We start from the raw sequence: 57,671 nt of genomic DNA, 5'->3' as shown, positions 1-57,671 counted from the left end.
CCAAAAAAGGTTCTATCAGTTTGGGACCGACTCGTAACGTACTCAAATAATGAGGGTACGTGGTTCTGTGAGTTCCCATTGGCCATAACGTGTGCCAGTTCCCGGCTGTCAACGGTCTGATTTCTTTGAATCGTAAATGGAATTTCCACCTTCTTTCCCATATAGCATACGCTAAGTCCTTATGAAGCCATGCAAGATCATCTGGACTATGTACCCCGGATATATCATCCGGATTATATGGATACATTCTTTCCGGCCCGGCACCTTTAAAGCTATACCCGGTATTTTTCATCCATGCGGTTTTAAACAAGGTATCAGCAGCATATCCCCCCAGAAGAAGATCAGAATTCTCATACGGCTTTGCTGTGTCACCAAATAAGTGCGTGTGTCTGATATCCCTGCCGGACCCAATGAGTTCTATCCTTTCCTTAAAGTTGTTTCTGTAAAAACCGGCAGGTCTTTGCACCCATTCCAGTGGACGGTTCAAAGTTCGTGCAACCATATTAGCCAATGCATATTCCCTATTTTTGAAATCCAGAATGGTTGTTAGCTTGCATGAATATGCTTTTGGAATAAAAGATGTAACAACTCTTGCATCCTCTCCACCGGAAAAAAGAACCCGAATATTCTTTTTATCAGAGATGTTTTCATGAACGGAATCCCGAACCATGTTTCTGAGTTCAAAGGCCCAGTCCTCCAAATTTTTATTGCTAGTTTCCTCTATGGGCTTGTAATAAGATTCCGATTCCATATCCAAGTCAGTAAAAGTGTTAATGGAACCTGGATCAATTGCGTATATGTTTTGATAGGTAGTATAAGGATGGCAAATGGTTTCATTGACAATGAAGTCTGCTATGGACACATTATCAAATTCAGGATTCCCGATTTTTTCAGCAACCTTTTCAGGTTTTGTGCTTAAAGCTAAACAGTTTTGGGTTATTCCGTAATACAAAGGTATACTGCCCGACACATCCGTAATTACATGTAATTTGTTACTTCCAATTATTATGACTGCAAAGTTGCCAACGGTATTCTGAAGTTCATTTTTGATACTTAGTAGTCTTTCATGATTGATCTCATCCTCTATAACGTGTGCAAGTTTAGCATTTCCTAATATGTAAATATGGTATTTTTTAAGAGTGTATTCATTTATGTTATCTGTATTTTCTACGGATACATTGAATGTGATGTTTCTCTTATTTGAATTGAGATTATTCAATAGTTGACTATAATAAACAGTAATATCCATGATTATTTATCTTTAAAGTAGAATATCATGAACAGCACTCCTTGCCCCTTTGATATTTTTATATTTGCCATTAAGGAAAAAGATAATAATCGGTATAATTCTCCAAATTCTTCGCTTTCTTATTAAGTTTTTTCTTTGAACATAGAATTCTCTTATCTCTATTATTTTTTTTATGTACGATAATATTTTTTCTTTTTTTTCATCATCAGTATTATTTATTTTTTTTGCCATTTCTGAGATGACCGTTTCATATTCCCTCATTCTTTTTTCGTATTTTATTTCATTATTTTTGATACTTTTGTTTTCTGTATTTTGGCTTTTCTTATTTTTCATGATGGCAGAGTCATGTCTTCTATAATACTGCAAACATTCATTTACGACTTTTTTGCTATCCAGAGCACTTGCAAAATGATAAATCCAGCCATCGTGCGAACCGAATTCTACAGGAATTGGCAAGCACAGGTCCAACAACTCTCGCTTAATGGAAGTAAATGATCCTGAAAGATATTTTTGATACTTTTTGGGTTTAGAAGATATTATCTTGAATGAAGTTATACCGGTAGTATTAAGATTTTCATCTGTGATCATTTTATCATTAACTATTAAAAGCTCAGTACTTTTGCTTGCTACCTTTTCAATCGTTTCTATTTTATTATTAAACCAGACATCATCTTGATCACTAAGTAGTATCAAGTCCCCAGTTGTTTTACTCAATGCAACATTGAAGTTCCCGGCATAACCCAAATTACTTTTATTCTGTGAATAGACAACCTTGAATGGTGCTTCTTCTGCAAACTTTTTAATTATCTCGAATGTTTTATCCGATGAAAGATCATCAGATATAATTAATTCATCAGGCAATCTTGATTGGTTGACGAAACTACCCAGTTGTTCATTTAAGTGTTTTACACCATTATATGTTGCTAATGCTATAGATATTTTCATTTTATTAACATATATATATTGTACATTTTCCTGTACCTACTTTTTATGAACCTTAATACATGTTCTGGTATATTTTTTCCTATTTTGTATTTTCTAAAATAGCAAATCAATATAAATACAAAAACATTACATTGAATTATTTTTTCACATATATTTTTACTATATACATTTTTTCCAATTCTTAAGGCAATTTGATATATATCATTAATGCTATCTTTTTCTTCAAAACTAGATACTACACCCCACGCTAAATCAAAACCTACTGGATACACGCCGGCTCGATCCCAATCCCATAAATAGCCATCTTTATTGAAATTTTTATATGAAAGATCACCATGAGATAAAGTTATGTGCTTCTTAGTAAGCAGAACATCATTAATAAACTTTAATAGCGATTCATTATTAATCCATTTTGGATAATTTGCTCTTCTTATATAATATAGTCCTTCTTTTACAACTTGATCTTCTAATAGATTATTAAACTGATTATATGCATGGAATACCACATCCTCATTATTTAAGCTATATAACTCTTTTAAATAAAAAAGCAATAATTCTTCTTTTTCTTTGTTACTTAGCTGCCTTTTATCAGTAATGTTATTCAAATATTCATAATAATATATTACTAACTCATTAGTTCTTACTACACTTACAATTAGAGGAATTTTTATATTTACAATATATTTTTGAAGTACTGATGAATATAAGTCGATATGTTTATCATCATTGCTTTTTGCAAAGACAATCTTTTCGAATAATTTTTCACCTTTTGTATTTTCAACATATCTATAAGTTCCTAATGCACCTTCGCCATAACCTGATCTAATAAATATTTTTTTTACATGCGTATTTGAAAATATACAACTATTTGCATACATTTCACAGACCCGTTCAAATAAAACATGATTTTCAAACTCTCTTGCTACCTTGCAAAGTAATTTTAATCTTTTTTTATTTACAGTTGAGTTACAAAGTTTAAAATAATAAAAATAGAATTTCATACATTTCGACCCTGCAAGTGTAAAATGTTTAGATATTTTCACACCTGTAGGCCTTGTGAAATAATACCAAAAAAGTATATGTATAGGAAAAAGAAATATATTAAAAACTCTATTTATAATAAAATTTTTATGCATTCTTATTTATGTGTATTGTTCTCTTATACATCAACAATATATTTATAAAGCACAAGTTTTCAGAGTTAATATATTTGATTATTCTTAATTTATTATAAATTGTAAATTTTATGTATGATATTTTATTATTGGTATTTTTTGTGTTACAACAAACTAATAAATAAATATTCCTATATATAGCTAATCACCATTTATTCTAATTCTACTATGTTTGTATCATGATACTTTGTTTTATACCATTCAATATTGTTGGTAATATCATTCCTTTATATCGTACATTTATATTATGGATCATAATATTCTGTGCATTTGTACTGAAAATAAGCGACATCGCTCAGAATATAAAACCCATGTGCTAACCCCCGGGGATATCAACTTCTTGTATTCATTTTTTCTGACAGATTTTATTCACCCATTTACCAATTATTGAGGAGTTTTTTCCTATATATCAACCAAATACTTCTTCTTATTAGACGCTCACCAGTTAGCCCTGAGTCTGTTTGACCTGATAGTGCAACCCTCGCAGATTATGCTTCACCTAAAGGCTATATTTGTCCTGTACAAACCTGGTTGCATTACCTGCTTCGGTAAATGCTCTCTGATTCCAAGTCTCCATGAAGTATCCACGGTCGTCTTTATAAACGCTGGGTTCAATTATCAGAACATCCGGTATTCTGAATTGATGATATTCACATGTCTATTCCATTTTCTTTTGCCAAACGAAGCAAATACTGCCCGTAACCGTTCTTTTCATAATATTTGGCAATGGCCAGCATTTTTTGATCATCTATCCAGCCTTTACGCCATGCTATTTCTTCCGGACAGGATATTTTCAATCCCTGTCGGCGCTCAATGGTCTCCACAAACTGAGAGGCTTCGAGCATAGCCTCATGGGTTCCAGTATCAAGCCAGGCATACCCACGTCCCAGTACTTGCACATGCAGGGTACCTTTATCCAGGTATTCCTGATTGACTGAGGTGATTTCCAGTTCACCTCGCGCTGATGGTTTAATTTGTTTTGCAATTTCAACCACTCGATTGTCATAGAAATAGAGACCGGTCACCGCAATGTTGCTTTTGGGGGTTTTGGGCTTTTCTTCTATACTTATCGCCCGGTTGTTTTTTCCTATTTCGGCGACACCGAAGCTCTGGGGATTGCTGACATGGTACCCAAATACGGTAGCTCCATTCGGATCTTTAGCTGCTATTTCAAGCATTGGTGGTAATCCATGTCCATAAAAAATATTATCGCCCAGGATAAGGCATACGTTGTCATTACCAATAAAACTTTCACCTATTATGAAAGCCTGTGCCAGTCCATCCGGGCTGGGTTGAACTTCATAGGAGAGCCGAACTCCCCAATCCGCCCCATCTCCTAACAGACGCTGAAAGCCGGCCTGATCTTCCGGAGTGGTAATGATGAGAATGTCACGTATCCCGGCAAGCATCAAAACAGATAAAGGATAATAGATCATCGGCTTGTCATAAACCGGCATCAACTGTTTGGATATTCCCTTTGTAACAGGATAGAGCCGTGTGCCGGATCCACCGGCGAGTATAATTCCTTTCATGATGAGTTGATTTTATTATGACAGATCAGGCACCTGCACCCAATCGTGTTAAATCATAGTTGTTTTTAGTAACTGTTTCGCACCAGGCTACATTTTCAAGATACCATTGAATCGTTTTTTTAATCCCCGTTTCAAAGGTCTCTTCAGGCTTCCACCCAAGTTCGTGTTCAATCTTGGTGGCGTCAATGGCATAACGTAAATCATGCCCGGGACGATCAGTGACAAATGAAATCTGCTCCCGAAACCTGTGTGAATCGGGCCTGGGAACCAGATTATCCAGAGTATCACAAATTGTATGGACTACATCAATGTTCTGTTTTTCATTATGTCCGCCGATATTATAAGTTTCACCCGGTGTACCCCTCTCCAAAACACGCAACAATGCACGTACATGATCGTCAACATATAACCAGTCACGTACATTTTCTCCTTTGCCATATACAGGGATCTGTTCACCCTGAAGTGCTTTTAATATAACTACGGGAATCAGCTTTTCCGGAAACTGGTAAGGACCATAATTATTGGAACAATTGGTAATCAACACAGGAAGACCAAATGTGTGAAACCAGGCACGCACAAGATGATCTGAAGAGGCCTTGCTGGCCGAATACGGTGAACGGGGATCGTACGGGGTTAATTCCGTAAACATTCCCTCTTTGCCAAGCGAACCGTAGACTTCATCTGTGGATACATGGAGAAAACGAAATCCATTTGCCCTGGAATCCGGAAGGGTCTTCCGGAACCGGGCAGCCTCCTCCAGCAACTGCCAGGTACCGGTAATATTGGTACGGATAAAATCGGCAGCTCCATCAATGGAGCGGTCAACATGGGACTCGGCTGCCAGATGTATTACCGCATCCGGTTCATACTGGTTGTAGATTCTTCTTATATCAGTGGCATCGCAGATATCGGATTTTTCAAAATGGTATCGGTCAGAACCGCTTATCTCCTCCAGTGACTCAAGATGTCCGGCGTAAGTTAGTTTATCGATATTTACCACCCTGTGTTCCGTTTGATTGATGAGATAACGAACAAGAGCAGAGCCAATAAAGCCAGCACCACCCGTGACAATTAACGTCTTGGCACCTTTATTCATAAGCACATTGGTTAGGTTTTAATTATCAAACTGTTTTAATCAAATCCCCGTATTTTATACGAGGCAATTCAGCGTTATTTAAAACGGTTAATAACACGGCCGATAAATCTCTTATATCCTCCCTGTTCATATAAAGCAGATGTTCCTCCTGCAAAAGACCACTTTTTAATTCCATTCAGACCATCGATTTTCAAGAACATTTCTGCATATGGCAGAAGGTACGGATCACGTTCCAGCAGTTTCTTACACTGAACACTATCCATCAGCTGAATGGGATAAAAACCGGCACCTGAAACAAATTCCGAAAGCTTATGCATAAGCGCTCTTTTCCTGTTTCGATATGATATTGTAAAAGGGAGATACATCATGAACGGATATACCGCATACCCTTTTTGAATACCTTTTCTACGGGTCATATTATCAATGTTTCTTTCCATGCCATCCAAGGAACCAATTTCTTTTAAAAAACGATTGACATGGAAAATCCCGACTGCAGAAAATCCCGAGTATGACAATTCCAAATTTTTAAGATATGCCGTACCTGCCTCATCCATATGCCACTGATCCATTTTTTTCATTATCGAAGCCTTGAAAAAACAAGGGTAAAATTGTACAGACCTGCTATTTATTTCAAAAAATGTCTCAATGCTTTGCAGATCATCTCCGGAAACAGTTCTCACGAATTGCATATCGTCCTGAATGAACAAGACATATGGCACCTTCTTATTTTCAGCCGCATCACACATGGCATAGTTCATGTTGGAATACAAGCCACCGGTTTTTTTATCAAATTTTTCCTTAACCGGAGCTACAACTTCAAACATGTTACTCCATTTAGCAAGGACATCTAGTGTATGTTTGTCCGAACTATGGTCATCCACGATCGTTACACCGCTTCCGGGTATGCATGCCTGAATTGAGTTCAGGCAGTTCTCAAGGTATCTGCCACGATTATAGGAGAAGACATAAATATGTAATCTAATCGGCATGAAAAAAAACTTCTTTCTTTTCACCGGTTTTTCTATTTAACAAATACAGTGTCTGTAAGAGGTTAAACTGCTGCTTTCTTGTAAGTTTATCAATGTCAGCAGGTTCTTGAATAACATATTCCAAAGCATTCATTTCAAACCCAAAAGACGATAAAATTTTTTCAGTATTCAATGAATCCAGCAACCGACTACGTTCGCCCCATGAACCATGATAGCCTGTAATCAATCCTGTTAACCTTCCCGTCCTTCTGCAAGCACTGATGAAAATACGGATTGGGATATTGCTCCACCAGGAAAGATATGGCAGCCATCCTTTCCCATGAGGCACCCATTTCGCAGGTTTAAGATAGGGTCGCATTGCTTTGTGAAACAGTCTTCGATTCAACTTCCATGGCATTGGAGTTCCAGCCGCCAATTTTATCACTTCATTAGACAAAAATGGTTCATATATTCTAAAAAGACGACGATTTACCAAATATCCGGGATTTGCCTGTCCCATAGATCTTGGCCAGTTATGAAACCATTCATGGAGTGAATTATTTCGAAATTTGCGGAGATAACTCAGAAATTCACTACGGCGTCGGTCTATTTCAAGCAGCACGTTTTTTTTAAAAAAATCACTTTGTACGGGTTTGCTGTGTCCTTCTTCAACTGTAATAAACTCATAAATGGCAGATAGTTTTTTTTGAAGCTTGTTTTTTCGAGAGTCATACCCTTTTAGCAATGCATTGGCAATGAATCCGCCAAAAACTGCATCATACTCTGCCAGTTTGCACTCCTTATGAAATCCAAGAGTGTGCGCATTCAGGTACTGTTGACCACTTCCTACCAAATCTGATGCTTCAGGCAAAATGTTCAAATAGTAACCGGGTTTTCGAAACATAATATTCAGTTGCAAGTCATATGCTTTTGAAATTTTTTGAGCAATTTTTCCTTCCCGGTTCATATAGTCTAAAAAAACAAAGGCTTCTTTCTTCAGATGATTTGGCAACATACCGGCCACCACCCTTGAATCCTCCCCGCCGCTTAAAAATGATGCAACTTTATCCATCCCTTCCGTTACCCGTGAAATGTAAACGGAAACGGCTTTTCTGAGGTCGCGTGCCGCCTCATCAATATTTTTATAATCTATTTTTTCCATCGGCTCCCAATAGAGCTCAGGGGCTAATTCAGAAACAGGTTTTGAATTAGGATCAAACTCATGTATAGCAGCGGGGTAGCATTGCCTAAGTTTTTTATAAGCAGTATAGGGAAAAGTTATCACGCCATTCAGGATAAAATCCGTCAGAGATACTTTGTCGATTTCATCACGTTGTCCGCATGATTTGGCAAGCGCATCAATATGGGTCCCCAAGGCTATGAGATCTTTGTCGACATATTTATAGACAGGGATAGAAAGCATCAGATCAGTGATGCACTGAATTTTACTATTTAACTTATCAACTATCAAAACTGTAAATGGTCCGGAGAGGTCTTCATCCCATTTAAAGTTCTCTGAATTGAAACGTTCATACAGTGATAATGATCCGACATTTGATTTGTCACCAGTAAGAAAATCATTATTCTGATACGTAAGTACTGGACCACCTATTACCACGACCAAGTGTTCATTATTTTCAAATGGCTGGAAACCATTATACAAATTTCGGCTTACAGCCAAGCTTCCCCAATTCCCATGGAATTCAGTTGTTTCTGGTGGGTCATCTTGATAGATATCGTGGATAAGCCCCGTTAGCTGGCCAAGCTTTTTTATTTTTGAAGAATAAAGAAAGTCGCTCACAATATTTAGACTTTAATTATCCATTTAAAAAATCACACCAAATATTAACTCTATACGCAATTATTAACTTCTGCTTGCCGAACTTTTAATTCTCTGCAATATATCCTTGGTAAATTCATCAAAAATTGGTTTTCGGCTTGCAAATTGATACAACCAGCTGGCTCCGCCTCTTAAATTCATTTCGAGAAATACAGGATTTCCATTAACATCAACAGGAAAATCCCATGAAACAAAATCAAAATGGTAAACTTGTTGATGTAGCTTTTTGCCATATTCCCGTAGTTCATCAAATTTCGGAATAGTTTTTCTGTTTTTGAAATCATAACCGGTAGTAGGATGGTATCTTAAATGATTACCTTTTTTATCAACAGCAGAATCATTCAGGAGGCCTTCGTTATTAATTCCACACCATATCCCTTCTGTTCCAGCATTATCAGTAATTTTACCATCCACACCAAATTTAGCGATGGCCAAAAGTGTAAATATTTCTCCCTCCCAGCGCAGAGTTGCAAGCCGAATGGTATTCAGTGAACTTGGATGAGGTTCAGCAAGAACCGGATGCTGACTCATTTTTTGCTGAATAACAAATTCTTTTCCGTATATTTTTTCAAGATCATCAATCTGTATAAGCTTTTTATTTTTATATAGATTTTTATTTATAATTTCTAGATTTTTTATACCTACACCGTTATCTGTTCTAGTCCCTTTAACAATAAATGATTCTACTTTATCATTTATTAGAATATTTATAATTGAATTACGATCTATTGGATTGTTATATTTATCATAGTAATTTCCATGCATACACTTAATAACATTAAGCATTCTTATTGTTTCATCATGCAGCAACACATCAGCCATATTTTTGTCGATATATGCTGGCTTAAGCAAAAAATCGTTTAAAAATGGGATGATTTCATTGATATATGTGGTATGTGGTAAATATCGTTCGTCTTCTTTTCCAATAACATTGGCGCAGGCAAAGTGCCATATTGGGTTTACTTTTTTACCATAATGCTGTTTCCAATAACTCTGAATCCTCTTTTCATAATTTTTACTTCCCTTTTTATGAATATTGTTATTTGCCCTGAATAACTTAAGACATTCTTGTCTGTGCCTTCTACGTCTAAAACCATTTAGTATTTTTTTTACTATTTCTTTTGCCACTTTCATTTTTAGATAATTTTTAGTTTATGAAAAACTTTAATCACAGTGGAAGTCTTAATATATAGAATAAATGCTAACAATGTACACAAACTTTGTCATCTCAGGAGATTCTATAAATAGGTTTTTATTGGACAGAGTCTTGTCTTATTAATTCATTAGACGATACATTATCTATAAACTCTGATCCTATCTTCAGATTTGAAACAGCGTTTCTATTTGTATTAACTATGCAAAGTGGAATCTCCCTGTTATTTGCAATTTTCTCACAAAGCTTGGATATTTGAATTGCAGTTTTTGTTATTCCGTTCTCATTACCCCATCGATATTTTGCCATTTTATTATCTCCACGCCTGTCACGCGAAGAACATCTATTAATAATAATCTCTTTATCAGCTTCAAATACAATAATTCCATTTGGCTTGGGCATCGCATAAAAAAACTTTTCAGCCGATTTCAAAGGCTCTTTACAACATAAACTTAGACATAAAAGCATATGCGAAACTGATTCATCGAAAATAACAGTTTTTTGAATCTCGGTATTTTGAAAAACAATTATTGAATTAACAAGAGAAGTTAGCCAATTTATACGAACTACCCAGGGAGTATGAAATTTAACATTTGCATCATTTAAAGCTATAAATAGGGGCTCCCATTGCTTGTTGTCAACAATTTCTAGCTGATGATTAATATTAAATGACTTTTTTATTTTGTGTTCTAATAAACCAGTTAATGATAATGTATGCAATTTTAATTGCCCTGTAATGTCTCTTTTTTTTAGAAACTCTTTCTTACCGATGTGTAATTTTAAGTCATGTGGGTTAATTAATTGATTTGCCCTTCCTTTATAAGAAAGTAATTTAGAGTAATAATGACTTTTCCCCACTCCTGGTGGACCTATAAATTCAATTCTTTTCATTATATTTATAGTGATATTAAAGCTTAATTATACTTTGTATATATACATAATAATAAATAATGTTAAATATAATAAAATATATAACTTACTGGCCGTAAATATAAAGAATAACAATCAAAAATAGTTAAGAGAGCATCTAATATAGTCACTGTTCCATGGCCATTTCACGGAACTGCTTACTGGATGAAATCAACTCCTGATATGTTCCCTGTTTGACTATCTTTCCGGCATCCATGAGGTATAAAATATCGCAGTTCATTACAGTAGTCAGCCGGTGTGCTATCATTATGATAGTTCGTTCACCTTTGAGTTCTTCGATAGCTTTGATGATCTGTTTTTCTGTGATATTATCCAGGGCTGATGTCGCCTCATCCATTACCAGCACCTGCGGATCGTGATAAAGCGCTCTGGCTATACCGACACGCTGACGCTGTCCCCCGGACAATCTTGTACCTCTCTCACCTATAATCGTATCCAGGCCATGAGGCAATCGGTGCACCAGATCCTCTAGTTGTGCCAACCTGACTGCCTTCCACACCTGTTTGTCATCAATTTTATCCCCGGGGAGTCCAAAGGCAATATTCTGCCGCAGAGTCTCATCGGCAAGATAGATAAATTGAGGGATATAGCCTATATTTCGTTGCCAGGCAGAAAGGTTATCATTTATGTCCTTGCCGTCAACCAGGACACTTCCACTTTGCGGCTCAAGCAAGCCAAGCAGCAAGTCCACCACCGTTGTCTTTCCGGCACCGGAACTTCCGGTAAAAGCTACCGCTTTTCCTCTCGGGATTATGAATGACACCCCATTCAGAGCCTGTTCATCAGATTCCGGATAGTGGTAATGAACATCTTTAATTTCAATATTATTTTTGAGTAAAAATCTCTCTTTTCTGTCGCGATCAGCACTTAAGATTTTCCTGTATTCCGCCAGCTCCACCATGTCATTATAGACCGGATCAACAGATACAATATTATATCGGAGCCGGGTAAGAATACTGGTGATTTGCTGAACTGCGGGCATCAGCCGGACGGTAGCCATGGCGAAAAGAGCCATAATCGGAATAATCGCAGTTATCGGCCGGCCCTGGATGACCATGGTGACAGCAATCAGCATAATACCCACTACGGCAAGCGTTTCAACCACAGGTTTGGGAATTTTTGCAAGAAACTGATGAACGGTCATCAATCGGGAACTGCGAAGCGAAGCTTTCCGGAACACATTTATAAATTCATCCTCCCGGTTGAGTACCCTGGCATCTTTGATCCCGCCCAGACCCTGATTTACCGATTTGATCATTTCCCGCCGCATTTTTTGCTCTTCACGGCCATATTTTTTCATTTTCTTCTGCGTAAGCAAAAGAAAGCTCCCCACGGTTGATCCCATGACAAGAAATACGATCAACGAGATTACCGGTTCCATTATGACCAGAAATAGTATAATAGACAACACCATCACCAGCTCTTTGGACAATTCAAGTACCGGTTTCAACACTTGTTTGACAATCATCCGGACTTCCTGAGTGGAATTTCGCAGCAATTCCGCCGTGTTTCGCTGCAAATGAAACGTATAGGGCGCCTGCATGTACGATGTCATGAGCTCCCGGGATATGGTATAGTTTCTTTTATATACGAATCGGGCCTGGATATAGAAATACGCAATCATGTACAGATTTTTAACAACAAAAATCACTATGAGCGCACCTCCCCCCCATATGAGCAATTCTCTTGATGTAGTGATATTCAGTGATGCAAATATACGTTCTACGGGTTCATACTGAAGCACACGATCCGGATCGGCTACTATGGATACAAAGGCCGGTATCATTCCAATTCCGGCCACTTCAAGCAGCGCTGCAAACATCATCATAAAAAAGAGAATCACCAGCTTGACGGGATCCCCTTTCGGAAGCAGATAGATAATTTTTCTAAGTGCCGTAAGCAAAATCGTTAGCTATAAAGTGAATGGCTGCAAGCCGGTTATAAAATTCGCTCCAGCAGAAAATATCCGCCTGCCAGTGAACCCAGTGTTGATACCCCGAACAGGATGTACTGCAGTGTCGTCGGACGCTCCCGGATGTACACTGTTACATACTCCCCGTTCCGCAACGGATAATTCCGCATGTCCGGCGGGAAGGGTTCGCTCAGCCGGTATGTCCATCGTTCCACGTACTCCCCGTTTTCATTTTCATCTTTTCTGTTAAGATATACATCCACCTGAGGAGTTGTAAAGTATCCGAGAACATTGGTTCCCCCTCTGGATCTTCTTCCGCTTGATATATCAGGCCCGCCGGTATAGGAGAGTATTTCACTTACCGATGTCCCCCTGGGCACCATAAACCGGCCTCTCTGACTGACAGCACCCCAGACATTGACGGTGTCGGCAAGCACACCCGGAGGTGCAAGCCGGACAATATCGGGGGAGAAACGCGCATAGGGGGCCTGCTCCTGGGCTTTGGCAGGTATTGCTGCCAGCGTGGCCAACAGTAAAACCAGAAATGCTGTTCTAATGAATAGCGGGATCATATTAATTCAGTGATTAAAATTTTTTTTGAGGATTGTTTAATGCTGCAATCAGCAGATTTCAAGCCGCATTCCGGATCACACATTTTCCTTCTCTTTTTTATCCGGCTTTTTCACCTTGTTGCTGTAGGATTTGTACACTTTGTCGTTATAGGCATATTTGCGATTGTCGGTGTAGTACCCGGATGCCACTTTCGGGTTGAAATCGTTCAGCACGGTCCCCACAACCTCGGCACTGATACTGTTCAGGTTTTCAATCAGATGATCGAGCTCCGGCGTTTTTGACTTGTTGAAGCGAACAAGTGCAATGACACCGTCCGACATCCGGATCAGTGGTGCCGCATCGGAGATGATTCCGAAAGGAGCCGTATCAATAAGTATGTAATCGTACTTATCTGTGACTTCTTCTATTAGCCGGCGCATCTTGTTGCTGTTGATGGCCCGGTCCGGACTCACCGTCTGCTTGCCCGATGTCAGTATATCCAGTCCCGGAGCCTGTGCCGAAACAATTAGTTCTTCCAGTGGGGTATCATCAAAAAGATAGTCCGTTATACCCGGTTCCATATCAAGTCCGAACATCCGGTGTACATGTGGTTTTCTGAAGTCACAATCCAGCAGCAGCACTCTGTTGCCGCTTTCACCCATGGTTATTGCCAGATTGGAGATGGTAGTGGTTTTGCCCTCCCCTTTCCCGGGGCTGGTCAATACGAACAGCTTGTTCCTGCTGTCCGGATTGTTGAACCTCAGATTGTTAAACAGTCTGCGGAAGCTTTCAGAAACGTTGGAAATGGGGTCATAAAGCGGCACCAGAAGTGTAGACAGTTTTTTGTCCACTACCTTGTAGTGTGACTGACCTTTAAACTGACTCCTGATCACCGGTTTCATGTCCGGTATGACCGAGAGTACGGGCAGACCGTATTTTTTAAGCAGGTCAATACTGTCTATCCGGTAATCCAGCATCACTCTCAGGAACACTCCGGAGACGGCAAGTCCCATTCCAAGCAGTATGCCGAGAAGCAGATTCGTGGGAACATCCGGCCTGAAGGGTGAGCCAGGCTGCAAGGCATCCTCAAAGATGCGCCCGCTTCCTCGTGTGCTCTGCTCCATGAGTCCCATTTCAAATGCTCTGCCGGCCAGTTCATTGTACATTCTCTCATCACGCTCTCGTTCCCGCTGCAGACGGGCCATACGTGTCTGTTTTTCCGGGAGCTGATCCAGTTCTTCATTATAATCGGAAATACGTTTTTCGGCCAGGTTGATCAGCGACTGCAGTCTTATTCTTTCCACGGTAAGGTCGGCAATCTGACGCTGCAGTTCCAGAATACGGGAGTTCATTTCGCCCGCTTCGGTAAACAGGAAACCCCTGGTCTGATCAAGCCCTTCGGATACCAGCTCATCAATTTCATTGCTGATCTGATCCATTTCATTGTTGATTTCCTTGAGTCTGGGCTCCTGATCTTCATTAGTGCGCAATGACGGGTTTTTGTTAAGCATCAGCATGCGTTCAATGGTCAGGTTGGCCATATTTTCCTGAAGCATCCGCACCCGGGCCGTGGTTGCGGATTTCATCTGGTCGGTAAGTCCCGGTTCAATTTCATTGAGCTCATCCTGCGCACGTTCTTTCCGGTTTTCTATGGACTCCAGTTCCAGCCGGTTTCTTTCGGCTTCTTCCTCAAGGGTATGTACCTGACCGACGAGTCTGTCCGTATGACTGGCCAGATTCAGTCCGCCGGGTTCACTTCGCATAAAGTCTTCGATTCTCTGTTCGGAGTCAGCAAGACGTCCCCCAACTTTGTTAAGCATTTCATCCTGCAGATACTGAAGCGTTGCCTGAATTGACGAGCGCGCACGCTCATCCGTCAATTCCACAAATTCGTTCATAAACAGATTGGCCAGCTCTTTTGCTTCAAGAGGATCATGAGAAATATAGCTGATTTCAATAAGATCGTCAGATCCGGATACACGTTTCACATCGGCTTTGCTGCGCAGGCGCGAGACAACCTGCCCTTTGGCAGCCTTCAGAGGTTCATTGCCCTCAATTTCACGAAGGAGCACCGGAAATACTTCCCCGTTGCTCATTACTTCCTGTTCCATGAGCTTTTCGGCAATGCGTTCTGCAAACACGCGTGATTTCAGTAACTGGACGTGATTATCCATGGATCTGGTGCCTGCCGGACCAAGAGACCGGTTCAATCTGCTGGTGATATCGCCGCCCGAAGAGAGTGACTCTTCACTATCCTGATGAATGATGATCATACCGGAAGCGAGATATTCCGGAGTTATATTCTCAGTGTAATACCATGCTGCTACACCTCCTGCCAGTGCAGCCAGCAGTATGAGCCACTTGAAGCGCAGCAGTCCTGCCATGATCTTCTGCTGCATGTAATTGCCCTGGTCCTGCTCCATGGCGCTGCCTGGATTAGCTCCTTTACCGGTAGCCGGTCGCGCCCCGGATCCGGATGCGTTTCCGTTTGAGGAGGAATGATTGCCGTTGTAGAGAGGTTCTGAGTCTACCATAGTGATAGCCTTTAATTAATTGATATGCTGCAGATATCGATATTGAATCGTTTTGCCGGTGCAGCTCCGCCTTGTAAGTCCCATTATTAAAAGCTTTTAATGGGCTTCAGCACTACCTTCAGAAACACCTGAAAATCCTTTGAAATCTCAGAGTGCTTCATACCTGTAAAACCGAACCCTGATATGCGATATCAAAGGTTATTACAGATTGCTTTAATGCCAAAACATCATTACTGGCATTGCTGCCATTAATGCAATGAAACCATAAAACATGCATACAAATCCGGTACAACAAACAAGGCTTGCCTTGCAAGTTGATGTACATCAAGCTACTAATCCGGCCCTCATGATGCAAATTAGAAATAACTAATAACCAGTCAGTTACAGCTATCCCGCATCCTACAAAAACATTAACATATTGTTATTCTTTAATGGTTTCAGGCAGTTTTGAAGAAAAGCGCTTTTTACCCCTTGAAACAGAAGTGATAGGAGGGTTGTCTCTTCATGAAGTTAAATGATTGCTAATAAAGAGAGTTCAATTATTAAAAAAGGGAGCACAAATCGTTCTGTTTGTACTCCCTTCGCAGATAGGTATCCTGGACCGGAGTGTGATATTGAAAGCCAAGATGCTATTTGATCAATAGCATCTGTCTGCTTTTTACATAGTCATTAGTCTGCAATCGATACAGATACACACCGCTGGATAAATCAGAGGCATCAAACACGACTTCATGACTGCCGGATGGTTTTACTTCGTTAAGAAGTGTCATGACGCGCTGACCAGCCACATTGTATACCTCCAGGGTGACATGCTCCTGCTCGGGAAGTGAAAAGCTTATAATCGTCTCCGGATTAAACGGGTTTGGATAATTTTGCTCCAGCTCGATCCGGGACGGAGTTTCATCATTTCTTGATGAAGTTGGAATATCTTCGGTTTCAAACAGCTCTTCCGGTAACAACAGCTCTTCCGTGCTTCTTGCCAGATACGGTGGTACCGTATATAAACTCAAAGTGCGGTTTCTTTCTCCCTCGACACTCCAGAATGTATTATCAAGACCTTCCGGCACAGGGATAACAAAGGATCCTTCGCCATCTTCTGTATTCTGCCATCCGGTAAATTCATTGCCACTACCATCATAAAAATCAACGCTACTGTGTGAACTAAGGTGCCCGGCTACGACGGAAGTTCCTTCAGGAACATAAAAATAAAGATGAAAACCGCGTTGAAAACTAAAAGGATGTTCTTTGCTGGCACGGATTGACATAGGTTGTCCCTCCGGCCACTCCAATGCAGTCCTGTCGTTTCCGTCGTTCCATTGCAGCTCATGAAGTCCATTTGACGGTGATACCAGCTCAACTTCATAAAATTCACCGTCAGGCGGCACACTATGATCCCTGTCCACCGTATCGGCATTTGCAACTTTGATCAAATTAATTCGAACATTACCTCGATCCTGGAAATGAGAGATTCCTCCACCTCTCACCTTCAAAGGTAGCACCCCATCCGCCTCCAGCCATGTGAACATGCTGTTTTCTCCACGAAATCTTCCTGTACTTCCAAAATTCACTGAAGGTACTTCTATTTTATCGACTGCCGGTACCAGATTGTCACCAAATGAGACCGGATCAAAGTTGCCTTGCTCTGTCGATCGGTTGACATGAAACCGGATTTCATCTGACCATGGCCCTTCGAATTCATTCAGTGCCCGAACTCTCCACACATAATCTTCCCCTTCCTCCAAACCATTTGAATATTTAAAATGCGTGTCCGTAACAATGGTATCAATTTTAACATTATCAAAATCGGGTAAGCCTGCCTGGAGTTGGTATTCCCTCGCCTGAGGCATCTCCTCCCAAGCAAAAACCGGTTTGGCGGGTACCCACTGGTTTGATGAAGGAGCTTCAAGATTCACTTTGTCAAGTTCACCGCTGCCAGTCAATGTCGGACGGATCGTTGCCCGTTCAAAATCACGTCCGTCCACACGGATGTTAACTTCCAGTTCCAGTGGCGGATCAAATCCTTCAACATCATGTATCATATTATCCGGAGCCGTCACTTCAATCTCTGTTGTATCACCGGTTATCTCAATAATCTGCTTTTCGGTTTGCCATGAGGACGGGTCATTTTGCTCATAAACAATCAGTTTACTTCCTAAGGGAAAACGGCTGACATCTCTTTCATGATCACTTGCATTTCCGGTATTCAGCTTCAAAACAACAGACTCACCATTTTCAGGAGCCTGCGATTTGAATTGACCCATGATGTCACGCCGTTCATATCGCAGACCTTCTGTCATGCTCTGCCCTGTATATATATGTGACAGTTTGTGAGCAAGATCAAGGTCTACAGCCTGTTCCATAACTTCATCCTGATACATGCCGTCATCGTCTTTAATTAGCTCCAGCCGGTCTAGTACCGTTCCGTCATATTTTATGACATCCATCTCAAGCTGGTTACCATCCACACGAAAATGGGTGTACACATGTTCTCTTTTTCCAATACCTCCCGCTACAACAGGGCTCGGACGTACACTACGGCTATTGCCGTTTGAATTGATAGTAATATAATGCACCGGTTTGACTCCTTTGGATCCGAAGGGAATTCTTCGTTCATACATATGGTCATGAGCCGTGATTACGATGTCTACACCATGTTCTTCAAATATCCTTGAAAAGTCTTTATAATATTCGTTGCGTAGCCAGTTTCCACGACTAGCAACACTCGTCCATGATTCGTGGCTGGATACAATAATCCATTCCGCTTCCGACTGTGAAAGCACCTCTTCCACCCACTGCACCTGTTCCTCAATTTCATAGACATGATCAAGAATGATCACCAGGATATTACCGTATTGCATCGTGTAGTAAGTACCGGCATCGTCTTCATCATCAGGATTGCCATCCGGATCATTAAAAGCAAACAGAGATCGGAAGTTTCTGGCCGGTCGAACATCATGCGCTCCCACAACCGGAAGAAAAATGCTGTTTTGCAGATATGGACGGGCAACTTTTAAGTAGCCTTCCCAACGACTCCAGTCGTGACCTCTTCCTCCTCTCAAATCCCCGGCATGAATGACAAAGTCAGGTTTAATTTCACCAACCGGTTCTGATATGCGAATATATGAACTATTAATGGTGTTAGCATGCCCATCACCAACAGCCACAAATTCAACAGGTACAGACTCACCCGGCTTTGGAGGCGTCTTGAATCGCCCGCTGGCGGTGGACTCTCCGTCCCCGCATTGCACCTCATAGTGATACTCAGTATGGGGTTGCAGTTCTTCTACTTTGGACAGATGCCTGAGATGATCCAGCTCGTCCTCCTCAGAATTGCGATCCCTAAAAAGTGGTATAGAAACTACTGCTTTTACGTTCTGCTGTTCTTCGCCTCCGTTAGCTTCAATCGCCACACTGCCGGCATCGGTACCGGCCGGGGTCACCCAGACTATTTGGGCTCTGTCGTGTTCGACATGCAAAACATAAGGTCCTCCGATAAAACAGTCACTGCCATCGGCTGACTGCCCTGCGAGGCCCAGCATTAAAAAAGGAAACAACACATATAAAACTGCTCTCCGACAGTAAGTAATAACCGTATTCATAAAATAACTCCGGGTAATTTTTATCATTTTTTGATATTCATCAAGGATGAGTTATTCATCACTTGACCAGCATCATTTGTTTGGTTTCAATGAATGTATCGGTCTGAAGCCGGTACAGATACACCCCGCTGGACAATCCGGCACCGTCGAAGGTTACCTCGTACCTGCCCGGTGACTTTTCTTCGTTCAACAGCGTGGTCACCCGTTGTCCAAGCACATTATACACTTCCAGTGTGACGTGTGACTGCTCCGGAACGGCAAACCGGATCTGTGTCACGGGATTGAACGGGTTTGGATAATTTTGTCCCAACTCGTATGTATCCGGCTGCTCTTCCTGTCCGGCAGAGGTCGGCGTATCATCTTCCTCAAAAAGTTCTTTGGGCAGCAGCAATTCCTGTTCACTGCGCGCCAGGTACGGGGGCACGGTCATCAGCCTCAAAGTTCTGTTGCGATCAGCTGATATTCTCCAAAGGCTGCCGTCCTGTCCTTCTTTGACTGGCAACGCGAAATATCCACTCTCTTCTTCGTTCTGCCAGCCTTCTATTTTGTCTCCATTGTTATCTCTGAAGGTGACATTGAAGTGATGGTTCAGATATCCCCCAACAACTTTTGTACCTTCCGGCACATAAAAAAACAGTCGGAAGTCACGCTGAAAACTGAAAGGGCTGTCCAAACTGGCACGAACCGTCATCGGATGGCCTTCGTCCCATTCCAGGTATGTGCGGTCTCTACCGTCGTTCCACATCAGCTCATGCAAACCATCATATTCAGAGGTCAATTCTATCTGATAGGTTTCCCCGTCCGGCGGCACACTATCATCGAAATCCACCGCTTCCGTTGTTGCTTCCCTGGGTGACATCAGATGAAAACGGACATTTCCCCTGTCCTGGTAATGGGATATGGTTCCGCCCCGGACATCCAGCTCCAATGGCTCCCCGGCCCGTAGCCATGTGAACATACTCTTTTCGCCACGAAAGCCGCGTCCGAAACTGCCTGTTCTCACTTCCGGCAAGTCAAGGTATGAATCAGCAGGTACCAGATCCTTACTGTAGGTAACAATATCAAAATCCAGCTCCTCTTTTTCATATTTTTCCAGCCCATTGCTGACAAACTCCGCAATTTCTTCATCCGTAAATAATTTGCTGCTTTTCCAGGGCTCCATATCTGTCAGTTCCCGACCTACCCGTAATCGCCCAGGATCCGCTTCTCTTGGAATTTCTACAGAAACATCCGACCTCCGAAAGTGATGATATAAATGACGCACAGGAGACATCATGATGCTTTGCATTCTGTAGAGATGGCGAAACGTACTTTCTGCAGCACTTTGACGGGCTCCGTCAGAGTCAGCATCACTGACTTTTGAATAAAGCTCTACATATCTAGTATAAAGTACTATTTCATCAAGTCGGGCTCTAACTTCAGGGTCATCAGTGATTTCTCTGGCTTCAGAAAGGTATTCGTACATATGCGCCAGCACATCGTTGGTAGTACGGGGTACAGAACGACCGCGGCCGACCAGTTCATAAAATTTACGCATAGGTTCCATGGCTTCGCCAAATGACTTTTCAAGAAATTCTTCGATGATCTCTTCGACGTTTTCAGTCAATGACATATCCCAAAGTAATCTTGAGGACAAATAAAACCCTGGTCCATTAACCGGCCATGAGTCCACTGAGTTGGCATTCATAAAACGAGCTCCGTTTTCATGAAATCCGGAAAGTCTGTCGGCCAGACGCGGGATGTTGCCACCCACACCTGAGCGCGGCATTCCCTGTCCCCAAACAAAGGTGTCATAGTAGTCGCGAATACCGATCATCGCACCTTGCCGGCCCCAGCCTTCCACCAATTCATCCACAGAATAGCCTGCATGTGTATATGCAGTAGCTACACTGACAACCACATTGGGATGGACTTCAATATCAGGTGGAGCAGAGTGCAAGTTATAAGCATAAATACCCACATACCTGTCACCCATACCCAAATCGTTGATGGCTTCTGCTACGGCATTGGCAAGATAGACCACTCTGTCACTGATCGAACCCATTGCCTGCTCCTCGGGTGAATCGCACCAGCCGCCTCCATCAGAAGGCTCCATTGAGACACTCATTCGGTCCGGATCGTCTTTGATCCGATTGACGGCATCCTGGACTACAAGATCTACCAATCCTTCCTCAGAAACACGAAATTTTGAGCTGGATTCTGCTGTATATTGTGGATTGGCATCAAACTCTTCCTGATTCCTACGAATGATTGAATTGTAAGCATGTCCAGTAGCAACACCGAAGGAGGATGTCATACGATTGCGGTCCTGCCATTCATGCCATAATTGCCTGTGGGTATATGCCGCTTCCCGCGGTCCATTGCGATTATAAAAATCCGGACTTTCGAATGAACTGATGTCGGCACTCAAGTCGGGTTTGTCGGGAATGATTTCCCAGGTTTCGGTCGGGAAGTATTGCCGGTAGCCCAGTTCGTACAGGAGGGTCCATACGGCGTGCTGGGAAGCAAGGTCGGTTGCACCAACCAGGTAAACGCCCGATCCGTGCGAGTGGACCAGGTGTTCGTCGCCACGGGCCGGATTCCGGGAGTCGAAAAGATCGTCCAGGTCAAGACCGGGGAAATCGCTGTAGGTTCCGACGGCTATGCCACTTGATCCGTTTCCGGTCGTGACACTGAATGACCCGCCTGTGATTTTGCCAAGGTAGTCAGCCAGCTCGTTGGCGGCGTCGGTTGTGGTTCTTGAAGCATCCGGACCCACGACCACTTCCATTGATGCCTGGCCACCGCTTGCCAATACGGTGTTTTGCGGGCTTCCGATATCGTTCAGTTTATCTGATCCGGACAGGTCTTCGCTTTGTGATGTTCCGGTAAATGCAAACAGGGTAACGGAAAGGCCGATAAGGAATACCACTCTCCCCGTTTTCGTAAAAAATGTCGTAAAATGATTCATCCTGCTTTGATAAATTTGAGATTGATTTGTTTAACTCCGTTGCCCTATCCTGATTTAAATCAACGCCTTATAAATTATATACGCAGCATTGCGAAGATTGGTACAACGGGCCGTCTGTTATTTTGATTCTGTCACCGTGTTTCAGTTATTCTGAAACGGACGCCATTGCAATTGCTTCCGGCATCTGACCGGAGATTCCATACAAATGGTGCCTGAGAAATACGTATGTTCCTGCATTGCATCCCCGAATGCGTGCGAAGAATGGGATGATCGGTGCGATGCAAACTGCGCAGCGTGTGCCGGCATTCCGGCGATATCTTTAATCTTGCGGACTGCAAAATAGGTCTGGCCGGATATTTCTTCGAAATCGAATATGGCGAATCCGTTTGAATGAAGGCGGTCAAAGACTTCATCGATCGGCAAAACCCGGTTGACATCCCTGATCGTCAGGGCATACCATTTTTTGGATATTTTTGATACGGGACGGAAAAAGGTGACTATGTAATGAACCATCCGGAATATCCACTGCATCGGGGCTGAATAATCCCTTCTGATCCGTCTTTTCAGCTGCTTTTCTGTCTCAACACACCCGATGAATGTCCCGCCGTCGACAAGTGAGCGGTTAACGGTTGCCAGAAACCGGTTCAGGTGACGGGCGTGATTGATCTTGTGATAGCAGACGATACCTTCATGGCTGAATGGCGTCAGAGATTCGCTCATTTCGTTGGTTGCACCAAAGAGGTAACGAAGTTTTTCCTCACTCCCCTTCCAGTTGGCACCAACAAAATGACGGACCCTCGTTCTGGGGTTTGCATTGCGGGTGCAGGGATTTCCCGGCTTTGTTACAGCGGGTGTATGTGTATTATTATACAGTGTTGACTGTTTCATAATATTCTGTGAGTATTGGTGACCCCGGACATCGTTCTGATAATCAGTATTTTACTGCATGCTTTTGTACAATTGAAACGACACAATATGATAAACTGAGGAAAAAATATTAAGAACTTTTAACTATTGCAACATCTACTTGTATTTCACCGACTTACCACTATGTTTGTCTGTTATGTTTATCGGCCGGAATAAATTATGACCGGGCTCCATTACAATGGCAGTTGCAGGGCTGGATATATTGTCCTTCTTAGCCATGTTTTTTAGCGGTTCAGGTGCGATTTGCATTTCAGGTTCAATTCGTGATTTCAGGTGTGATTGAAATCTGCAGATTCATTTACCCGGTCTGTCAGTGTGTATTGGCACGTGGCAATGCACTTATTACGAATCCGCCGATGGCTATGACCAGTGATAATTTTGAAATAATCTGCAAAAGGACCTGAATCAGCAGCGGCATCTCATTGCGGGCGTGAGGACTGCATACTGCCAAAAATATTTTTTAAAAAAAAGCCCGGCACACGATTGCATGCCGGGCTTCTATTTCTCTTCAGGAATATATCCTGAATCTCTGCTGAAGATTAGCTTCTCTCAATGGAAAATCTGTAATCCTGAAAAATCAATTGCTCTGGTTTACGGTTGCGGAGTTATTATCTCCTGACTGGTAAACGGATGCCGAATTGTACTGACCGTCCTGAATCAGATCTATGCTGTTGAAGTTGCCGTTCTGATACAGGCCGGGATCACTCCACCAATTGGATCCGGCAACGTTGCCTTCGCCATCCTGTGTTACGTTCAGCACATTGCCGCTTCCCTGCTGATCGGCACCGACGCTGTTTCCTTCACCATACTGATTGATCAGAGCAGTGCTGCCGCTGCCGCCGGCCTGACGCAGACGGGCATTGTGGTAATCTCCGTCCTGGAGGATGGTCGCATCAAATCCGCCTGACTGGTTGAGCTGTGACTGATTGCCGTCACCTGTCTGAATCTGCTCACCGGTATTTTGTCCGGCAAATGCACGGACTTCGGAGTAGTTATTGTCACCTTCCTGCACCTGTGTGTGGTCATCGCCTGCCCAGAACTGCTCGATGGAGGCTTCATTGTAGGAACCGTCCTGAGCAGCGCTGGCGACGTTGTCATCACCTTCCTGAACCACGTTTACCATGTTGCCGAATCCATCAGAGCTGACCATGGCCTCATTATCATCACCATCCTGAAGAAGCAGGACACTTGATGAGTAATCACCGAAGGAGAAAAGGTAATTTCTCTGGAAAATATCGGCAAAGTTTCCGCTGCCTTCCTGGGTGACTTCCGCTCTGGTACTGGTGTTATCCTGCAGCAGATTCAGCTGATTGCCTGTTCCGGCCTGCTCGACATCGGCCCAGTGCCACTGTCCGTACTGCTGACTGACCACTGCTTCGTTGGCGCTTCCATCCTGAAGAATGTCGATAAACATGTTATCATTGCCCAGAGACTGTGAGGCGTCGGCCTGGTTATTGCTTCCAATCTGTTCGATATCCACTTCGGAGTCGTCAATTTCCTGCGATACGGTTGCCTGATTATTCTGTGCAAACGTTACTCCGGCCGTAAACAAAATTGCAACGAAAAAAGCGGTAAACTTTTTCATGGGTGGTCACCTTATTTTGTTAAACTTTTCTTATTACACTGGTCATGTATGTTGTTTCAGGACAAAATCAAACCTCGAACAAAGTTAACCATGTACCATGAACAACATCATGTATTACGTAATGTTATTAATGACCTCGATTATCCTGCAACGCATTAATAACATATATGAATCTGTACTATAGATATCACTCTCATTTCATACATGCAAATTAGAGTATGTTAATTAAAATCATTTAATAATGTAGAATATGTTGATCCTGAATGACTTTACGGGACATCGGCATGCAAGGCCGGGTATTTCCCCAAGCCGCCGGGTAATTCCGAAAGCTTGCAGAGGAGTGGCTGCATGACGGGAGGTTTGTGATTCGCAGGAAGTGTTTGCTTCAAATGACTTCCTTTCAATAAAAAGGCCCGGCACACATCGCATGTACCGGGCCGGATACCAGCCTTTATATCATCAGGTACCGTGTTCACTGATTACCAGCAAACAAACCGGTACTCTGAAGTTTATTGCCGCCTATCAGTTGGACTGAGTTACGTTGGCGGTATTATTGTCGCCATACTGATGAACCGAAGCTGAGTGATTGTCACCAGTCTGGGAAAGATCAATCATGTTGTCATTTCCATCCTGAACCAGTCCGGGGTTGGCCCACCAGTCGGATCCGGCGTAGTTTCCACTGCCATCCTGCAGGACATGCATTACATTGCCGCTTCCCTGCTGCTCGGCGCCGATGGAATTGTCATCACCATCCTGGGTCAGATAAGCGCTGCTTCCGCTGCCACCGGCCTGGCGCAGACGTGCATCGTTGCCGTCACCATCCTGGGACATTACAGCATCGAAGCCGCCGGACTGGTTGAGCTGCATATGGTTGTCATTACCAACCTGGGTCTGATCACCGGTGTTTGATCCTGCAAATGCCCGGACTTCGGCATAATTTCCTTCACCGTCCTGCACCTGGGTGTGGTCATCAGATCCGGACTGCAATATATCAGCTGCGTTACCGGCATAGTTTCCGCCGCTTTGTGTTTGCTCTGCACGGTTGTCATCGCCATTTTGTATGATGGTAGCTTCAGATGATCCGGCGTTCTGGGTTTGAACCGCCCAGTTTCCATCACCTACCTGATCGATGTTGACGGAAGAATAACCGTAATTAAAGCTCTGAGTCTGATTAGCTTCATTATAGCTGCCTTCCTGATTGATTCCGGCATGAGCACTGCTTCTGGTTTCTTGCTCCTGGGTAGCCGTGTTTTCATTTCCCAATTGATCAATAACTGCGGTGATTGTGTTGTGTGCGCTTCGAATGGTCTGATCCTGGGAGGCGTAGTTGCCGTCGCCTTGCTGGTCGACAGATCCGTCAGAGAAACGGGCTCCGGAGCCACCCTCTGCCTGATCGATGAAGGCTTCGTTGCTGCTTCCCGACTGTGTAATATCAGCCACATCATCATTTCCTGACTGATCTACTTCTGCAACGTTACTATAGCCCTGCTGGTCGACATCAGCGCTGTTGTCACTGCCCTGCTGATCAACACTGGCGTCATTACTTTGTGCAAACGACATTCCTGCGGTAAACAGGATCATTACAAGAAGTGTTGTTATTTGTCTCATTGTTGGTCACCTTTTTTGGTTATTATTTTTATCCATGTCTGATGCAGGTAATCTTTCTGAAAAGATCTGCAAGCATCTAACACAAACTCGCGTAAATCCAACTTCAAAAATCACTGTGTTTATTTCACCGGATTTTTCAGGTGATTTACTGACAGCATAAATAACACCTTACTTGCAAGCGATCAAGTTATAATATGTTAATTAATCTCGCTTAATATTTTTACTCTTATTCTTAACTTCATCTGAGCAACGTATGGGTACATTCACGCTCATTTGTCAAGCATCATTCGTCAAGAGACCATCAAAAAAATCCCGGCACCGCGCAGGGCGATGACGGGATTGCAACAGATCAGGTTCCGGTTTTACCGGAATCCCTTACTCCCTTTCAGACAGGAATCAATCATCCCGTCTTAGTACTGACTGATGGAGGCATTGTTATTGTCGCCGGTCTGCTGGATATCAGCGGTTCCATCGCTGTTGTCCATGAAGATATCGGCGGTGTTTCTGTTTCCGAACTGCCCGATGTCTGCGGTGTTTCCACCGGCACCGAAGGTATCTTCGATATTGGCCACGTTGAGATCGCCTTCCTGCATGATTGAGGCATCGAGCGGACTGCCGTCATTTTCGATCATCGCCTCATTGTCATTGCCGTACTGACTGATCACGGCGCTGGAGGCGGATGTCAGACTCTGCAGGATGGTGGCCTGGTTGTCGTTGCCTTCCTGATAGATGTCGGCTGCATCAGCGCGTCCGCCACCAACAGACTCGACGGTTGCCTCGTTGCGATATCCGTCCTGGACGATCTCGGAGGATTTGACGTTGGACTCTTCCTGAAGGATGCTGGCTTCGTTTTCTCCGCCAGTTTGGGTGATGCTTCCTGAGGTTCGTTCTCCGCCTGTAACTCCTTCCTGCGTAATGAAGGCTTCATTGGAGGAACCGTACTGATCGATGTCGGCTATGCCGCCTGCTCCGTCCTGGTCGACATTAGCCACGTTATAGTCTCCGCTCTGTTCAACGTCTGCATCGTGATCATCTCCCACCTGTTCGATGGAAGCTTCGTTGCTTTGAGCCAGAGTCATCCCTGCTGAGAATAGCAATGCGATGAAAAGTGCACTCAGTTTCTTCATTGTTGGTCACCTTTTTGATTTGTTTCTGATTGACGCTTTGTCTGAATCGTTTGTTCAGACTGGACGAAAACAAACACTTTTCTCAGGCGCGAACAAATTATAATCGCTTAATTTTGTTCACTTTAAGCGATTTTTACATTTTTCCGGCTGTTATGGCGCCATAAATCAACCCCCTGCCGACTCATTTACAACATATAACCTGCCGGTCTGTTTCATTTTGGTCTGATCGCAGCAACTGCCCGACTTTTCCGGCACAATCGATCCGCACAGTTTGCCGCTTCAAAGGAGCCGGCGCACCAGATACCACCGCCGTAGCTTCATCGGCGCTCCCGATACGATCCCCGCAGCTTCACCGGCATACCCCGGGCTGCGCCCACTGCCCCTACTTCACCAGCGTAATCGCGATGGTGTCCTGATGCCCGCCGCCGGCAAGCCGGCACACGTATACGCCGCTGGAAAGCCCCGATGCATCCAGAGTCACCTGATGGCGGCCGGGTTCGTGCTGCCCTTCCGCCAGTGTGGCCACGCGCCGGCCCATAATATCGTACAGTTCCAGTGTGACATCCGCCTGCTCGGGTACGGCGTACTCGATGGTGGTCGACTCGTTGAACGGATTGGGATAATTGCCGAGCAGCGCAAACTCATCGGGGACATCAGCGCCGTTATCGTCGTCATCGCCATTTCCGTTGCCGGGACCGGTCTGCTGAACCGATTCATGCAGCGAGAAATTGTTGAAGCGTACATTCCCGCTGACGCCACGCCGGACATCCTCATCGCCGCGGAACAGAATCCGCACGCGGAACCCGGGATTGTCATCCGCAAATCCGGAATTGCTGCCGGCAGTATCAGCGGGACCGCCGGAATGGTCAAAATGTTCCTCTGCATGGCCGGAGCCACTGCCGTCCGGATCAATTTCCCCGAACGGGATGGTCACCTTCTTCCAGGTTTCGTACATGGTGAAGACGGATGGATCCAGCCCTTCGCTGGTCCAGCCGGTGTCGCCGGGTGCGGTGTTGTACTCAATTTTGATCTGTTCCTGACCGCTTCCGGTCCGCATGGCGGCAAAGGTAAGCACGGGACGATGGATACCGGTGGTCGGCAGCTCCAGTATCAGCGCACTTTCCCGGTCATCCACCAGTGAAGGATTGCGCGCGCGAATCCCGCGAAGGTCCTCCCCGCTGTACCCCAGTTCGTCCATGACCGTGCTGTCCAGATTGACCGGGGACGGATCATTGACCCTGTCCAGAATACCTGCTGTAACACCTGGTTCGGGCGGATAGGGATCGATGGCCGGCTGATAACGGATGGCGGGTTTATTTTCCGATGCATTTTCCGCTGCATTATCGTCCACATAAGCCGGCTCCAGCACCTTCAGCGGCGTGTTGTTCGGAAGATCATCCGTAAACAGCCAGTAATACACCAGCTCCTTTTCTTCCCTGACTTCCGCCCGTGTGAAATGAGCGGTACAGGAGATTTCCGGATCTGCGAATACCGAAATCTTTTCCTCATCGGGATTTACACCATCCGGCAGGCCGCCGTCGCACGACCACCGGGAAAACTCGTAGCCATCGTACGCAACGGCCGTGAGCGTGACCGGGACTTTGCTGAAGTAAATGCCCGTCCACGGGTAGGGATCGTCCGGAACGCCGGGTGTGCCCGCTGAACCGCCGCCCCGGATATCGGTCGTATTGACGCGCACAAATCCCCGGGAATCGTCTGATACATCCACGGTCAGCTCCGCTTCGCTGCCGATATCGAAATGATCGCTCATGTGTTGGCGCATGAAAGCCGGACGCCGACGTCCGTACTCCCTCATATCTTCGACCAGCCCGTCCCACCGGTGACGCGACTCGTGGTTCTGCCAGCGCAGGATGTGTTCGTCGATGACGGATGCCAGCGGCGCCCGGAGGCTGTCGACCACTTCGGGAACCCGGTCTTCGGAAAAGGCCGTGTTGAGATGATCGGACAGGCGGTTGATGAACCGGATGTGGAAGTCCTCATTCTCCAGGAGGTTGCGCAGCAGTACGTTGGGCCATTCCTGATCGATTGCCGGACTCTTTTCTGCGGTGACCCATTCGATCATGTCGAAGGTATAGTGTGTGGAGTAGCCGAGCGACCGGTCCACATCAAACAGCAGCCATCGCCAGCGTCCGTCCAGCCCTTTGGGAGCGCCGGGATTGTACGGCTCCCTTGCCCGCCAGAAATCGATGTTGTTATGCGGCCAGTCGTTGTTTCCGTAATAAATTTTGGCGCTGTAGTAATCCAGAAAATTGTCGATGTCCATCATGGTTTTGACCGAGTCGAAGCGGGCGGGGTCGGACAGATCCTCCCGGTCGATATAATCAAACATGTTACTGTAATGGATGTGGTCGCCTTCTTTGACGGTCTGCCGGCCGGTCAGCAGGTCGATGTTGTCGGGATCGGCGCCGTAGACCCGCTCCAGATACCGGCGGTCGTACCGCTCGCGCACATTGTGGATGCCCCAGTACTCCCCGTTGATGAAAACGATCACCGGCCGGTAGGCCTGGGTGTCGACGTTAAAATGGCGGATGAGCGACTGGGCGGCGGCATCCATGAACATGGTGAAACCGAAATCGTTGCCCGAGGCGCGAAGAATGAACCGGTTGAAACTGTCGTCATCCATCTCCCGGAACATGCGGTAGTTGAACCGGCTCTCGTTATATCCTGCACGGGCGTAGAGCCGCAGGCTTTTCTGGGGGAAGCGGCGGGTGTATCCCCCGTGAATGCGGATGCCGATGTCCTGCTCCAGGCCGGGCGAGCCGTCTTTTTCGTAAAGCTCGAAACTGGCCGGATGCTCCCATTCGATGCCGCGTTCGACGTAGTTCCCGGTGCCATAGTCACCATCAACATATTGCGCGCCGGGCACATAGATTCCCTCATCGTAATCGAAGAGATGAGTGCTGTCGGTCGCCAGGGAAACCACGGGCAGGTCATATGCATCGGCGCCTTCGCTGAAGACGAAATAAGTCTGGGTGCGTCCTGTTGGCAGGCTGCCGTCACGGAACGCCTTTGCCCGAACCACATTGGCTTTGCGGACCGGGCCGGCCGGCTCCATCCATCTGCGCGCTCCTTGCGTAATCGGCGTGGTGCGGATGGTGGAAAAGACATCAGGCTGGTCGCTGCGGTCGGTCAGGCGGATCGGCTCCTCGTAACGCGGGGATTCGCGGGTCGGGCGGGAGCCGTCGAGCGTATAGTGGATGGCGGCCCGGGGGTCGGAATGAAAAATTTCGAGATCGACAGGCCCGGAATGGAAGCCGCCGGGCTGGGAAAATTGCGGCGGATCGAGTTTGCCGGACAGCCCCTCGGTGATATTAGCGCTGCCCGGGGTCGGATCGGCGAAAAACACCCAGCCGCCGATGCCATCCGGCTGCCGGCCGATGGAGGTATTGCCGGGAATGACCGTATGAGGAAGGTGATCCACGCGGTTGGTATCGGGATCGGTCAGTACGACCTCATCGCCGTCGGCCGATATGCCGAAACTGGTGTGAAGCTCGCCGGTGGGATTGGCGCGATCCTTTCCGGAAGCCCAGACCAGCAGAAAGTCACCCGGGGGGATGGTGACGTCGGGGAACGTCCAGCGAAACGGCCGGAACCGGTCGTCGGAAAGTCCGTAGCCTTCGAGGCTGACCGGCTCGTCGCCGCGGTTGTAGATCTCCACCCAGTTTTCAAAATCCCCGTCCTCATCGGCGATGACGGTGGCATTGGCGCTCATGACTTCGTTAAGGTGGAGCTGCTGTGCGCCGGCCGGGGAAAACAGGAAAAGCAGAGGCAGGAGCAGGAAAAATGCGGTTTTGATAACCGGTGCGGGATGCAGGGTTGCGGGAATAAAGGCAGTAGAAGCGGAATGATTCATAAATATGAGCTGGCATTGCAGAATAATAGCTTAAACAAGGTACCAATCAGCAGGCAAACATGCGCGATGATATTCGGTTTGCCTGGCGAATACACTTGCAGGCCTGTTCCGGCAGGATCGTGTTTATGAAGGACTCAAACGGTACCATACTTCCCAAATTTGTGATATTTTTAAAGGGAAACAACCACTCAAACTGACCGCCTCAATGAATTTAAACAATCATTGTAGCTCTATTTTCTGCTTGGCGGTTATTCAGCGGAATGCCGCGAATCAAATCATTGGACAACTGCTTATATCACAACTATCCAATGATATGAATACCCTTGTGGTCGTTTGATATTATTTCACCATCGTCATTTTACGGGTCTTGACAAATCCGTCGGCGACGATCCGGTAAAGATACACGCCGGATGCCAAAGCGGTACCGTCAAATTCAGCGGTATGCGCTCCCGGACTCTGCTGTTCGTCAACCAGCACCTGAACCCGCTGGCCGAGCATGTTGTATACTTCCAAACGCACATGGGCCTCCGAGGGCAGCTCGTATTCTATCTGCGTAACCGGATTGAACGGGTTGGGATAGTTTTGTGACAACTTGAATTCGGAGGGTATATCCCGGCGATCACTTTCAGCTTCGGTGGCGGTGGGATCATCCTGATCCGACGCCCACCCGGTCCGACGATTGTTGCCCATATAGGTGCCCCACTGCGGTGCGGATGCCTGCACTGCAACTTCAGCAGTGTCACCGGATTCCGATTTATCACCTGCTGCTGAAGAGTCTCGCGCTTCTGAAATGTCACCTGCTGCAGTAGTGTCACCTGCATCTGAAGTATCCCGCGCTGCTGCATTACCTCCCGCTTCAGCCGTATCTCCGGACTTGTTCCTGCCGGATGTTGCCGACGCCTTCGCCGCAACCTGCCCGCCACGGCCTCCCTCATCATAAAAACCGTACACAAAACCGTCCATGGTTCCTATATAGGTAGTGCCCGATATGTGAAGCACATCGGCCTGAATGCCGCCATCGCCATGAAATGCCCAGGCTTTCTCCCCATCCAGAGTTAGCGCCGTCAGCAGACCCTCATCATTGCCGAAATAGATCCTGCCGTAATCGGAGATGGCCGGGGTAGCCGCTATGGTGCCGCCTGATGGATAACTCCATGCCACGCTGCCGTTCTGTCCGTCAACTTTATAGAGTTGGCCGTCGTCGCAGCCGAAGTAGATATCTCCGGCACCGTCGATCACCGGTGATGTGGTCACACGCTCACAAACGGATTCATCCCAAAGCAGTGCCATGTTTCCGGCCGAACCAAACGAGATTTTCATCAGATTGCCTTCCTGTGTGCCTACGATAATGTTGTCTTCGCTATCAATGGCCGGAGCATGCACCACACCATCCTCGAAGTTCCGTTCCCAGGCAGGCCCGGCATCGTCGGCGTCGCCAATCGCTTCCAGATCAAATCCGTATAGCGTGCCGGCTTCGGTGGGGAAAATTAGCTTCTGATCCCGTGTAATGACCGCCGAAGCACTGATGGGTGCATCCACACGATAGGTCCATCTGTTTTCACCGGTCTGATAATCGTAGGCAAACAGGTTGTTATTGGTCACTCCCACGTAGATGGTACGGTTGCGGGTATCGATGGTCGGGGTAACGGTGGCCGCTCCTCCCAATCCTTTGGTCGACCACAATTCCACTCCGCGGTTGTCAAATCCGTTCAGATTGGGGCCGTTGGTGATGAATACCGAACTGTCGGCCGATACTGACGCTGCGGTCCGGATGGCCTGGGGCACGGTCAGATTAAACCGGTTTTGCAGCTGTCCGTCCACCTCGAAAATACGCGAACCATCCCCCGGCGTGTAACTCACATCGGCAATAAACAGGTTATAATCGGCCGAATCTCCGTATGCGGTGATGCCGGCCTCCACGGCCTCATCCATTTCACGGACAAATGTGCGCACATCTACCCGGAAGTCGGCAGAATCCGAGGCTCCTGCGGCATCGGTAACCGTGAGACGGACCTGATTGGTGCCAACCGGTGCATCGAAGGTGAAATCCGGTTCTCCGGAAAGAAGTTCGGGGTCACCGCCATCGTTACTGCCAAGGAGCAGCTGCCATTGATAGGACAGTTGACTGCCATCGGGATCCAGACTCTCGCCTGCCGATAACGGCACTTCCGTGGTCAGCTCCCGCCGGCCGGTGGTCAGACTGCGGTCTTCGGGATGGTCGATTACCGGAACCGTGTTACTTTTGATATGCAGCGTATCGCGATGGTCGTCAGCACCGCGGTAAATAACATGGCCGGTCGAAGCCGGATCCATAGTCGGTGCAAATGTGATGGAGTCGACAATGGCCTCGTCCGGTGCCAGTGTAAAGCTGCGCAGGCTTGATCCATAGGTGCCGTCGCTGACCGTAACCGATTGCACCGACAGGGTGTCATTTCCCGTATTAGTCAGGGTCACCGCCTCGCGGGTCATCTCACCTACCCGGGTGGATGCAAAGGAAAGGGTGTCGGTATCAAAGGCGAGTTCGCCTATTCCCACGAACCCTGTTATGCGGAGTGAGTCGCGCGTTCCGAGTCCGTCGCTGAATACCATATAACCATCAATATGACCCGGTGAAGAGCCATCCAGCGTTACAACGGCTTCCAACGACTCCCCGGCCGGCAAACCATTGTGGTGTCCTTCGGGTTGAGTATCTGGATCGATGGAGTCCGGCAGCATAATCTGCAAGCGTTCATCGGGCAATGCAATATCAGCAAGGAACAGGCTGTCTGTACCCGAATTTTCGATACTGATGCTGCGTTCTGCGCTGTTGCCGGTCCGAACCGTTCCAAACCCGAGCTGCTCCGGCTCAAACGTAAAGACAGGCCCTCCAACGGTGAACGAAGAAGCCGGACTGGCATGACTGGTGTCTTCTCCGGCTACGGCGTATGCCCGCCAGTAATAAGTCGAACGCCACTTAAGCGGCCCGGGCTCTACAGTGTTGTTTTCGGAAACATCATACTGTACAATGGTTTCCTCAAAAAGTGAATCCTGCGACAATTGGACAAGATAAGTGGTTGCCTCTTCGACAGGCTCCCAGACCAGCTGCGGATACCGGGGCACATTCTGCTGGTCCGGTTCCGGGGAGGTCAGCAAGGGAGTCTGCACACGTATCGTGAACAGCGATGATTGGGAGGATGGTCCTTCGCCTGCGCTGTTTTGTCCGGCCACTTCCCAAAGATATATGTTGGTGTGGGACAGATTGCTGTATGCAAATGTGGTGTCAGATAGAAGCGAGTCGACCACAAGGTTTTCGGGTTCACTTTCATTAGCGTAGATCCTGATGCGGTAGGCTTCGGCGCGGTCGGCTGCGCTCCATTCAAAGCTGACCGGCGGATCGAGCTGAAGGCTGCTGTCGGCCGGTGAAACCAGAACCGGCTCATCCGGAAGATCAATGGTTGTGAACGACCAGGGCTCGCTCCAATCGCTCTTGCCTCCAATATTGCCGCTCCTGACCCGCCAGTAATAGGATGACAAAGGATTGAGTGTGTCGGCCAACCGGACCGATGTTTCCGCAAGGTCGGTCAGCTCTGCTTCCAAAGTGCTGAAGGATGAATCCGCAGACAGTTGAAAATCGTAGTAATCCGCACCATCCGCCCCGGCCCATGAAAAAGCGGGTCGTGCGTTGACATGTCCGGCGCTGTTGGCCGGGTCTTCCAGGGCGACCATGCCCGGCTCTACCACCGTGGTGAACGACCAGGAGTCGCTCCACTCACCCTCGGCGCTTTCGTTGACGGCCCGGACGCGCCAGTGCCATGTGGCCTCAAAATCCAGAGAGTCAGAAACCGTCCATTCGGTCGCGCTGGTCGTCTCATCCAGATGAAGCGTTTCAAAATCTGGACCATCAGAGAGTTGGATGCGATAGGTTTCGGCACGATCGTCGGGGTTCCAGGTGAGTTGCGGGACGCGGGTCAGCCCGGTGCCGGCGCTGTCGGGTGCAGCCAACGTCACCTTGCGGGGTGGCAGCGTCAGCGGCTCCACATCATCCTGCCATTGAAGGGCTGGGTAATCTTCGGTGAGATGCCATGTTTCTTCGAAATCGAAGGCTGGCATTGAGTAGTAGGCAGAAATGTCTTTGATCTGATCGGTAATTAATCCTTTAACACCTACTGTTGGACCTCTACCAATTCCACTCAATGCTCCACTGGCTTCAGTATCCCAATAACTCGATTCAATACTTGCTGCATTAAGACCTGCAAATCCTCCCAGATCTTCATTACCAGAAGGTATCCCAGTACTAAATGAGTTGGTCACTTCCCCATAGTTTCGGTTTTTCCCAAGAAAACCACCAACTTCGTTATTGCCTTTAACATTAGCTTTACTATATGAATAAGTAATATTGCCATTGTCATTTTCACCTACAAATCCACCAACAGATTGCCCTCCAGTCACCTCTCCTTTTGCATATGAATCAGTGATTGTAGCAAAATTATATCCCACTAGCCCGCCAACTCTTTCATTATCACTTGTGACTTCTGTGTCAGCATAAGAATCTTTTATAATCCCATCATTGTGTCGACCCACGAGTCCACCAAATGAGCAAAATCGACCAGCGATGATCTTCCCTGTTGCATAAGAATTTACTACTCTACCGCTATTCCATCCCACAAGGCCACCTCCGTTCCAAGTATTGCTTGTTACATCACTTTCTGCATTTGATGAATTTATAGTACCCGTATTTCGACCTACTAGCCCACCACTATAATTATAACCTGACACATAACCTTGGGCATAACAGTCAGTAATAACACCTTTATTGTAACCAACAAGACCGCCAGTACGCTTGCCGCCTTCAACATATACATTTATAGTTCTGACTCGACTAATTTTAGAATCCAATGTGTATCCAAATAGACCAACATAGTCTTGGTCAGCTCGGTCGATATGGAGACCGGTAATTGCATAACCACCTCCATTATAAGATCCGGAGAACTTAAAAGCTTCATCACCAATTGGTCTAAACCCCTTCCCACCATTCCACTCCTCAGTCTCCGATGCATCAATATCGACAATCTGAATAAAATGTTTATCTGTGTAGTTTTGAATTTCCTGAAGCTGTTCGACCGTTTCGATCTGATACGGATCCTCCTCTGTCCCTGAACCACCTGCGAACGTGCTGTTATTGCCGGACATCCCGTCAGTAGACCCGGCATAAGTTGCTGAGGAGCTGATTATAAATAAGAGGCATACGATAAGGGTGAATGGTATCGACTGTTTCATCTGTTTAAAATTTCTGATTTATAATGTCAGATAAAATGACATGACCGTTTTTAATCATGCTCATGTGTGTCCGGATTTCAGCCGGTCATGATCATTTCATGTGTAAATATCTTTAAAATTTTTCGTCTCAAGTGGTTAATGACTTTTGTAATCATGTGTTTGTATGTCAGGGCGAGAGTACGCTCAAGGGCATCTAAAAATTTGATGGATCTAAAGATGATATTTGTCACAGTGGTATTGCCCTCTTGCTGCTTTCATAATGGCCTTTTGCCCGGCATTACTCATACAAACCGCAGTTATTTACATGATTTATTGCATGTTAATCAATAAACTAAAAAACCGAAAGCCTGGATTCTTTGAGTGTGCATAACACATTCATTCTATATGTTTCATAGATCTGAATCAAAATGCCGTGCCCTTCCCTTATGTTATTTATCGGCATTAATCACAAGATACTTAACCCAGTGTTTTTACGTCTCTCCGCTCTCCCACTGATTCTAGTACTCATATTCCAGGCAGCGTTGCTTTTGTATTAACGGCTCACCTGCACTGCCGGCGGTTCCAGATGTATCCGATATGCTCATTGATTGCGCTCTCCAGCTCGCTGATGTTACTGAATGAGGGCAGCCATTTCGACGGGCGGACAGGATCCTCCGGCTTCTGCTTGCGGATGAATGCCGCGGGTGCCGCAACGGGACGGGCACCCTGCTGTTCGAAGATCATCATGGCGCGGCGCATGTGCATGGCTGATGTGGAGATGATGATGCGCGCGCCGTCGCCGTGCTCGCGTACGAAGGCACGTGCTTCTTCGCAGGTGGATCCCGCTTCCGGCTGGATGAAGATGTGACCGGGGTCCACGCCCAGTGATATCAGCGCATCGCGCGTTGCCTCGGCCTGCGAATATTCACCGTATGCGTAATGGCCGGATGTGATCAGGCGCGCTCCGGGAATCTGCCGGTACACACGAAGTCCCTCGACCAGCCGCTGCACGGAGGCATCCGAAAGCATCTGGGTTGGCTCCAGTCGCTCGTCGGGCGTGTGGCTGGATGCGAGAATGATGATGTGCACCGTGTCCGCCTGCACGGTATCGGGGAGTGAATCCGGGGGCAGATCCGCATCTACCGCGTCTTCCACGGATCCCGCGGGACCGGCCCGCAAATCGCCGGATTGAACTGAATTTTGCATGCCAGACTCATCCGGCCCGGTGTGTAGCAAGCCGAGCTCGTACATCCGTTCGGTTGTCAGCACCGGCCAGGTGTGCTGCAGCCGGTCGATCATGATGCCGGATAAAAACGGAGTGGCATAGACCAGAAAAAGTACGATCCATACGGTGACGGCCTGCCAGGCCCTGCGATGCCATCCAACCAGTATCAGTACGGCTATGATCACCAGCAGGATCAGCAGCTGCGAGGATGGCAGGATCAGTTGCAGGATAAATCGCGCTAAGGATTCCAGCATGGTGCGGTTGGGATGGCTGATTGAGCCACCGGTCTCAATGATTTTCAATCATCAGCGAGGCTCCGTTGCCTGTCTGACGAATATTCAGCGGCACTCCGCCGGCGTTGCCTGTATTAGCAAGTTCGATCGTCAGGTTGGTGCCATCTTGTACGAATACCTGCTCTTGACCGTTATTGGGCAGATCCATCCGTAATTCATTGCCGTGTCCTAACTGTTCGGCATTGTACTGATTGTTATCCCCTTCCATATTCAGAATGAAACGGTTATCATTTCCATGCTGAAGCAGTCCGGCTTCGTTGTTGTTTCCCATGATATTCATCCGGGCCATGTTGCCGATGCCACGCTGGGTCATTGTGGCGGTATTTCCCTGGCCGAACTGATTGATGACAGCCACATTTCCGGCGCCGTCAAAACCGTCAAACGAATCCAGGCTCATCTGGTCTGAGAAGGCAAGCGTAAAATCAGCTGTAAACTCCCTGACGGCTTCATTGTGCTCGAAGTTGGCCTGATCGATGAATACTTCTCCCGGCCCGCCTCTGTCCTGAGCCACAATCTCGCATGTCGCAAATACGACGAATAGCCCTGCCAACAAGTATTTGAAGCGTGCCATAATGTCTGTCTTGTGATTGTGTTTCAGGTTTATGGTTTGATGAATATTTACGGATATATATATAAAACATATTGCTGAGAGGTTCAAGTTAGAATGCATTAATCCTGATGGCCTGTGGATTCGCAAGCCGGTCAGTAAATCCGCTTGCCCTCCTTGCGGATGCGTTCTGCCAGGTCCTGATCGCGCACGGTTTTCAAATCCAGTACGTCGCATTTTACCGGAAGCCAGAGGGATTCAAGATCGTGGCGAATAATCAGAAGATCATCCAGGGTCAGCTGTTCGCCGACCAGCGCAAGGTCAATATCCGAGCCCGGCTGATGCCGGTTGCCGGCCCTGGAGCCGAAAAGAATGGCCTGCTCAACGCGGGGATGCTTGTCAAGCACGGATCGAATACATTCTATATGGTCTTCTTTCAGGCCGAATTCCTCATGTATCATAGTCCGCCAGCGTTTCACGAAGTTGTTTCAACGTTGCCTGATACTCCTTGCGGATTTTTTGGACAATATCTCTGATCATATGCTCATCGTAGACATGAGCCGCAATATTTCTGGCCTGATGCATCCGGATCCAGGCTTCTCCGTCGATGTAATTGTCACGATAGGCTTGCTCAATAACTTGTTTGGGTCCGGCAATCTGCAGATATCCCTGATCGATGAGAAAGTCCTGCAATGTTTTCCAGCCCAGCTCATAGGTATACTCAAATGCCTTCACAAACCCCTGCTCTTCATACTTGTTCATATCCTGCAATTCAAGAAACTCCTCAAGCTGAGCCAGAGCTTTTTGATAGTTTTTAAACCGGTCTTTCCAACGTGGATGTTGCTGCGGATTCATATGGTAATAAATGCCGGATGGTTGATGCGGGATGGAGTACAAACGGATTTGCTTAATACAACCAAGATACCGGTGCCGAGGTGCTTAAGCAAGCGTCAGGAAGAAGGCTGGAAGTGCTCGTCCGAAATCCGGATGCATCAGTTCGAAGCGGCACGCTGGGTAATGTCCGCCCGGTTGTTGTTCCCGGTCTGATGTATGCTTGCTGATCCTGCACCGTAATCGGCATCGATGCCGGCCTGATTATGGTTTCCTTCCTGATGGATGTGAATGGCGGATTTGTTCTGCCCTAAGTCATCGCCGGGGCCCGCCCCTCGGATGATCCCACTGACGGAACTGATTTGGATACCAGCGTCGTTGCCGGTGCCCTCCTGGTGTACTGCAACAGATGAAACTCTCCCGCTCTGCTCAATATGGACACTGTTTTCCTCTCCGTACTGTGCAGCAGAAGCCTGATGCCTGTCTCCAATCTGATCGATTATGGCCTCATTGTTATTTTCACCTGCCATGGCAGACGGGCTGATTGTGAAAATCACAGCAAGTAAAAGTGGTAAAACACTTTCAATTCGAATAAGGGGCTCCACAGTATTTGCTAATCTATAGTGACCGGACATTTTGCTGTACATCATGTATTCATCCTGCTTGTATTATGTAGCCAAATACTGCTGTGATATTTTAAGCTTAAATGATTAGCAATAGAAATCTGGCATACTCTTGACTATTTATATAATAATATTTTAATAATGCAAACCAAATTAAACCGTGAATGATCTGAAACTCCAGTACAAGACTTATACTTGTTGAATTCTTTACGGATTCATCAATTTTTTTTTTCTCTCGTAAATTAGCCGGAAGTCAGACTATTTACCTTAGCGGTGATATTCGATATAAAGTGAATGCGCCCTGCCGGGCGCACATATAAAAAAACCCTGCGACCAAAAAGGTGCAGGGTTCATAATTGGATAATTCAGCGTTTCTGATAACTAAACAGAAATGAATTATTGATTTAATTTTGTGTTATATATGCTGAATTATTAGATCCATCTATGTCTACAACGGCTTGATTTCCTTCATTTCTCTGAAATACATCAACTGTATTGTCATCACCGAATATATCTACAGTTGCTGTACTCCAGTTAGCGAACTGTCCCGATTTTTGGTCCAGTTTGATGATGTTGTAGCTACCTTCAACATCAATATCAGCCAAGCCAAACTCTTGAAGCATTCCAACTGTGTTTTCATTACCCATAATATCCAGTAAGAATGTATTAACGTTTTTCTGCGCTTCACCACGAAGACTATAAAGCACATTGTCATTTCCTTCCATGTATACATCAAGAATGTTCAATCCATGGTTCTGGTAAAAAGCACTGTATTCATCTGTACCTTGCACTCTGTTTCCAACTCCAATTTGCACAATCTTAGCTTCGTTGTCGCCAAAGAAAGCGCGTTGTCTGAGGTTGACATAGTTATCATCGCCTTCTTGTGTCACTGTTGCAGTTGACACATCATCTCCTTCTCGGCCTTCATTAGCCGTTTGTAGAATAAAAGCGTCGTTAGATGATCCGAGTTGTTCAATGTCAGCATCGTGCAGGTCTCCTACCTGATCAATGCTTGCATCATTATTCTGAGCAACTGCCATTCCTGCGGTAAACAGAATCAGTACGAGTAATGTAGTTATGTTTTTCATCGTTGGTCACCTTTTTGTTTTTTTGGGTTTTGATCTGCGCAATCTCTGTTGATGTATGTAAATAAACTTCCGGATTCCGCATTGTGATGAGTTCTTGTGTATTGAACTCACGACCAAGTAAAAACATAACCCGCTGGGGCGCAAATTAAAATCGGCTAATTAAAATACTGTAATCTTGATTAAACAATGACAAGAACCTGATTTTTAGTTTATTAGCCATAAACTATAAGACCGATTTACAAAGCTTATTAACGAGTTCTAATGTTCAGGCCTTGTATAAAGCACCGCCTTAGTTCAGGCCTCCCTGCGTACTTTCCGCAGTACTATGCCCTCTGCTGACTTCTGCCGGCCCGTTCCAACGCCTCACAACAGTGGCAGCCCCGGGCAAACAGGCAGATCTCCCCGACTAATGTTCCCACTGTCGGGCGCATAAAAGACTTTCCCTCCCAGGCGGATGCGCCCTGCCGGGCGCACCAAAAAAAACGGGCATAGCAGAAATTTCCACTATGCCCGCAAATTGATTTTGTAACTGTAAGATGTATGAGATTCGGAACTACACGTTCACTTTACGATTCCGGCGAATCTCAAAAAGCCCATTCTTACTGTTGCTGTCTGATACTAGCAGTATTGTAGCTGCCGTCAGAGGTGATATTGGCAATATTGTTGTCGCCGGACTGATATACAGAAGCGCTGTTCCAGTCGCCATCCTGAAGAACGGTGGCATCAGAAGCTCCGTCCTGATCCAGCCACAGAGTATTATAGTCGCCGAACTGGTCAACCTCTGCAAAGGCTCCGCCGCGCTGACGGGCTGATCCTTCATCTGTTTCCAGGTCAGCTACCGAGCCAAAGCCCCAATCAAAGCCACTACCGGGTCCTTCTATCATGTTGCTGTTTCCTTCCTGAGTAAAGAGGGCAGTTTCATCAGAGCCCTGGGTAAGTTCAACTATGTTTCCGTTACCCACACTCTGCTCTATGATGGCCTCGGCTCCGGCACCGGCTCCGCTATGACGGCCCTGCTGAATTACTACCAGGTTATCATCGGAGCTTTGTGTTACTTCGGTATTGCTGCTGCCGCTTCCCAGTGAACCAAAGAAACGGTTGTTATCACCTTCTTGCAATACGTTCAGATACTGGCTAAAAGATTCTCTTTGATTAGCCCAGATATAGTTGTCTGAACCATCCTGAGTCAGCGTTGCTGTATAGTTACCTGAATGTTGTTGACGCAGATATACTTCGTTATCCGCTCCATCCTGATCTACGGTAGCGTTGGATCCAAGCCGGTCAGAACGCATAATTACGTTAGCTATCTGATTCAGTCCACGCTGGGTGATGGTTCCAACCTGATAATCTTGTCCGGAATACCCGCTTTTACCGTCTTCTTGTGTAAGTGAAGCCTGATGGCCTTCACCCTCCTGATCAATGGTACCATCGTGCCTGCTGCTCACCTGGGTAATTGAAGCCTCATGGTCAGCTCCCACCTGGTCAATAGTTGCATCATTGTCATTACCATTCTGAGCTACGGAAGCCTCATTATTCTGCGCAACCGCCATTCCCGCGGTAAACAGAATCAGTACGAGTAGTGTAGTAATGTTTTTCATCGTTGGTCACCTTTTTTGTTTTTATTGGTTTTTTTGTTATGACACTCAATTGATGTTTGTCAAAATATATTGTGTCTTAAAACTCATGAGTGCATACTGCTGCGAACACGGTAGTAATAGTACAGCACAACCAATTGGGGCACAAGTTAGAAAGGGTTAATTAAAATGGATTAACGAACCGGCACTGTATCCATATATCTGTTTTTCGGTTGTTTTCACAGCTTTCCGGCCGGTAACCCAATACAATTGTTAGATATTTATAACAAGAAAAGGCGGGACGATGAGTAGTGCTGCAACAGTATCATCAAGAGCGCAACAGGCTCATGCGCAGGATATCCCTGGGTACGCCGCCGACCACGTGTTCTTCGCGGAACACCCCCTCCAGCCGGAATCCCAGCTCTTCGTTGATGCGGATATTGCGCAGGTTGCTGTCGAAGGTGTAGAGGTAGATTTTGCGCAGGTTCAGGGCGTTCAGGCCGTAGCTGACCCACAATCGCGAGGCTTTTTTCCCGAGTCCCCGGCCGCGAAGGGACGGCTCGCCGATCAGTTTTCTGAGCTCCGCCCTACCGTTGGACTGGTCGCGGTTCAGAAATCCTACTATGCCGATGGGATTGCCGCTGATTTCGCAGACCATGCCGAACAGATGGTTCGGATTGTAAAACAGGTCGCGGGGATGTTCGACATTGTCTTCGAGGCGTGACAGCAGAAACTCTTTGCCGCGATCGTCCTGCGTCCATTTTTCGAAGCAGGGATAATCCTGCTCCCGGTCGCATGCGCGGATGATGAGGTCGTCGGTGACAATCGGCAGGCGCGTGACGGCTTTTGGTACCGCGCGGGGCGATCCGTCCGTGCCGTTTTCCCCGACCAGCGCCGAATCCAGCACTGAATTGGCCACCTGTATGTAATCATCGGTGGAGAGATTCAGCCCGGCCAGCTCGTTGCTGATGATCTTGAGGATGCTCTCCCTGGTAAACTTTTTATCGATGTCTTCCCTGCTCATGATCACAATGTCTTTGCATTAAAAAAAACGCAACAATGTAAAAACCGGAGCCTCAAATCACAATAATACAACAATTTTAATAACTTACGAAATATTGTCCGGACAATTTCAGGGAAATATCTATATGAATGAACATATTACATTTCCGGACTGTCAAAAATAATCACATTACCTGTATCAATTTTTTTGAAGTCAAAATCTGCAGTTAACAAGGTGGAGTTAATAATCGAGTAACAGGTTATTTCCACTCATTCCGCCATTTTTTTTGCAGGGAAACCGGATCTTTTTTCAAGGAAATAACACCACAAAATCTGCGCAATTCATTCTTCTTATTAATACCGGTGTGCTTTTTTAAGGCCTGCCTGATATCGCGAAGCGAGCTTCCTTTTTTTATGACTGTGACCATATGTGATTTTTTTGCCGATTGAATACTTAACACGATTTTAAGTGAAGTTTATTACTGCAAATGAGGCTCTTTACAATAATATAGTAACCAAATCGACGAACCGGCACAACCTGCTCGCACATATTGGGGACAATTAGCATATACCGGGATATTTTCAATAACTGCTGCTTATTCCGAGCCCTGAATGCAAAACAAGGCACAAAACCGGCTTTACGCAATTCATACTGCACCGCAGCTGCCCGCGTCGCTAACCGCCCATGCCACAGACCATCACAACGCAAACAGCCTCAACACAGACCGTCACACAGATCGTCTTTTCACAATCCGTTTCAACACAGTCCGGTTAAACGCATACCGACGAAACACAAACCATCCCAATACAGTCCCTCTCAAAACAAACCGCCTCAACGCACACCGTTAGGGCATTGCCATCCAACCCGGCCCGCCTCACCACTGCATCCAGCGCAGTCCGACCATCATCCCCGCATTTTTGCGGTGCGCCTCGCCCAAGTCCAGGGCCATCGTGGCCGTCAGCTCCAGGGCATCCCACCGGTCGGAAAGCGGCCAGTCCCCGGGCAGCAGATCCATCATGGCCGGCAGTTCCCCGCTCACCTCAAGCATGAACGACCATTGATCCTGCCGGTCGGTCACGCCCGTGTATTGAAGCCCGTCCAGATTCGTGATGCCTGCCGCGCCGTAGTTCCGGCTGTAGGTGGCAAATGCCCGCCAGTCGACGCGTCCGGCCTGACCCATAATGCCCGCATGATGGGCCAGCATCAGGTTGTTGACCACGCCGACATGCCCCGAATCGCCGAAGAACAGCGGATTTCCGAGGGAACGCCCTTCGTAAGTCCATCCGCCGCGGTACCGGGAGTGGTTGTAGTAGTTGAAGTAGGAGGATCGGTTCCGGTGGGGATACCGGTCCACGCCCTCGATGGTGTTGATGTGCTCGTAGTTGATCGCGCGGATGGTAAATACCGGCCGGTCCGAGGCTGTGCGGCCGGGGAAACGGTCGTCGGAGGGAAATGCCAGCCAAACACCCCACATGCCATCCCACGGCGTGCCGAACCGGGCGTTGGGCGTGTCTTCCAGGATGAACTGGCGGCTGACCGACACATGGACGTCATCGAACCGGAAGAGCAGCGAAAAGTCGTAGGTCCCGAAATGGTTCTGATACCGGTTCTCAAGCTGGCCGCCACTAAGGATCTCTTTGGAATCGGCGCTCCGTGAAAAAACGACATCGCGGAAGGCCCGGAGGCCGCCCGGCACGTCTCCGTCCCGCGGCGAGCTCCCGCCCCACTGGGCGAAATGTTTGATGCCGGCCTGCGGAACCACGCGGCTGCGGTCGTTGAACAGCCGGATGTACAGATGCTTCTGGTGCAGCATCGGGTTTTCCACATAGCGATGCTCGTTGTCGCGCATCCAGCCGTGGGAAAATGATGCGTTGTAATCGACGATGCCGCGCGTGCCGGGGAACGGGCGGAACCCTTCGGTGGCCAGCGTGATCTTGGGCATCGGACGGGCATTGTGGGACAGATCCGCCGTGCCCATCGACAGGCGGGGGTGCACCGTGCCGAAATATTCATGTTTGCGTCCGGCCCACAGCACAAAATCGCCGTAGCCCAGCTGCACGTAAGCCTCCTGGAAGCGGATCGATGCGTCCTCTGCCCCGCGCAGCATCAGGTTGGCCCCGGTCGACAGCGTGAAGCCGGAGTCGTAGTGTCTGCGCCAGGCGCCGAACAGATGCAGGGCCGTATTGCCGCTGTGCGGATCGAGTTCGCCGTGGCGGTTGCTGTGAATCCAGAACGGCAGCTCTCCGTTATATCCGCCGGCCATCTGCATCCGGAAGCCGGTCAGTGAGACCGGATCCGCTCCGTGCGATGAGGCGCTGCCGCCGGCGGGCTGATCGGGCACGGATGCAATGATGCTTCGCTGCATGTGGTTGGAAATGGTCGTATCCGCCATGGGCCGGGCGGACAAGTCCTGCGCGGACAACAACGATGCAGTCAGAAATATAAATACGGCAAAAAAACAGAAAATGTGCTGCATGCGATGCATTTCAAGCGGGTGCTGGCGTTCCAGAAAAATATTAAGAAATTTTAATAATTATTTTGGCAAGATGCAACGTGATGAATAGTAATCAAATCTATTTTTGCCAGAAATATCAAAGGGGAGGCATTGCATACAAGCTGCATGGATCCATTTTATTGAATTTCTTGCTCAAGATCTTCAGGTGTATATTGAAAAGGTGATACATCTTATTGTTTGTATGCTGTGTCCAGCTTTGGCATCACTGTTTCTCTGGAAACGGTACTGGTGCGATCAGCCTGCTTCATGAAAATGGTGAGCCCAAAATCTTCAATATCTTCTTCAGAGAGGCTTTTGGATTCAAGCCCCATTTTTTTTACCAGATCTGATATCAGCTTCAGATCGCTGCAATTTTCGCTTTTAATAATGAGTGCATCCAATGTAATTGTTCCTTTATTATAAGTTTCGCTGCAAGATATAACGCCCGCCACTTGTGTCCAATTACATTATCGTCAGAAAATGTTAAAACAGGGCATGCAGCCGCTCACATGCCGGGGCAATATTCCCCGGATCGGTGCAGCCTCATCACGAGATAACCGGCCTCGCCGTCGATGCCGATCACCTCAGGAGCTGAATGCGGGCAAATTGGAGGGAGTGCTTTTTGATTGTTCTTTTTTGCCTGGCTTTTTGCGACTCCAAATTTTAATTCAGCCATAGTGATCTCGGATATATAACAATTATCAGGGCCAACCTCCTTAAATTTCGATTTCAGATTATGCAATCCCTTGATGTAATAGATGCATATATTTGTATCCAGCAAGTATTGATTCAAAACTCTTCAATGGTTCTGTTACATGTTCTGGATCCTTTGATGGTGTCTATCAACTTTTCAGCGCTTTCATTTTCATCCAGCCGCCAAAAGCTTTATAAAAATCAGTCTTACCATGTTCTATATCGGTTTTTACAGTATCGGTGAGCCTGGAAATCAGATCAAGCTTATTTTGAGCAACAGGCAAGCATGCAGCACAAAAGGGTGGTCAAAAGTCCTGCGCCTTCCACACCTGCCCGGCCCTGCCCTCTTCCCTTCGCGTTCATGGCGTTGCGGGTATCGACGATACCATCGCCTCCAGCCCCGCCACAATCCGGCCGGCCGCCTTGCCGTCCCACTTGTCGGGAATCCGCCCCGATTTCCACTGCCCGGCAAGCAGCCGCTCAAATGCCGGGGCAATGTTCGCCGGATCGGTGCCGATCAGCTCGTTGGTGCCCAGCTCCACGGTCTCCGGACGCTCGGTGTTGTCGCGCAGGGTCATGCACGGCACGCCCATCACCGTCGCCTCTTCGGTGATACCGCCGGAATCGGTGAGCACCGCCCGGGCGCGCTCCACCAGATAATTGAACTCCAGATACCCCAGCGGTTCGATCATGTGGAACCGTTCGGGGAGCGCAACATCAAGCTCCCTGATGATTTTCGCCGTGCGCGGATGCACCGGGAATATCAGTGGCAGGTCGCCGCTGGACGCAATAATCGCCTCCAGGAACCGCGCAAATTTCTCCTTTTCATCGACGTTGGCCGGACGGTGCAGCGTCATCACGAGATAGCCGCCCTCTTCCAGCCCCGCACGATCCCAAATCTCCGGACGGGTAAATTTGTGCCTGTTGGCCAGCAGCGTGTCGATCATCACATTGCCGGTGAAATGGATCTGCTCATCCTTCACACCGCTTTTCCTGAGGTTTTCACCGGCCCATTCGGATGTGGTGAAGAAGACATCGGTGATGCTGTCGGTGACCATGCGGTTGATCTCCTCGGGCATGGACAGGTCGAACGAGCGGATGCCCGCCTCGACATGCGCCACCTTCGTGTTCAGCTTCCTGGCCACGATGCTGCAGGCCATGGTACTGGTGACATCGCCGACGACCATCACCAAATCGGCGGGATGGGCTTGCAGCTCTTTCTCAAACGCGACCATGATCGCCGCGGTCTGTTCCGCCTGGGAACCGCCGCCGCAGCCCAGATTGGCATCGGGATGCGGAATGTTCAGCTCCTCGAAAAACGTGTCGCTCATGATTTTATCATAGTGCTGACCGGTATGGATCAGCCGGTAGCGAAACAGCCCGTCGTTGCGCGAATTGGCCTCATCCATGGCATGGATGATCGGTGCGACTTTCATGAAATTGGGCCGTGCTCCGGCAATAAGTGTAATATTCATCAGATCTGGTAGTAAATTTTTAACGTGTTACGGGGTCATTTATTTACCGGTATTACCCGGGTGCCATCCGGCTGTAGCGGGCAAAAGCGCATGGTACAAAAAAGGCGAACCGGTAATTCGCCTTTTTGCTGCATTTGTATTCAGGCAACATACATGCAATGTCCTGAAAGTCATAACCTATTCATTATGAGTTGCATAGTTTATTCACCTTCCGGTCAAAACTCACAACATTGGCATCAGGTATTTCCATGTTTTTCCTTTACTGCTTCAGACCAGGCGGATGTTTCCTTTTCAATACGGTCCTTGTTCTGATAATCTGACAACAGACCTGCTGCTGTGTGTGATTGTGAATGAGATTGAGCCATATTACGCCTTCGTCACATGCTCCGGCACATCCGCGTTGCCGTACACATTGCGCGTATCCACAATCCGCTGCGACCACGCCGCCAGCTGCCGGTAATCGATATCGCGGTGATTGGTGGCAATCACCACCGCGTCAAATTGCGAGATCTCCTCTTCGGTCCACTCCACCGACTTCGTTCCGGCCCAGTGCCCGTACTCCCGCGACGGCCGGATCACCGGCACATACGGATCATAATACGACACATCCGCGCCCATCTCGGTGTACAGATCCATCAGCACATACGTCGGCGACTCGCGGTCGTCATCCACATTCGGCTTGTAGGCCAGCCCGATCATCAGGATCTTGCTGCCGTTCATCGCTTTGCGGTCGATGTTCAGCGCCTCCACCGTACGCTGCACCACATAGCGCGGCATGTCGGTGTTGACCTCGCCGGCCAGCTCGATGAAGCGGGTGTTGATGCCGAACTCGCGCGCCTTCCAGGTCAGGTAAAACGGGTCGATGGGGATGCAGTGTCCGCCCAGGCCCGGACCCGGTGTGAATTTCATGAAGCCGAACGGCTTGGTGGCCGCCGCGTCGATCACCTCGTGCACATCGATGCCCATGCGCTGGAAGACGATCTTGAGCTCGTTGACCAGGGCGATGTTGACCGAGCGGAAAATGTTCTCGAGCAGCTTGACCGCCTCGGCGGTGCGCGTGTTGCTGACCGGCACGACCTCCGAAATCACCGCGTCATACAGCTCGCGGGCGATGTTCAGCGCATCCTCGCCGTCGCCGCCGATCACCTTGGGGATGGTGCCGGTGTTGTACTTTTCGTTGCCCGGATCCTCGCGCTCGGGGCTGTAGGCCAGGTAAAAATCGGTGCCGGCTTCCAGTCCCGAAAGCTCTTCGGCCAGCGGGCGGATGAGCTCGTCGGTGGTGCCCGGCCAGGTGGTCGACTCCAGGATCAGCAGCTGGCCCTTGCGCATGTGCGGGGCGACGGTGCGGACGGTGGCCTCGACATAGCTCATGTCCGGCTCGCGGTGATGGTCGAGCGGCGTGGGCACGCACATCAGGATGGCATCGGCCTCGCTGACGCGCGAAAAGTCGGTGGTCAGCGTGCAGCGGTCGGACCGCCCCAGCTCGGCGAACGCCTCGTTGCTGAAGTGGCGGATGTAGCTCCGCCCCTCGCGGAAGGCGTCGATCTTGGTCTCGTCGATGTCGAAGCCCATGACGGGGAAGCCTTTACGATAAAACGTGTCGATCAGCGGCAGGCCGACGTAACCCAGTCCGACGATACCGACCGTGTAGGTTTTCTCTTCGATGCGCCGCAGGATTCCCGCGACGGTGTGTTCGGATGTTTCAACAGCAGCGTTTCTGGTCATGAAAGTAAGTCTATAGTTATATGAATTTATTGTCGTTGCAACGGTAAAAGATACGAAAATCAGCGGAAAATGTGTCCGGACGATTCGGGCTGTCAAGGGTGCAATTGCCCGTATGCATATGCGGTGACTTCCGGCTGCCGCGCTTCTCAGCACAGTTCTTTCTGCACGTCCAGAAGATATTCCCGGACCGCCGCAATCACCCGGTCCTGATCGTTTTCGGACAAAAAGGGTCCGATAGGAAGGCTGATGACACGGTCTTTGACCCGCTCGGCCACGGGCAGCGACCACGGCTCATCTTTGTAGAGCGGAAGCTGATGGCACGGCACGGGATAACAGACCGCGGTCTGAATCCCCTCGCATTTGAGATATTCGGCAAATATATCGCGATCGCCCTCAAGCAGCTGCAGCGTGAACTGATGATAGACATGTCCGTCATCGGGAAGTTCCGGCAGCTGAATGCTGCCGATATCCCGGAGTTCATCGATATAGCGCAGGGCCACGCTCCGGCGCCGGCTGTTGAACGCCGAAAAGTACTTCATTTTCACCTGAAGCATGGATGCCTGGAGGGTGTCGAGCCGCGAATTGTAGCCGGGCACCTCATTGTGGTATTTCTTCCGGGCGCCGTGCATGCGCAGCATGGCTGCCTGAGCGGCCACCTGGTCGTCGTTGGTGATGATCATGCCGCCGTCGCCGAATCCGCCCATGTTTTTGGACGGGAAGAAGGAAAACGCCCCGGCCAGGCCAAACGTCCCGGTCAGGCGGCCCCGGTACGCCTCCCTGCGTTCCGGATGTGCACCGGCCTGCTGTCCGCTCTTACTGCCGTGATCATGCCAGGCGGCCCCGAACGACTGGGCGCAGTCTTCAATGACGATCAGATCGTGCTTTTCGGCGATCTCCATGATGCGCGGCATGTCGGCGGACTTGCCGTACAGGTGGACCGGCACGATGGCTTTGGTCTGCGGCGTGATGGCGGCCTCTACAGCATCGGGATCGATGTTGCAGTCCTTCGGACTGATGTCCGCAAACACCGGACGGGCGCCGGTCATTTCAATGGCTTCGGCGGTGGCAAAAGAAGTGAACGTGGTGGTGATGACCTCATCCCCCTCCCCGATACCCGCGGCTCGGAGGGAGATCAGCAGGGCATCGGTGCCGGAATTGACCCCGACGGCATGCCTGACGTCCATGCAGCCGGCCACCAGGGCCTCGAGCTCCTCGACTTCCGGACCCATGACAAACCGGGCATGTTCCATAACATGATGGCATGCCTGTTTAAGCTCATGACGCATGTGGCGGACTTCGGGTTTGAGATCAAGGACGGGTATGGTATTGAAACCGGAATTATTGATTGATGACATCTCGTGAATGAATTATGGATGCAAAATTTACATCTGACGAATATGTACTGAACGGGACCCTCATCCCGGACTTCCTTCTCTTCAAAACAGCAACAGGCAACCGGATTACACCCCGGCGACTGCTGCCGGATCAACCATCCCCGCAGGGATTACTGACTGTTTTTAATGGGCTTGATGACGCTCGCGAAGACTGACTAACTTGCTTTCCCCCATTGTTTTACATGAACAAGGTATAAAACGGACGGGAAAGAGTCAAAAGTTATTCACCTGATTCCGGTTTTTAAGGTATAGCCCTGATGGATTGGCTTTTGGGAAGGCACTGGATAATGTAATCAACTGCAAAATCAGTTGATTCCCGGTTGTTACCGGCTACTTCCGGTAGTACGACCTGTACCAGTTGATAAAATTTGAAATTCCCTCCCGGATCCCGATTTGCGGGGAATAATCGATGTAATCATACAGATCGCTGACATCAGCCCATGTTTTGGGTACATCTCCGGGCTGCATGTCCATATAGTTTTTTACCGCTTCCTTACCGATCGCGCGCTCGATCTCCCGGATGAAATCCATAAGGGACACCGGACTGTTATGGCCGATGTTGAAAAGCTGATAAGGTGCGGTGCTGGAAGCCGGGTCCGGCTGATCGCCTGACCATGTGTTACTGCCGGATGGCTCTTTCGGCACAAGCCGTGAAATACTTTCGACAATATCATCGACATAGGTGAAATCACGCTCCATTTTGCCGTGATTGTATATATCGATGGGCTTTCCTTCCAGAATGGCCTTCGTGAAGAGAAACAGCGCCATATCGGGACGGCCCCATGGACCGTAGACGGTAAAAAAGCGAAGTCCGGTACTTGGAACGCCGAACAGATGGGCGTAGGTGTGGGCCATCAGCTCGTTTGATTTCTTGGTAGCGGCATAAAGCGACACCGGATGGTCCACATTCTGACGGACAGAGAAGGGCATCCGGGTATTCATGCCGTACACGGAACTGGAGGATGCGTATATCAGGTGCCTGACCGGATGAAAACGGCATGCTTCCAGAATATTCAGAAAGCCGGTGATATTGTAGTCGATGTACTCCTGCGGATGCGTAAGGCTGTGCCGGACACCGGCCTGGGCGGCCAGGTTGATTACCACGTCAAACTTTTCTGACTCGAATAAATTGAAAATCTGCTCTTTGTCCTGCAGATCCATCCGGACAAAGCGGTAGTTATCGTTCGTTGCACTTGCAGCCACCTCCCCGGTATTTAAAGATTCTGGATCGATACCCGTTTCCCGGAGGCGATCATATTTCAGATTGACATCATAATACGTGTTCAGATGATCCAGTCCGGTAACACGGTACCCCGATGACAAAAGCTTGTTGACCGTATGATAACCGATAAATCCGGCAGTGCCGGTAACCAATACATTCATGGACAAGGACTGACTATTCAGTTTTCTGTGTATTCATAAGCTTCCTGCCGCTCTTTGCGATGGACACCATTTTTTCTACCGGATGAGGAGCCGGTTCCGTTCAATTGTGCGTACTCGGCTCTGGCAACGGAGTCTCTCAGATTATTTCTGAGTGCAAATGCGCCGTAGCTGATAAATGCGGCATAGGTCAGCATTGCAAACAGTCCAACGGATACCGAAAATGGCTGAAATGCAAAGGCGATGATAATGGCTATGGTCTGAACAGCACCCAGCAACAGCACGACCCTGGCATCGTTCAGTCCGGCATCCTTGAGATAGTGGTGGATGTGATAGCGGTCCGGCTTGAATATGGGACGCCCTTTCAAAAATCTCACAACAATGACGCGTATGGTGTCAAAAATCGGGATGAACATCACGGCGACGGCAATGACCGGGCTGGAAGCGAAATGAAATGCCTCACTGGCGTTGGCAACACTCAGCTCAATAAAATGAATGCAGAGGAATGCAAGGATAAATCCGATCACCATTGATCCGCTGTCACCCATGAAAATCCGGGCCGGCTGCCAGTTGAATATCAGAAAGGCGGATAACGCACCTGCCAGTGTTGTGGCAAGAATGGCTAACGGGAAATAACCCTGTGAACCAAACCAGACGGCAAGCAAAACAGAACTGATGATACCGGTAAATCCGGCCAGTCCGTCAATGCCATCAATCAGATTATAGGCATTGACCAGAGCCACAATAACAACAGCGGTGATAACTGCCCCCACAGTAAAGGGGATTTCGTGAATTCCGAAAAGTCCGTACAAGCTGGTAATAGTGGCTCCGGAACCAATTGCGAGTACTGCTGCAGCAATTTGCCCGATAAGCTTTTTCCTGGCAGATATGGCGTTGATATCGTCCTTCATTCCCAACAAAAACAGGATTAGTACTGCGGCGGCGAACCAGCCGAATCCCTCGTTCAGAGTGTTGTTGTTAAAAAACAGATAGGTGAAACTGACACTGATGAATATGGCCATACCGCCCAGGTTAGACGTCATCCTTTTATGACGTTTTCTGTCCTCGTCAGGAACATCCAGCAAACCTTTTTCATACGAAACCCTGATGATGACGGGTATAGCATACCATGCTACACCGGATGCGATGATGAAAGCTAAAATCATTTGTATGGGCAGGCTGTAAAATACCTCCATAATGTATTACCGTTCAGTAAGTTATTGTGTTATATCACAAATATTGTTTCTTGATGTTCGCGGCAAGATACAAATAAAAACGCTAAATATTAATTTTTTTTAATATTTAGACATAGTTTTGTATTCTGCGACTCGCGTGTGCTCGGTCTTATTAATGAAACTGAGTGGATTAAACTCTTGACAATACCTCAAGCATTTCATTAGCAAGTTTTTTTCTGTCAAAGTCGGTTGCCAGCCTACGGCAGTTGCGGGCGAGTGACTTATATAGTTCTTTGTTGTCAGCGATTAAACGGGTTTTCTCGATGAAGTCCGCTTTATTTTCGGGATTAAAATACAACCCTGATTCATACTTTTCAATTATTTTTCTTGCCTGTCCGTCCACTCCCAGAAGCACCGGTTTGTCCATTGCTGCTGCTTCAAAAATTTTGGACGGTATCACTGTTTTGAATGTATCGCTCTTTTTCAAGGGAACTAACGAAACATCTATAATTGATAAATACAGCGGCATGTCATTTTTAGGAACGGGATCGAGCATCGTCACATTAGTAAGTTTATATTTTTCAACTTTTTGTCTGATGTTTTCTTTCTCCGCTCCATCTCCGATAAACAAAAAATGTATGTTGGCATCCTGCATTTCATACACCGAATCAACAATAAAATCAAGGGCATGAGCCATACCGTGCGTGCCGATATATCCGACAGTAAATTTATCCGATATCCCCAATTTGGCTTTCAGTGCATCGGTTTGACCGTTAGGCGGAGGCGTAAACAGATCCAGGTTGGAGCCATTGGTAATAACAGAAATGCCGTTCTTATCGACCCCCCGTTCAATCAGGTTTTTGCGAAAGGCATCCGTATTGGGAATGATGTGATCGGCACTGTCGTACAAGCCAAGTTCTATTTTCTCGAGAAATTGATAGAGCTTGCCGTCATTCAGTGCGCCGACTGATTTTATGGATTCCGGCCATAAATCCCTGAGCTCAAAAACCCATGGCTTCCGCTTCAATTTGGACAGCGCCCATCCCGCCCAGGTTGTAAAAAACTGAGGCGATGTTGCGACAATAACATCGGCTTTTTGAAACAGCCCTGCAAGAAAAGAGGTAAAAGCAAAGCTGAGATAATCCAGCGTCCGGCGCATAAACCCCTGGTTTCGGGTTATGTACGTCCAGACCCTTACCACTTGAATGCCGTCTACGACCTCTTTCTGATATAATTTGTTCTTATACCCGTCGAACACTTTCCCCTGTGGAAAATTGGGCGCTCCTGTGATGACAGTAACACGGGCTCCCTGCCTGACCCATTCCTTGCAGTGTTCATAGGTCCTGGTAGCCGGTGCATTAACCTCAGGCGGAAAATTGTCGGTTATAAAGAGTATGTTCATTTTGAAATTACGGTTTGCAGCTCTCCCCGGAACCGGACAACAAGCTTTTTTGAGGGTGTTCGTTTGTTAAAGCCCTGACAATATTCATACGTATCGGTGTTCACATGCTCTGCTCCATGAAACCGGAATACAAGCGGACCGCATTGATACTTTTGACCGGATAGCTGCCGGGGTGTTATATCAGGCGGAAAGTGAAAGTATGCCTCGGCATCATGATCCGGACCGGAAATGTGGTCATTGACCTCCAGCATGCTGTCCTTTAAAGACCATGTTCGATGGTGTGTTATACCTAAAAACCGGTAACCATCATGTTCGGCCGATAAATAATCATTTCGATCTTCTCGAATAGTGGTTCTTGCACGGCGTCCTAATCGAAAACCACACCAAACATCCGACTGCTCCTCCCCGTTAACCATCACCGTATTATGAGAGGCAGTCCCCCTCTCCTCTTCCCTGAGATAATTCTTTTGATAGGTGGATATTCCACGGTCAACAATAACCGGTTTACCATTATGATAAAGGACAAAAGAAAATATGTCGCAATGCGCATGCCCAGGCTGGTAATCCGGACCGGAGGGCCCAACATCTGTCACTATTTCAGTATCAGCGACCTCAAATTTTCGATATCCGGATTCGCTCAATTGTAGCGGTCCAGGATGAAATCCGAACTGTTTTGCATAGTCCAGGATGGTTTTCGGATCTAAAGCTTGACCTTGTGTGCTATCGTTAAACATCGGAATGTCACCGTTACTGAATATTATAGTATTCAGCCAGTTAACCATCATCTGAATCTTATGCTTTAGCAGATCCTGAACCTCCTTTAGATTATGATAATTGTTAATGAGAAGGTTGTAACCGTCTAATGCCCTCTGAAGTAAAATGACATGATACATCGGAGATAACTCAAAATGTGCCCCATCATCTAAAATTTGTTCCTCAAGTTCGCTTGTCAGGATCCTTCTCGTAAGATGAGTGATTTTCTCATCCTGAAAGAAAACAGCCCCGAATAGAAGTGAAAACCCATTCTCCAGAAGATGATTGGCAAGCAGGTGAAACTCCAATTTTTTTTGCAGAACCTGAAAATGAGCATTCAGAGAATCTACAATTTCCTGCGAATAGCAATTATGGACAGTCATAAACTTGACCCAGTTTATGGTGCGCAAGGATATTGGATACGGCTCCATTCCAATTTTACGTTTTTGGATATCCTTCAAGAAATCGTCGATAAGCTCTTTTCCCGTATCCCACATCATTCCGGGTTGATGCAGGAAGTCGAAGTAGTTGAGGTGATAGGCCCACAGCTTGCCATATCCGGTGTAATTCCAGCAAATGGTTTCATCAAATGCAAACTTTTTATTTAATAAAAAAAACTTCCCATCGCCAAAATAATGCTTAAACTGTTTTGGAAACGGGTGTAACTTAATCTCCTGAAACCCGGATGCATTTTTAACAACTGGAACCTCCACAGGAAAAAGTTGATCTCTCAATTTGTAAAACACTTGATACCGAATTTGTATCGGCTTAAGATGTATGAGAGTATGATAGTATCTGGATAGCTGCTTAAACATTCTTTTTACAACATGAAGTATACAGCGTTTTTCACAGCGTTCACGACGTTTTTGTTTATTGTGCATTGACCCCCTCCCAATATTTCAGCCAGTTAAAAGTAGAGAATCGGACGTAAGTGGCGCTGCTTCAAACTGTTTTTCGGAAAACTGATTCGGTGTTAATCCATCCAGTAAACTGTGGGGTCGCAGTGAGTTATAATTGCAACTCTGTGAGGAGATTGAAAGCTTCCCCAATAATCGAAACACACATAAATAGAAAAAAACGTACATTGGGGTACTATGAAAAAGTCAAAACACAGCGAAACTCAGATACTCAACATGCTCTCTGAGAACGAGAAAGGCCGCAAGGTCTCGGATTTGTGCCGTGAGCATGGGATCAGCCAGGCGGCC

41 protein-coding genes and 2 pseudogenes (1 of these 43 running past the window's edge) are annotated in these 57,671 nt (G+C 47.2%); 2 read left to right on the top strand and 41 right to left on the bottom strand.

The window, feature by feature from the left end; translation table 11 throughout:
• From NATSA_RS14405 to NATSA_RS14230, 37 genes and pseudogenes are all read right to left on the bottom strand, one after another.
• A protein-coding gene (locus NATSA_RS14405; RefSeq protein WP_210513313.1) for an asparagine synthase-related protein crosses the window boundary here: on the bottom strand, nt 1-1,249 show its 5' portion. It extends 419 nt beyond the left edge of the window; 1,249 of the gene's 1,668 nt are visible here — the first part of the coding sequence; it begins with the start codon at nt 1,247-1,249; its stop codon lies beyond the left edge, outside the window.
• Nucleotides 1,250-1,261: 12 nt separating this feature from the next.
• Nucleotides 1,262-2,194, bottom strand: coding sequence for a glycosyltransferase (locus NATSA_RS14400; protein ID WP_210513312.1), 933 nt, complete (start codon nt 2,192-2,194; stop codon nt 1,262-1,264).
• Nucleotides 2,191-3,195 (bottom strand): hypothetical protein, encoded by a 1,005-nt coding sequence (locus tag NATSA_RS14395; protein ID WP_210513311.1) that lies wholly within the window; start codon nt 3,193-3,195, stop codon nt 2,191-2,193. Before NATSA_RS14395 ends, NATSA_RS14400 begins: the two co-directional genes overlap by 4 nt.
• A gap of 419 nt (nt 3,196-3,614) precedes the next feature.
• Nucleotides 3,615-3,686, bottom strand: a pseudogene (locus tag NATSA_RS15880) (dTDP-4-dehydrorhamnose 3,5-epimerase); the annotation flags it as partial.
• Nucleotides 3,687-3,868: 182 nt separating this feature from the next.
• Entirely contained in the window at nt 3,869-4,003 is a 135-nt protein-coding gene (locus NATSA_RS15875) for a dTDP-4-dehydrorhamnose 3,5-epimerase family protein (protein WP_210513317.1), read from the bottom strand.
• 16 nt (nt 4,004-4,019) lie between these two features.
• Complete coding sequence (gene rfbA / locus NATSA_RS14380; protein ID WP_210513310.1) at nt 4,020-4,901, bottom strand: glucose-1-phosphate thymidylyltransferase RfbA; 882 nt, start codon at nt 4,899-4,901, stop codon at nt 4,020-4,022.
• 25 nt (nt 4,902-4,926) lie between these two features.
• Nucleotides 4,927-5,997: a dTDP-glucose 4,6-dehydratase gene (rfbB, locus tag NATSA_RS14375; protein ID WP_210513316.1), complete on the bottom strand. Its 1,071-nt coding sequence runs from the start codon at nt 5,995-5,997 to the stop codon at nt 4,927-4,929.
• A 74-nt stretch (nt 5,998-6,071) separates the two neighbouring features.
• A complete protein-coding gene (locus NATSA_RS14370; protein ID WP_246481853.1) occupies nt 6,072-6,821 on the bottom strand; it encodes a hypothetical protein in 750 nt (249 codons plus the stop codon).
• A 154-nt stretch (nt 6,822-6,975) separates the two neighbouring features.
• Nucleotides 6,976-8,766: an asparagine synthase-related protein gene (locus NATSA_RS15705; RefSeq protein ID WP_210513308.1), complete on the bottom strand. Its 1,791-nt coding sequence runs from the start codon at nt 8,764-8,766 to the stop codon at nt 6,976-6,978.
• 63 nt (nt 8,767-8,829) lie between these two features.
• Complete coding sequence (locus tag NATSA_RS14360; RefSeq protein ID WP_210513307.1) at nt 8,830-9,939, bottom strand: sugar-transfer associated ATP-grasp domain-containing protein; 1,110 nt, start codon at nt 9,937-9,939, stop codon at nt 8,830-8,832.
• A gap of 118 nt (nt 9,940-10,057) precedes the next feature.
• Entirely contained in the window at nt 10,058-10,849 is a 792-nt protein-coding gene (locus NATSA_RS14355; RefSeq protein WP_210513306.1) for a hypothetical protein, read from the bottom strand.
• A 145-nt stretch (nt 10,850-10,994) separates the two neighbouring features.
• Entirely contained in the window at nt 10,995-12,791 is a 1,797-nt protein-coding gene (locus tag NATSA_RS14350) for an ABC transporter ATP-binding protein (protein WP_210513305.1), read from the bottom strand.
• A gap of 35 nt (nt 12,792-12,826) precedes the next feature.
• Entirely contained in the window at nt 12,827-13,330 is a 504-nt protein-coding gene (locus NATSA_RS14345; protein WP_210513304.1) for a hypothetical protein, read from the bottom strand.
• A gap of 117 nt (nt 13,331-13,447) precedes the next feature.
• Nucleotides 13,448-15,886, bottom strand: coding sequence for a polysaccharide biosynthesis tyrosine autokinase (locus NATSA_RS14340; RefSeq protein WP_210513303.1), 2,439 nt, complete (start codon nt 15,884-15,886; stop codon nt 13,448-13,450).
• Between the two features lie 629 nt (nt 15,887-16,515).
• Nucleotides 16,516-19,425, bottom strand: a complete 2,910-nt coding sequence (locus NATSA_RS14335; RefSeq protein ID WP_210513302.1) for a T9SS type A sorting domain-containing protein — start codon at nt 19,423-19,425, stop codon at nt 16,516-16,518.
• A gap of 118 nt (nt 19,426-19,543) precedes the next feature.
• Nucleotides 19,544-22,435: a DUF4838 domain-containing protein gene (locus tag NATSA_RS14330; protein WP_210513301.1), complete on the bottom strand. Its 2,892-nt coding sequence runs from the start codon at nt 22,433-22,435 to the stop codon at nt 19,544-19,546.
• Between the two features lie 141 nt (nt 22,436-22,576).
• Nucleotides 22,577-23,323 (bottom strand): hypothetical protein, encoded by a 747-nt coding sequence (locus NATSA_RS14325; protein ID WP_210513300.1) that lies wholly within the window; start codon nt 23,321-23,323, stop codon nt 22,577-22,579.
• A gap of 616 nt (nt 23,324-23,939) precedes the next feature.
• The gene (locus NATSA_RS14320) at nt 23,940-24,947 is read right to left on the bottom strand and encodes a hypothetical protein (RefSeq protein WP_210513299.1); all 1,008 of its coding nucleotides are present in this window, start codon (nt 24,945-24,947) and stop codon (nt 23,940-23,942) included.
• Nucleotides 24,948-25,469: 522 nt separating this feature from the next.
• Nucleotides 25,470-26,555, bottom strand: coding sequence for a hypothetical protein (locus tag NATSA_RS14315; RefSeq protein ID WP_210513298.1), 1,086 nt, complete (start codon nt 26,553-26,555; stop codon nt 25,470-25,472).
• Nucleotides 26,556-26,965: 410 nt separating this feature from the next.
• Nucleotides 26,966-27,682, bottom strand: coding sequence for a hypothetical protein (locus tag NATSA_RS14310; RefSeq protein ID WP_210513297.1), 717 nt, complete (start codon nt 27,680-27,682; stop codon nt 26,966-26,968).
• 382 nt (nt 27,683-28,064) lie between these two features.
• The gene (locus NATSA_RS14305) at nt 28,065-31,556 is read right to left on the bottom strand and encodes a CotH family protein (RefSeq protein ID WP_210513296.1); all 3,492 of its coding nucleotides are present in this window, start codon (nt 31,554-31,556) and stop codon (nt 28,065-28,067) included.
• A gap of 339 nt (nt 31,557-31,895) precedes the next feature.
• Nucleotides 31,896-35,645 carry an outer membrane protein assembly factor BamB family protein gene (locus NATSA_RS14300; protein WP_246481852.1) on the bottom strand — a complete coding sequence of 1,250 codons (3,750 nt, stop codon included), beginning with the start codon at nt 35,643-35,645 and terminating at the stop codon, nt 31,896-31,898.
• Nucleotides 35,646-35,912: 267 nt separating this feature from the next.
• Nucleotides 35,913-36,725 (bottom strand): annotated as a pseudogene (locus NATSA_RS15870) (GLUG motif-containing protein); the annotation flags it as partial.
• 627 nt (nt 36,726-37,352) lie between these two features.
• Entirely contained in the window at nt 37,353-38,318 is a 966-nt protein-coding gene (locus NATSA_RS14295; RefSeq protein ID WP_210513294.1) for a YdcF family protein, read from the bottom strand.
• Complete coding sequence (locus NATSA_RS14290; RefSeq protein WP_210513293.1) at nt 38,305-38,880, bottom strand: hypothetical protein; 576 nt, start codon at nt 38,878-38,880, stop codon at nt 38,305-38,307. The genes NATSA_RS14295 and NATSA_RS14290 overlap by 14 nt, the downstream gene beginning before the upstream one ends.
• A 131-nt stretch (nt 38,881-39,011) precedes the next feature.
• Nucleotides 39,012-39,317, bottom strand: a complete 306-nt coding sequence (locus NATSA_RS14285; RefSeq protein ID WP_210513292.1) for a nucleotidyltransferase domain-containing protein — start codon at nt 39,315-39,317, stop codon at nt 39,012-39,014.
• Entirely contained in the window at nt 39,307-39,711 is a 405-nt protein-coding gene (locus NATSA_RS14280) for an HI0074 family nucleotidyltransferase substrate-binding subunit (RefSeq protein WP_210513291.1), read from the bottom strand. The genes NATSA_RS14285 and NATSA_RS14280 overlap by 11 nt, the downstream gene beginning before the upstream one ends.
• Nucleotides 39,712-39,848: 137 nt before the next feature.
• Nucleotides 39,849-40,244: a hypothetical protein gene (locus tag NATSA_RS14275; protein ID WP_210513290.1), complete on the bottom strand. Its 396-nt coding sequence runs from the start codon at nt 40,242-40,244 to the stop codon at nt 39,849-39,851.
• A gap of 470 nt (nt 40,245-40,714) precedes the next feature.
• Entirely contained in the window at nt 40,715-41,398 is a 684-nt protein-coding gene (locus tag NATSA_RS14270) for a curlin repeat-containing protein (RefSeq protein ID WP_210513315.1), read from the bottom strand.
• A 599-nt stretch (nt 41,399-41,997) separates the two neighbouring features.
• Entirely contained in the window at nt 41,998-42,996 is a 999-nt protein-coding gene (locus tag NATSA_RS14265; protein WP_210513289.1) for a hypothetical protein, read from the bottom strand.
• Between the two features lie 304 nt (nt 42,997-43,300).
• Nucleotides 43,301-43,996 (bottom strand): GNAT family N-acetyltransferase, encoded by a 696-nt coding sequence (locus tag NATSA_RS14260; RefSeq protein ID WP_210513288.1) that lies wholly within the window; start codon nt 43,994-43,996, stop codon nt 43,301-43,303.
• 853 nt (nt 43,997-44,849) lie between these two features.
• The gene (locus NATSA_RS14255; protein WP_210513287.1) at nt 44,850-46,367 is read right to left on the bottom strand and encodes a capsule assembly Wzi family protein; all 1,518 of its coding nucleotides are present in this window, start codon (nt 46,365-46,367) and stop codon (nt 44,850-44,852) included.
• A gap of 293 nt (nt 46,368-46,660) precedes the next feature.
• Complete coding sequence (locus NATSA_RS14250) at nt 46,661-46,870, bottom strand: hypothetical protein (protein ID WP_210513286.1); 210 nt, start codon at nt 46,868-46,870, stop codon at nt 46,661-46,663.
• 104 nt (nt 46,871-46,974) lie between these two features.
• A complete protein-coding gene (locus tag NATSA_RS15630; protein WP_272491787.1) occupies nt 46,975-47,250 on the bottom strand; it encodes a PIN domain-containing protein in 276 nt (91 codons plus the stop codon).
• A gap of 271 nt (nt 47,251-47,521) precedes the next feature.
• Nucleotides 47,522-48,637, bottom strand: a complete 1,116-nt coding sequence (gene wecB / locus NATSA_RS14240) for a non-hydrolyzing UDP-N-acetylglucosamine 2-epimerase (RefSeq protein ID WP_210513284.1) — start codon at nt 48,635-48,637, stop codon at nt 47,522-47,524.
• Nucleotides 48,638-49,003: 366 nt separating this feature from the next.
• Nucleotides 49,004-50,362 carry a nucleotide sugar dehydrogenase gene (locus NATSA_RS14235; RefSeq protein ID WP_210513283.1) on the bottom strand — a complete coding sequence of 453 codons (1,359 nt, stop codon included), beginning with the start codon at nt 50,360-50,362 and terminating at the stop codon, nt 49,004-49,006.
• Nucleotides 50,363-50,508: 146 nt separating this feature from the next.
• On the bottom strand, nt 50,509-51,717 hold the full coding sequence (locus NATSA_RS14230; RefSeq protein WP_210513282.1) for a DegT/DnrJ/EryC1/StrS family aminotransferase: 1,209 nt from the start codon (nt 51,715-51,717) through the stop codon (nt 50,509-50,511).
• Nucleotides 51,718-51,731: 14 nt separating this feature from the next.
• Here NATSA_RS14230 and NATSA_RS14225 point away from each other — a divergent pair, with 14 nt between their 5' ends.
• Complete coding sequence (locus NATSA_RS14225) at nt 51,732-51,911, top strand: hypothetical protein (RefSeq protein ID WP_210513281.1); 180 nt, start codon at nt 51,732-51,734, stop codon at nt 51,909-51,911.
• Nucleotides 51,912-52,086: 175 nt separating this feature from the next.
• Here NATSA_RS14225 and NATSA_RS14220 read toward each other — a convergent pair whose 3' ends face one another.
• The 4 genes from NATSA_RS14220 to NATSA_RS14205 form a co-directional block, all read right to left on the bottom strand.
• Nucleotides 52,087-53,139: an NAD-dependent epimerase gene (locus tag NATSA_RS14220; protein ID WP_210513280.1), complete on the bottom strand. Its 1,053-nt coding sequence runs from the start codon at nt 53,137-53,139 to the stop codon at nt 52,087-52,089.
• A 17-nt stretch (nt 53,140-53,156) separates the two neighbouring features.
• Nucleotides 53,157-54,332, bottom strand: coding sequence for a glycosyltransferase family 4 protein (locus NATSA_RS14215; protein WP_210513279.1), 1,176 nt, complete (start codon nt 54,330-54,332; stop codon nt 53,157-53,159).
• 169 nt (nt 54,333-54,501) lie between these two features.
• Nucleotides 54,502-55,713: a glycosyltransferase family 4 protein gene (locus NATSA_RS14210; RefSeq protein WP_210513278.1), complete on the bottom strand. Its 1,212-nt coding sequence runs from the start codon at nt 55,711-55,713 to the stop codon at nt 54,502-54,504.
• Nucleotides 55,710-57,200: an alginate lyase family protein gene (locus NATSA_RS14205; protein ID WP_210513277.1), complete on the bottom strand. Its 1,491-nt coding sequence runs from the start codon at nt 57,198-57,200 to the stop codon at nt 55,710-55,712. The genes NATSA_RS14210 and NATSA_RS14205 overlap by 4 nt, the downstream gene beginning before the upstream one ends.
• Before the next feature lie 360 nt (nt 57,201-57,560).
• On the opposite strand from NATSA_RS14205, the gene NATSA_RS14200 reads away from it, so the two are divergent.
• A partial coding sequence (locus NATSA_RS14200) for a transposase (RefSeq protein ID WP_210513314.1) occupies nt 57,561-57,671 on the top strand: 111 nt, incomplete at its 3' end.

The organism is Natronogracilivirga saccharolytica, assembly GCF_017921895.1.
GTDB lineage: Bacteria > Bacteroidota > Rhodothermia > Balneolales > Natronogracilivirgulaceae > Natronogracilivirga > Natronogracilivirga saccharolytica.
Note: the sequence above shows the minus strand (reverse complement) of the source record. Positions and strands in the feature narration are given on the sequence as shown.

Coding starts and splice junctions, on each gene's coding strand:
- NATSA_RS14285 (WP_210513292.1), bottom strand. CDS start 39,317: ATGATACATGAGGAATTCGGCCTGAAAGAAGACCATATAGAATGTATT.
- NATSA_RS14335 (WP_210513302.1), bottom strand. CDS start 19,425: ATGCTGGGCCTCGCAGGGCAGTCAGCCGATGGCAGTGACTGTTTTATC.
- NATSA_RS14265 (WP_210513289.1), bottom strand. CDS start 42,996: ATGAAAAACATTACTACACTACTCGTACTGATTCTGTTTACCGCGGGA.
- NATSA_RS14370 (WP_246481853.1), bottom strand. CDS start 6,821: ATGTTTGAAGTTGTAGCTCCGGTTAAGGAAAAATTTGATAAAAAAACC.
- NATSA_RS14225 (WP_210513281.1), top strand. CDS start 51,732: ATGGATGCAAAATTTACATCTGACGAATATGTACTGAACGGGACCCTC.
- rfbA (WP_210513310.1), bottom strand. CDS start 4,901: ATGAAAGGAATTATACTCGCCGGTGGATCCGGCACACGGCTCTATCCT.
- NATSA_RS14290 (WP_210513293.1), bottom strand. CDS start 38,880: ATGGCACGCTTCAAATACTTGTTGGCAGGGCTATTCGTCGTATTTGCG.
- NATSA_RS14325 (WP_210513300.1), bottom strand. CDS start 23,323: ATGAAACAGTCAACACTGTATAATAATACACATACACCCGCTGTAACA.
- NATSA_RS14260 (WP_210513288.1), bottom strand. CDS start 43,996: ATGAGCAGGGAAGACATCGATAAAAAGTTTACCAGGGAGAGCATCCTC.
- NATSA_RS14400 (WP_210513312.1), bottom strand. CDS start 2,194: ATGAAAATATCTATAGCATTAGCAACATATAATGGTGTAAAACACTTA.
- NATSA_RS14305 (WP_210513296.1), bottom strand. CDS start 31,556: ATGAATCATTCCGCTTCTACTGCCTTTATTCCCGCAACCCTGCATCCC.
- NATSA_RS14310 (WP_210513297.1), bottom strand. CDS start 27,682: ATGAAGAAACTGAGTGCACTTTTCATCGCATTGCTATTCTCAGCAGGG.
- NATSA_RS14300 (WP_246481852.1), bottom strand. CDS start 35,645: ATGCCAGCCTTCGATTTCGAAGAAACATGGCATCTCACCGAAGATTAC.
- NATSA_RS14215 (WP_210513279.1), bottom strand. CDS start 54,332: ATGGAGGTATTTTACAGCCTGCCCATACAAATGATTTTAGCTTTCATC.
- NATSA_RS14255 (WP_210513287.1), bottom strand. CDS start 46,367: ATGGCGGATACGACCATTTCCAACCACATGCAGCGAAGCATCATTGCA.
- NATSA_RS14210 (WP_210513278.1), bottom strand. CDS start 55,713: ATGAACATACTCTTTATAACCGACAATTTTCCGCCTGAGGTTAATGCA.
- NATSA_RS14330 (WP_210513301.1), bottom strand. CDS start 22,435: ATGAATCATTTTACGACATTTTTTACGAAAACGGGGAGAGTGGTATTC.
- NATSA_RS14235 (WP_210513283.1), bottom strand. CDS start 50,362: ATGACCAGAAACGCTGCTGTTGAAACATCCGAACACACCGTCGCGGGA.
- NATSA_RS14320 (WP_210513299.1), bottom strand. CDS start 24,947: ATGAAAAAGTTTACCGCTTTTTTCGTTGCAATTTTGTTTACGGCCGGA.
- NATSA_RS14395 (WP_210513311.1), bottom strand. CDS start 3,195: ATGAAATTCTATTTTTATTATTTTAAACTTTGTAACTCAACTGTAAAT.
- NATSA_RS14315 (WP_210513298.1), bottom strand. CDS start 26,555: ATGAGACAAATAACAACACTTCTTGTAATGATCCTGTTTACCGCAGGA.
- rfbB (WP_210513316.1), bottom strand. CDS start 5,997: ATGAATAAAGGTGCCAAGACGTTAATTGTCACGGGTGGTGCTGGCTTT.
- NATSA_RS14280 (WP_210513291.1), bottom strand. CDS start 39,711: ATGAATCCGCAGCAACATCCACGTTGGAAAGACCGGTTTAAAAACTAT.
- NATSA_RS14360 (WP_210513307.1), bottom strand. CDS start 9,939: ATGAAAGTGGCAAAAGAAATAGTAAAAAAAATACTAAATGGTTTTAGA.
- NATSA_RS14340 (WP_210513303.1), bottom strand. CDS start 15,886: ATGGTAGACTCAGAACCTCTCTACAACGGCAATCATTCCTCCTCAAAC.
- NATSA_RS14270 (WP_210513315.1), bottom strand. CDS start 41,398: ATGAAAAACATAACTACATTACTCGTACTGATTCTGTTTACCGCAGGA.
- NATSA_RS14230 (WP_210513282.1), bottom strand. CDS start 51,717: ATGTCATCAATCAATAATTCCGGTTTCAATACCATACCCGTCCTTGAT.
- NATSA_RS14220 (WP_210513280.1), bottom strand. CDS start 53,139: ATGAATGTATTGGTTACCGGCACTGCCGGATTTATCGGTTATCATACG.
- NATSA_RS14355 (WP_210513306.1), bottom strand. CDS start 10,849: ATGAAAAGAATTGAATTTATAGGTCCACCAGGAGTGGGGAAAAGTCAT.
- wecB (WP_210513284.1), bottom strand. CDS start 48,637: ATGAATATTACACTTATTGCCGGAGCACGGCCCAATTTCATGAAAGTC.